This is a genomic window from Spirosoma pomorum, from assembly GCF_054776615.1.
The window spans coordinates 922747-979822 of sequence record NZ_BAAHBP010000001.1; the positions used below are offsets into that span (position 1 = coordinate 922747).

At 52.0% G+C, this 57076-nt stretch carries 53 protein-coding genes and 1 pseudogene (2 of these 54 running past the window's edge); 32 read left to right on the forward strand and 22 right to left on the reverse strand.

Annotated features, from left to right (window positions below):
* The 7 genes from ACYVAD_RS03835 to ACYVAD_RS03865 all read left to right on the forward strand — a co-directional run.
* Positions 1-728 carry the 3' portion of a FecCD family ABC transporter permease gene (locus tag ACYVAD_RS03835; protein ID WP_461138133.1) on the forward strand. It extends 379 nt beyond the left edge of the window, so the window shows 728 of its 1107 coding nt (coding positions 380-1107); its start codon lies off the left edge, out of view; the stop codon is at positions 726-728.
* Positions 729-731: 3 nt separating this feature from the next.
* Positions 732-1574, forward strand: a complete 843-nt coding sequence (locus ACYVAD_RS03840; protein ID WP_461138134.1) for a heme ABC transporter ATP-binding protein — start codon at positions 732-734, stop codon at positions 1572-1574.
* A gap of 4 nt (positions 1575-1578) precedes the next feature.
* The gene (locus ACYVAD_RS03845) at positions 1579-2604 is read left to right on the forward strand and encodes a hemin-degrading factor (RefSeq protein WP_461138135.1); all 1026 of its coding nucleotides are present in this window, start codon (positions 1579-1581) and stop codon (positions 2602-2604) included.
* A gap of 225 nt (positions 2605-2829) precedes the next feature.
* Positions 2830-4923 (forward strand): TonB-dependent receptor plug domain-containing protein, encoded by a 2094-nt coding sequence (locus ACYVAD_RS03850; protein WP_461138136.1) that lies wholly within the window; start codon positions 2830-2832, stop codon positions 4921-4923.
* A gap of 5 nt (positions 4924-4928) precedes the next feature.
* A complete protein-coding gene (locus tag ACYVAD_RS03855; protein ID WP_461138137.1) occupies positions 4929-5168 on the forward strand; it encodes a hypothetical protein in 240 nt (79 codons plus the stop codon).
* A gap of 16 nt (positions 5169-5184) precedes the next feature.
* A complete protein-coding gene (locus ACYVAD_RS03860) occupies positions 5185-5520 on the forward strand; it encodes a DUF6686 family protein (RefSeq protein ID WP_461138138.1) in 336 nt (111 codons plus the stop codon).
* 27 nt (positions 5521-5547) lie between these two features.
* Positions 5548-6195: an HmuY family protein gene (locus ACYVAD_RS03865; protein ID WP_461138139.1), complete on the forward strand. Its 648-nt coding sequence runs from the start codon at positions 5548-5550 to the stop codon at positions 6193-6195.
* A gap of 353 nt (positions 6196-6548) precedes the next feature.
* Here ACYVAD_RS03865 and ACYVAD_RS03870 read toward each other — a convergent pair whose 3' ends face one another.
* From ACYVAD_RS03870 to ACYVAD_RS03880, 3 genes are read right to left on the reverse strand one after another with little or no spacing between them, the layout of a single operon-like run.
* On the reverse strand, positions 6549-7061 hold the full coding sequence (locus ACYVAD_RS03870) for a PAS domain-containing protein (RefSeq protein WP_461138140.1): 513 nt from the start codon (positions 7059-7061) through the stop codon (positions 6549-6551).
* A complete protein-coding gene (locus ACYVAD_RS03875; RefSeq protein ID WP_461138141.1) occupies positions 7054-7287 on the reverse strand; it encodes a cysteine-rich CWC family protein in 234 nt (77 codons plus the stop codon). Before ACYVAD_RS03875 ends, ACYVAD_RS03870 begins: the two co-directional genes overlap by 8 nt.
* A gap of 42 nt (positions 7288-7329) precedes the next feature.
* A complete protein-coding gene (locus tag ACYVAD_RS03880; protein WP_461138142.1) occupies positions 7330-7731 on the reverse strand; it encodes an acyl-CoA thioesterase in 402 nt (133 codons plus the stop codon).
* Between the two features lie 343 nt (positions 7732-8074).
* On the opposite strand from ACYVAD_RS03880, the gene ACYVAD_RS03885 reads away from it, so the two are divergent.
* Both ACYVAD_RS03885 and ACYVAD_RS03890 read left to right on the forward strand, forming a co-directional pair.
* Entirely contained in the window at positions 8075-9283 is a 1209-nt protein-coding gene (locus ACYVAD_RS03885; protein WP_461138143.1) for a PepSY-associated TM helix domain-containing protein, read from the forward strand.
* Between the two features lie 212 nt (positions 9284-9495).
* Positions 9496-10158, forward strand: a complete 663-nt coding sequence (locus ACYVAD_RS03890) for a DUF1345 domain-containing protein (protein ID WP_461138144.1) — start codon at positions 9496-9498, stop codon at positions 10156-10158.
* A gap of 2 nt (positions 10159-10160) precedes the next feature.
* Here ACYVAD_RS03890 and ACYVAD_RS03895 read toward each other — a convergent pair whose 3' ends face one another.
* On the reverse strand, positions 10161-10331 hold the full coding sequence (locus ACYVAD_RS03895) for a hypothetical protein (RefSeq protein WP_461138145.1): 171 nt from the start codon (positions 10329-10331) through the stop codon (positions 10161-10163).
* A 58-nt stretch (positions 10332-10389) separates the two neighbouring features.
* On the reverse strand, positions 10390-11625 hold the full coding sequence (locus ACYVAD_RS03900) for a nucleoside recognition domain-containing protein (RefSeq protein WP_461138146.1): 1236 nt from the start codon (positions 11623-11625) through the stop codon (positions 10390-10392).
* Positions 11626-11731: 106 nt separating this feature from the next.
* Between ACYVAD_RS03900 and ACYVAD_RS03905 the strand changes: the two genes are divergently transcribed.
* Positions 11732-12439, forward strand: a complete 708-nt coding sequence (locus ACYVAD_RS03905) for a M15 family metallopeptidase (RefSeq protein WP_461138147.1) — start codon at positions 11732-11734, stop codon at positions 12437-12439.
* 72 nt (positions 12440-12511) lie between these two features.
* Here ACYVAD_RS03905 and panC read toward each other — a convergent pair whose 3' ends face one another.
* Positions 12512-13351, reverse strand: coding sequence for a pantoate--beta-alanine ligase (panC, locus tag ACYVAD_RS03910; protein ID WP_461138148.1), 840 nt, complete (start codon positions 13349-13351; stop codon positions 12512-12514).
* A 180-nt stretch (positions 13352-13531) separates the two neighbouring features.
* Here panC and ACYVAD_RS03915 point away from each other — a divergent pair, with 180 nt between their 5' ends.
* Both ACYVAD_RS03915 and glmS read left to right on the forward strand, forming a co-directional pair.
* A complete protein-coding gene (locus ACYVAD_RS03915) occupies positions 13532-14335 on the forward strand; it encodes a glycogen/starch synthase (RefSeq protein ID WP_461138149.1) in 804 nt (267 codons plus the stop codon).
* 150 nt (positions 14336-14485) lie between these two features.
* Positions 14486-16327, forward strand: coding sequence for a glutamine--fructose-6-phosphate transaminase (isomerizing) (gene glmS / locus ACYVAD_RS03920; RefSeq protein ID WP_461138520.1), 1842 nt, complete (start codon positions 14486-14488; stop codon positions 16325-16327).
* A 4-nt stretch (positions 16328-16331) separates the two neighbouring features.
* Here the strand turns inward: glmS and ACYVAD_RS03925 are convergent, their stop codons facing one another.
* Positions 16332-16769, reverse strand: coding sequence for a hypothetical protein (locus ACYVAD_RS03925; protein ID WP_461138150.1), 438 nt, complete (start codon positions 16767-16769; stop codon positions 16332-16334).
* Positions 16770-17068: 299 nt separating this feature from the next.
* Here ACYVAD_RS03925 and ACYVAD_RS03930 point away from each other — a divergent pair, with 299 nt between their 5' ends.
* From ACYVAD_RS03930 to ACYVAD_RS03950, 5 genes are all read left to right on the forward strand, one after another.
* Positions 17069-17770, forward strand: a complete 702-nt coding sequence (locus ACYVAD_RS03930) for a hypothetical protein (protein WP_461138151.1) — start codon at positions 17069-17071, stop codon at positions 17768-17770.
* A gap of 439 nt (positions 17771-18209) precedes the next feature.
* Complete coding sequence (locus tag ACYVAD_RS03935; protein ID WP_461138152.1) at positions 18210-21080, forward strand: TonB-dependent receptor domain-containing protein; 2871 nt, start codon at positions 18210-18212, stop codon at positions 21078-21080.
* Positions 21081-21179: 99 nt separating this feature from the next.
* Positions 21180-22844: a glycoside hydrolase family 13 protein gene (locus ACYVAD_RS03940; RefSeq protein WP_461138153.1), complete on the forward strand. Its 1665-nt coding sequence runs from the start codon at positions 21180-21182 to the stop codon at positions 22842-22844.
* Positions 22845-23085: 241 nt separating this feature from the next.
* A complete protein-coding gene (locus ACYVAD_RS03945) occupies positions 23086-23634 on the forward strand; it encodes an antitoxin Xre-like helix-turn-helix domain-containing protein (protein ID WP_461138154.1) in 549 nt (182 codons plus the stop codon).
* Between the two features lie 6 nt (positions 23635-23640).
* Entirely contained in the window at positions 23641-24111 is a 471-nt protein-coding gene (locus ACYVAD_RS03950) for an RES family NAD+ phosphorylase (RefSeq protein ID WP_461138155.1), read from the forward strand.
* A gap of 102 nt (positions 24112-24213) precedes the next feature.
* On the opposite strand, the gene ACYVAD_RS03955 is transcribed toward ACYVAD_RS03950, so the two are convergent.
* The 5 genes from ACYVAD_RS03955 to ACYVAD_RS03975 form a co-directional block, all read right to left on the reverse strand.
* Entirely contained in the window at positions 24214-25146 is a 933-nt protein-coding gene (locus tag ACYVAD_RS03955) for an HNH endonuclease (protein ID WP_461138156.1), read from the reverse strand.
* Positions 25147-25247: 101 nt separating this feature from the next.
* The gene (locus tag ACYVAD_RS03960) at positions 25248-25709 is read right to left on the reverse strand and encodes a pPIWI_RE_Z domain-containing protein (RefSeq protein ID WP_461138157.1); all 462 of its coding nucleotides are present in this window, start codon (positions 25707-25709) and stop codon (positions 25248-25250) included.
* Between the two features lie 104 nt (positions 25710-25813).
* Complete coding sequence (locus ACYVAD_RS03965; protein WP_461138158.1) at positions 25814-26062, reverse strand: hypothetical protein; 249 nt, start codon at positions 26060-26062, stop codon at positions 25814-25816.
* A gap of 1 nt (position 26063) precedes the next feature.
* On the reverse strand, positions 26064-27422 hold the full coding sequence (locus ACYVAD_RS03970; RefSeq protein WP_461138159.1) for a WGR domain-containing protein: 1359 nt from the start codon (positions 27420-27422) through the stop codon (positions 26064-26066).
* 42 nt (positions 27423-27464) lie between these two features.
* Positions 27465-27896 carry a pPIWI_RE_Z domain-containing protein gene (locus tag ACYVAD_RS03975; protein ID WP_461138160.1) on the reverse strand — a complete coding sequence of 144 codons (432 nt, stop codon included), beginning with the start codon at positions 27894-27896 and terminating at the stop codon, positions 27465-27467.
* A 242-nt stretch (positions 27897-28138) separates the two neighbouring features.
* Here ACYVAD_RS03975 and ACYVAD_RS03980 point away from each other — a divergent pair, with 242 nt between their 5' ends.
* From ACYVAD_RS03980 to ACYVAD_RS03995, 4 genes are all read left to right on the forward strand, one after another.
* Positions 28139-29155: a helix-turn-helix transcriptional regulator gene (locus ACYVAD_RS03980; protein WP_461138161.1), complete on the forward strand. Its 1017-nt coding sequence runs from the start codon at positions 28139-28141 to the stop codon at positions 29153-29155.
* A gap of 18 nt (positions 29156-29173) precedes the next feature.
* On the forward strand, positions 29174-29683 hold the full coding sequence (locus ACYVAD_RS03985; protein WP_461138162.1) for a DUF1905 domain-containing protein: 510 nt from the start codon (positions 29174-29176) through the stop codon (positions 29681-29683).
* A gap of 113 nt (positions 29684-29796) precedes the next feature.
* Entirely contained in the window at positions 29797-32430 is a 2634-nt protein-coding gene (locus ACYVAD_RS03990) for a glucosidase family protein (protein WP_461138163.1), read from the forward strand.
* Positions 32431-32597: 167 nt separating this feature from the next.
* Positions 32598-32876 (forward strand): hypothetical protein, encoded by a 279-nt coding sequence (locus ACYVAD_RS03995; RefSeq protein ID WP_461138164.1) that lies wholly within the window; start codon positions 32598-32600, stop codon positions 32874-32876.
* A 138-nt stretch (positions 32877-33014) separates the two neighbouring features.
* Here the strand turns inward: ACYVAD_RS03995 and ACYVAD_RS04000 are convergent, their stop codons facing one another.
* Together ACYVAD_RS04000 and ACYVAD_RS04005 are read right to left on the reverse strand one after the other, a co-directional pair.
* Positions 33015-33986 carry an aldo/keto reductase gene (locus ACYVAD_RS04000; RefSeq protein ID WP_461138165.1) on the reverse strand — a complete coding sequence of 324 codons (972 nt, stop codon included), beginning with the start codon at positions 33984-33986 and terminating at the stop codon, positions 33015-33017.
* Positions 33987-34077: 91 nt separating this feature from the next.
* Positions 34078-34466: pseudogene (locus tag ACYVAD_RS04005) on the reverse strand (GxxExxY protein).
* Between the two features lie 179 nt (positions 34467-34645).
* Here ACYVAD_RS04005 and ACYVAD_RS04010 point away from each other — a divergent pair.
* A complete protein-coding gene (locus ACYVAD_RS04010) occupies positions 34646-35098 on the forward strand; it encodes a hypothetical protein (RefSeq protein ID WP_461138166.1) in 453 nt (150 codons plus the stop codon).
* A gap of 91 nt (positions 35099-35189) precedes the next feature.
* On the opposite strand, the gene ACYVAD_RS04015 is transcribed toward ACYVAD_RS04010, so the two are convergent.
* Both ACYVAD_RS04015 and ACYVAD_RS04020 read right to left on the reverse strand, forming a co-directional pair.
* The gene (locus ACYVAD_RS04015; RefSeq protein ID WP_461138167.1) at positions 35190-36920 is read right to left on the reverse strand and encodes a S41 family peptidase; all 1731 of its coding nucleotides are present in this window, start codon (positions 36918-36920) and stop codon (positions 35190-35192) included.
* Between the two features lie 156 nt (positions 36921-37076).
* Positions 37077-39071, reverse strand: coding sequence for an acetoacetate--CoA ligase (locus tag ACYVAD_RS04020; RefSeq protein WP_461138168.1), 1995 nt, complete (start codon positions 39069-39071; stop codon positions 37077-37079).
* Between the two features lie 237 nt (positions 39072-39308).
* Between ACYVAD_RS04020 and ACYVAD_RS04025 the strand changes: the two genes are divergently transcribed.
* Positions 39309-41234: a pseudouridine synthase gene (locus tag ACYVAD_RS04025; RefSeq protein WP_461138169.1), complete on the forward strand. Its 1926-nt coding sequence runs from the start codon at positions 39309-39311 to the stop codon at positions 41232-41234.
* Positions 41235-41329: 95 nt separating this feature from the next.
* Positions 41330-41983, forward strand: coding sequence for a deoxyribose-phosphate aldolase (locus ACYVAD_RS04030; protein WP_461138170.1), 654 nt, complete (start codon positions 41330-41332; stop codon positions 41981-41983).
* 112 nt (positions 41984-42095) lie between these two features.
* Here the strand turns inward: ACYVAD_RS04030 and ACYVAD_RS04035 are convergent, their stop codons facing one another.
* Entirely contained in the window at positions 42096-44498 is a 2403-nt protein-coding gene (locus ACYVAD_RS04035) for a glycoside hydrolase family 3 N-terminal domain-containing protein (RefSeq protein ID WP_461138171.1), read from the reverse strand.
* 111 nt (positions 44499-44609) lie between these two features.
* Positions 44610-45896, reverse strand: coding sequence for an MFS transporter (locus ACYVAD_RS04040; RefSeq protein ID WP_461138172.1), 1287 nt, complete (start codon positions 45894-45896; stop codon positions 44610-44612).
* Between the two features lie 151 nt (positions 45897-46047).
* On the opposite strand from ACYVAD_RS04040, the gene ACYVAD_RS04045 reads away from it, so the two are divergent.
* From ACYVAD_RS04045 to ACYVAD_RS04065, 5 genes are all read left to right on the forward strand, one after another.
* Complete coding sequence (locus ACYVAD_RS04045; RefSeq protein ID WP_461138173.1) at positions 46048-47517, forward strand: TonB family protein; 1470 nt, start codon at positions 46048-46050, stop codon at positions 47515-47517.
* Between the two features lie 47 nt (positions 47518-47564).
* Positions 47565-49016, forward strand: a complete 1452-nt coding sequence (locus ACYVAD_RS04050) for a TonB family protein (RefSeq protein ID WP_461138174.1) — start codon at positions 47565-47567, stop codon at positions 49014-49016.
* A 72-nt stretch (positions 49017-49088) separates the two neighbouring features.
* Positions 49089-50183, forward strand: a complete 1095-nt coding sequence (gene gcvT, locus ACYVAD_RS04055) for a glycine cleavage system aminomethyltransferase GcvT (protein ID WP_461138175.1) — start codon at positions 49089-49091, stop codon at positions 50181-50183.
* A gap of 48 nt (positions 50184-50231) precedes the next feature.
* Entirely contained in the window at positions 50232-50942 is a 711-nt protein-coding gene (locus ACYVAD_RS04060; RefSeq protein WP_461138176.1) for a 2-phosphosulfolactate phosphatase, read from the forward strand.
* A gap of 145 nt (positions 50943-51087) precedes the next feature.
* Positions 51088-52239 (forward strand): PQQ-dependent sugar dehydrogenase, encoded by a 1152-nt coding sequence (locus ACYVAD_RS04065; protein WP_461138177.1) that lies wholly within the window; start codon positions 51088-51090, stop codon positions 52237-52239.
* A 35-nt stretch (positions 52240-52274) separates the two neighbouring features.
* Here ACYVAD_RS04065 and ACYVAD_RS04070 read toward each other — a convergent pair whose 3' ends face one another.
* Entirely contained in the window at positions 52275-52931 is a 657-nt protein-coding gene (locus ACYVAD_RS04070; RefSeq protein WP_461138178.1) for a GDSL-type esterase/lipase family protein, read from the reverse strand.
* 215 nt (positions 52932-53146) lie between these two features.
* Here ACYVAD_RS04070 and ACYVAD_RS04075 point away from each other — a divergent pair, with 215 nt between their 5' ends.
* From ACYVAD_RS04075 to ACYVAD_RS04085, 3 genes are all read left to right on the forward strand, one after another.
* Entirely contained in the window at positions 53147-54118 is a 972-nt protein-coding gene (locus ACYVAD_RS04075; protein ID WP_461138179.1) for a YihY/virulence factor BrkB family protein, read from the forward strand.
* Positions 54119-54236: 118 nt separating this feature from the next.
* A complete protein-coding gene (locus tag ACYVAD_RS04080) occupies positions 54237-54812 on the forward strand; it encodes a peptidylprolyl isomerase (protein WP_461138180.1) in 576 nt (191 codons plus the stop codon).
* A 136-nt stretch (positions 54813-54948) separates the two neighbouring features.
* A complete protein-coding gene (locus tag ACYVAD_RS04085; RefSeq protein ID WP_461138181.1) occupies positions 54949-55770 on the forward strand; it encodes an SDR family oxidoreductase in 822 nt (273 codons plus the stop codon).
* 81 nt (positions 55771-55851) lie between these two features.
* On the opposite strand, the gene ACYVAD_RS04090 is transcribed toward ACYVAD_RS04085, so the two are convergent.
* The 3 genes from ACYVAD_RS04090 to ACYVAD_RS04100 form a co-directional block, all read right to left on the reverse strand.
* Entirely contained in the window at positions 55852-56289 is a 438-nt protein-coding gene (locus ACYVAD_RS04090) for an organic hydroperoxide resistance protein (protein WP_461138182.1), read from the reverse strand.
* 23 nt (positions 56290-56312) lie between these two features.
* Complete coding sequence (locus tag ACYVAD_RS04095; RefSeq protein WP_461138183.1) at positions 56313-56762, reverse strand: MarR family winged helix-turn-helix transcriptional regulator; 450 nt, start codon at positions 56760-56762, stop codon at positions 56313-56315.
* A 145-nt stretch (positions 56763-56907) separates the two neighbouring features.
* On the reverse strand, positions 56908-57076 hold the 3' portion of the coding sequence (locus ACYVAD_RS04100; protein WP_461138184.1) for a TolC family protein. The gene runs 1163 nt beyond the window's last position; only the last 169 of its 1332 coding nucleotides appear in the window; its start codon lies off the right edge, out of view; the stop codon is at positions 56908-56910.

Below are 57076 nucleotides of genomic sequence, written 5' to 3' on the forward strand. Positions count from 1 at the left end.
TGTTTGCCGTGCTCACCATCATGTTCCAGGTCAAACTGGCGCAAAGTATACCGCCCCAGCTGGGTCTATACATGCTGTCTATTGCAGCTTTCGTTGGCGCAACGATCACGACGTTTCTGGTGTACCAACTCTCTCGTCAGGGCGGAAAAGCCGTGGTCGCAACGATGCTGCTGGCGGGAATTGCCATTAATGCCTTATCGGGAGCGCTGACCGGACTGATGACGTACCTCGCCGACGACGCACAGTTACGATCCATTACGTTCTGGGGGCTGGGCAGTCTGGGTGGTGCTACCTGGGAAACCATTACGGTAGCCGCGCCTTTTCTGTTGCTTCCCGTTTTACTCCTGCCCCGCCTGGGCAAAGCCCTGAACGCCTTTGCCCTCGGCGAAAGCCAAGCGGGACACCTGGGCGTCAACGCCACCCAACTCAAACGGAGAGTGATCTTACTGTCGACGCTGGGCGTCGGGGTAGCCGTCGCTATTTCGGGCGTTATTGGCTTTGTCGGTCTGGTAATTCCGCACCTGATCCGGCTGATGGCGGGCGCCGATCACCGGCGGGTTTTACCGGCTTCGGCTTTGCTGGGCGCCATTATCCTGACCCTAGCTGATCTGCTGTCGCGTACCATCGTTGCCCCTGCCGAATTACCCATCGGTATCATCACGGCTATGCTGGGAACACCCCTGTTTCTGTACATTCTTATCACCAGTAAATCGACCGGAAGCGTTTAACTTATGCTGGAAGCGCGTCATATTACGTATCAGCTCGGCCGCAAGCAATTGCTTGCTAACGTATCACTACGTGCCCGGCCGGGTGAGTTTGTGGCCATCGCCGGAGCCAACGGGGCTGGTAAATCTACCTTGCTCAAAACCCTGAGTCGCGAACTAACACCGACAAGTGGTCAGGTTCTTTTGGACGAAAAGTCGTTGCCCAGCTACAGCGCCCTGGATCTGGCACGTCGGCGGGCGGTGCTGGCGCAGCAAAATCCGCTGGCGTTCCCGTTTCAGGTGCATGAACTAGTTATGATGGGTCGGTACCCGCACTTCAGCGGTCAGCCCGGCCCTGTCGACGAAGCCATTGCTGCATACGTTCAGGAGCTGACGGCGATTGATCATCTGACAGATCGCTCCGTTCCCACGCTGTCGGGTGGGGAACAGCAGCGCGTTTACCTGGCCAAAGTCCTGGCTCAGTTGATGACAACCGACGATCTGGATAGACAGCCAGCACCGACTTTAGCCAGCCGTTATTTGCTGTTAGATGAACCAACCACCGGACTTGATCTTTATTTTCAGCATAGCCTACTCGACTTGGCGCGCCATCTGACCAGCCGGGGCTTCGGCATAGTCGCCATTCTGCACGACCTGAATTTGATTATGCAGTATGCCGATCAGGTATTGCTGCTTAAGGAAGGGAAACAACTGGCGTTAGGAACACCGGCAATGGTGTTGACTCCGAATGCTATCATGGATACGTTCGGGCTGGCTGTTCAGGTGGTCGATGAACCATCACTCAGTTATCCTATCGTTATTCCTGATCAACGAAAAGTAACCCACTTTTTCTCGACTCAAACAGCCTAATCACATGACTCCAACCACAGTAGACCTAAAAAATCAATACGCGGCTTTTAAAGCCGAGAACCCAAAGTCACGCATCCGTGACGCAGCCACTCAACTGGGCGTTAGCGAAGCTGAGCTGGTCGCTACGTCCATTGGCAACACCGTGACGCGGATCGACGGCGATTTCCGAGAGCTGCTCAAACAGGTACCTACGCTGGGCTACGTCATGGCGCTGACCCGTAACGACAGTGTGGTTCACGAACGTAAAGGCGAGTATTTGAACGTATCATTCAACGGCCATATGGGGCTCGTACTAGGCGAAGACATCGACCTAAGGCTGTTTATGATGTACTGGAAACACGGCTTTGCCGTTTCCGAAAATGGCCGCCAGAGTCTTCAGTTTTTTGCTGGCGACGGCGAAGCAGTTCACAAGATTTACCTGACCGATCAGAGCAACCAGGCGGCTTACGATGCGCTGGTCGCTGCGTTTAAAGCCGCCGATCAGTCAGGCGATCTGGTGATTGAGCCAAGCCCTGAACCCCCTGTTGTGGCGGCCGATAACAGCATCGACGTAGAGGCCTTTCAACAAGGCTGGCTAAGTTTACAGGACACGCACGAATTCTTTGGCCTGTTGCGCAAACACAATGTGGCCCGGCTACAAGCGATGCGACTGGCACCAGAAGGACACGCCCTGCCTACGACGATGGAAGCCGTAAAACAGGTTTTTGCCAAGGCTGCGGAAACAGATCTGTCGATCATGATTTTCGTCAGTAGCCGGGGCTGTATCCAGATTCACACCGGACCGGTGCACAAGCTGGCACCGATGGGTCCGTGGTTTAACGTACTCGATCCCCAATTCAACCTGCACCTACGCGAAGACCATGTAGCATCGGCCTGGGTCGTCAAAAAACCAACGGCCGATGGCGTAGTAACCAGTCTGGAGTTGTTCGATGCCGCTGGCAATCAGATCGCGCTCATCTTCGGCAAACGCAAACCGGGCAAACCAGAGCTTCAGGCCTGGCGCGACGTTGTGGCCGAATTGGCAGAATAAGTAGTCATTCCAGCTAGACTTAAATTTATGATTTCCCTGAAGTCTAATCCTGCAAGTGGGATCTAGTACCACCCCTAACCCCTCCTATAAAATTAGGAGGGGAATATGCATAAATAACCCTTTAATCTCCCCCTCCTAATTTTATAGGAGGGGGTCGGGGGGTGGTCTTGGCAGATAATTCTATGTCATAATACAGCCTTTTTCTTAGAATTAAACTAAATAAACATGATACCCCTGTATGTGCTTAGCTGTTTTCTGGCGTTTCAACAAGCCGACTCAACGGGTCAGCGGGTCGATAGTCTGAGAGGGCGCGCACTGAACGAAGTCATCGTAACAGCGACGCGTACTGAACGACCAATGGGTTCCCCTCCGATGCCGGTAACGGTCATTAATAAGGCGCAGATTCAGCAGATGGGCTCGTTGCGGCTCAACGACGTCCTGCGAGAACAGACGGGGCTAGCGCTGGTAACCGACCACGGACAGGGGGTTCAGATACAGGGATTTGGCCCCGAATACACCATGATTCTCCTGGATGGCGAACCCCTGGTGGGACGTACCGCCGGCACGCTCGATCTGACCCGGCTGGCCGTTGGAAACATCAAGCAAATCGAAATTGTCAAGGGGCCGTCGTCCAGCCTGTACGGCTCCGAAGCGCTGGCTGGCGTCGTCAATATCATTACCGATAACGCCAGCCGGACAATGGGCTCGCTGTCGGCGCGCTACGGTGCCAACCAGACCAGCGACCTAACGGGTGACGTTAGCCTCAAGAGCGGTAAAATTGGGCTGTATGCTTTTGCTAACCGCTACCAGTCGGCAGGGTATGACCTGACACCCGAAACCGCGGGCCAAACGGTTTCGCCGTTTCTGAATCATACGGTCAGTGGACGGTTCACCGCCGATCTAAGCAGTAAACTTAAACTAAGTATATCGGGACGCTACTTTACCGAAAATCAGAATAATCGCTACGACGTAACAGATGACATCATTACGGGTTTGGGTAAAGTACTCGACTGGAATTTTAATCCGGTCCTGACGCACCGCCCGTCGGATCGCTGGAAAATTACGTATCGTTATTACCAGACACGCTACCGCACGGAATCTGATTTAACGTATCAGCGTACCGGCGAGGGGTACGATCAGAGTTATTTCCAGCAGACCTTCAACCGGCCAGAGATTCAGGTGGATCGATATATTGGCCAGAAACAGATACTAACTCTCGGCGCGGGTTACCTGGTCGAGAGCGTCAACGCCACCCGCTATACCGAGTTGAAGCGCTTCAACGACAAGTACGCATACTTTCAGTACGAGTGGCTCCTCACCAGCCGCTGGGATGTTATTGTTGGCGGACGTTACGATGCGCACTCGCAGTACGCCAGCCAGTTTAGTCCCAAAGTGTCGGCGCGATACGAACTCTCCCCTACGCTGGCGCTACGGGCTAGCGTAGGGGTTGGTTTCAAGGCCCCGGACTTCCGGCAGCTATACCTCAATTTTGATAACGGTGTTGTTGGCTACAGCGTCTTCGGGACGCAGGAGCTGGTTAATAGTCTGGCGCGGCTACAACAGGCCGGACAGATTGCGGAAGTATTGGCCGACCCGGCGCGTTTTTCGAACATCCGGGCCGAAAGCTCGCTGGCTTATAACCTGGGGCTAGTGGCCAACCTCGACCGTAAATACAATCTGCCTGTTACGTTCAGCCTGAATCTGTTCCGTAACAACATCCGCGACCTGATCGAAACCCAGGCTGTAGCCTTAAAAACCAACGGCCAGAGCGTATTCAGTTACCTCAACCTCAGCCGGGTCGTTACGCAAGGCGCCGAACTGGAAGGTCAGTACCGGCTAACCATCGGCACGGGCAAGTTGACGATCAGTGGCGGTTATCAGTATCTACAGGCGCTGGACCAGTCCGTACTGGATCAGATTAAGGCCGGTACGCTTTACAAACGCGACCCAAATACGCTGATCACTACTCTGGTTAAACGCAGTGACTACGGCGGGCTATATAACCGTTCGCGGCACATGGCCAACGTAAAAGTCTTTTACGAACTGCCCAAACAGGGTCTGTCAGCCAACCTGCGCGGTATCTACCGGGGCCGTTATGGGTTTGCCGACCGCAATGGCAACGTCGTGCTAGATGCCGACAACGAATACGTACAGGGGTACACATTGTGGAACGCTGCCGTCAGCAAACGAATGAACGCCTTCCTGCTCCAACTGGGTGTCGACAATCTACTAGGCCATACCGATCCGCAATACATTCCGAATCTGGCCGGGCGACTGTGGTACGCTTCGCTTCGCTGGACACTTCAACCCAAATCTTAATGGCTATGCGTGTTTTACTCTTCCGCACCGACATCAACACCAGTCAGCGAGCGCACCGGGCGGCCTGCCGCTTGTGTACGCTCCGGAGCGTCTGTCGGTGGAGCCTGGATCTGGAAGACAAAGATTGTCTCCTGCGAATCGATTCTGGTACGGATAATCAGCCAGAAATCGATCCCCAGGCCATTATCCGGGTGCTGACGAAAGCCGGACTGAGTTGTCAACTGATCAGTATCCAACCGAACTAAAACCAGCCAACTCGTTATGAACAACGCCTGTCAAATTCTCGCGACGTCGCTCCGGGGACGGATTACCCAATATGTTCCTGCCCACACACATCCCATTTCGTTTCAGTTCAACAACATCACACAGTGGCTGCCCCACGAAGACTTACTGCACCTGGAGTGGGTCGTGCGACACATCGACATCAACACCTATTTTCAGCAATACGCCGATGAGGAGCGGATTCATCTGAAAACGTCGTCACCGCATCTGTTCTTTAGCTTCTCACCCGACGAACTCGCGGAGCTACGTGGTCTGCTGGGCAACGCCGTTGTGCAACTGCACTGGCGGGAAAACCTATCAAAATCTGTCAATTAATCCTTTGTTCAATAGTCAATCTCTAGTATGCTTTCGCTTAAAAACGCCCTCTGGTTTGCTGCCTTGTCAATCGCTGCTTTAACAAGCTGTTCCGACGACGCGACTACACCGGCCGTTCCCGTTCAGTCGCGCACGGTACGTAATCTACCCGCCGATCCGACAGCCGCTCCCGTTTCCACAACGGGTACTTCCACGACCGCTACACAACCGGCGGTTGCCACGAACAAATACACGCTCTATCGCCTGAGCGATAGTACCATCGTGGCTAATTCCGATTCGGCCAGCAATCGTTGGGATATTGGGGTTCGGGCCACGAATATTATTGTGAATGGCGGAGCCATTCGCTCCGGCCAGGGCGGTGCTTACGTTCATTCCGGTACGTTCGATGCACTAACGACCATTCCCGAAAGCGCTACGTTTGCCACCGATCAAAGCGCATCGCAACTAGCGATTCCGACGGGTTCGGGCAACGGCTGGTATAACTACGCTAACACCATCATTACGCCAATTCCGGGTAGAGTGCTTGTTATCCGTACGGGGGATGGTAGATACGCTAAAGTAGAAATCCTGAGCTACTATCGCGGGGCGCCCGCGACGCCAACGGCCACCAGCACCGGCCGATACTATACATTCCGTTACGTCTACCAGCCAAACGGCAGCAAAACGCTTAACTAAACCTCCACACCCACGAATGCCCGACCACCATTATGGCAACTGGGCATTCGTGGGTGTGGAGGCATTCGGTTATTTTCGAAGCCTGACTAAAACAAAATTTTGCATACAAGCCATGCACCGATACCCTTTGACGGGAAGAAACGGCAAAAAAGTTTTGATTAATCGCGGGCGGGGCGCTCTGAATAGGCTGACGTCCTGTTTGCAGTTCGGACATTGCCGACGAAAAACCGGCCGATAATAGCGAATAACTGCTACAAGAAAGAGGACGATGCCTATGAGCAACGCCACCGTTAACAATTTCATGATCAAATCTTTAGAAAGAGGAGCGATTGAGCAATTTTACGCAAAATTGCTCAATTCTCCCATTCGAAAGCCATGAAATGCGTGAGCTCTTTATCGGCCGTAAACAGCGGAGTGATCTGAATAGTACACCAGTATGCCTCACCACTCTTGCGGTAATTGATGAGGCTTCCTTCGAAAGGCTGTTGCAACCGCAAACTGTCCCGGATCGCCTGCCGGGTTTCAGCCGACGTATCGGTTCCCTGCAAGAAGTCTGGTCGGCGACCCAACACATCTCCGCGATCGTAGCCCGTCATTGTCACAAACCCCTGGTTGATAAACTGTATTTGCCCCCCCAGATCGGTCACTAATAGGGCGTGTTGGGGATTATGCATAAAGGCCGCTACCTGACGATAGTCGAACTGCCACTGCGCCCGGTGCGCCAGGCGCATGAACTGCTGAAAATCGGGTTGGCAGCTAGCTGGCAGCCGAACTGGCCGGGGAATAAATTCAAAACTCGCCAGCGTTGGCCGAGATGGCGGTTCGGCAAACGTATCGCACCAGGAAGCTGAGCTTAGATCAAACATGATACACCGAAGCTTGAGTAGTAGAACGATAATCCGCTTGTAAGACAAGGAGGCAATTCAGGCACAGGCAACTACCGTCATACTCATATTCGGTTAGCTCCCGGATATAATCCACTTCCCGTGAAGTCAACTGAACCTGCATGCAATCGCATTTCAGAATTGAGTTGACTTTACAGATGAAAATCTGTCCGCATCGAGGACATCCTTCGGCTGCATGTTTGCCCATAATCGTGCCAGTTTACGAAGCTACCAGCACACGGCTGGTGGCTTAAATTACCGGTATATCATTTAGTACCCGAACCGGCTGCTTATTGTTATCAATTGCCACAAACGTAAAGGTTCCAGTGATGGCTAATTCGCGCCCATCCTTGTACATCTCCTCCACATAAACGTCTACGGCCACCTGCAAACTGGTTGTTCCCACGCGCACAATCCGGCTGATCAGCTCAATCAGCGTTCCGGCAGGAATCGGTTTTTTAAAGTCAATCCGGTCGCTCGACACCGTCACCACTGGTTTCCGGCAGAGCCGGGTAGCGGCAATGAACGCTACCTCATCCATGAGCTGCATGGCTGCTCCACCGAATAAGGTTTCGTAGTGGTTTGTCGTGCTGGGAAATACGGCTTTAAAAACGCGGGTTTCTGCCGCCTGGATACGTTGTTCGAGTGTCATAAAAAGTTGTCACCAGCCCCAACCCTCTTCTGGGTTGGTAGCCAATTCCTACGAAAGTCGGGAATTAACGGGTTCGCGCGACTCGCCTGCTTCGTTTGGATACCGGAACAGTACAAATGCGCGTGGCAGTTCCATCGACGGATACGAGTCGACCGATACATCCCTGATCTTATTCCCCACTGGTCAATCGGTCCTGCCGAACGAGTGTCGTACGCACCTTACGCCTGGGGAGCAGCTATTTTTCAGACGAAATCATAAAAAAACAAACAGGACATTTACCTTTGTAGCTAAGAATTAGTCTAAATTATTAATAAGCATTTCTGGCAGGTACTGTTCTATGACCATGACGGGTAAACAACTTATTGGTAAACTTCACCTTTGGCTCGGCTTAAGTTCGGGGCTAATCGTATTCGTCGTAGCGATAACGGGCTGTATCCTGGCGTTTGAACAAGAGATCAAAAGTATCACGCAGCCTTATCGTTTCGCCGAAGCCCCCGCCAATGGTAAGCTCTTACTACCGTCGGTACTCAAAGCTAAAGCCGAAGCGGCACTGCCCGGCAAAACAGCCAATGGTGTTCTCTATAATGAACCGGGCCGCAGCGTCGACGTGGGTTTCTACAACGCCGACCCGGAGTATTATTACGTCGTTTATCTGAATCCGTATTCTGGTGAAGTCCTGAAAGTATGGAGCGAAGACGAAGACTTTTTCCACTTCATTCTGCATGGCCATTATTATCTTTGGTTACCGCCTACTATAGGTCAACCTGTTGTGGCGTCGGCTACGTTGATTTTCCTGTTTCTGCTTATCAGCGGCTTGGTCCTCTGGTGGCCCAGAAATAAGTCGGCAGCTAAGCAGCGTTTCAGCGTCAAGTGGAATGCTGCCTGGCGTCGAAAGAACTACGATCTGCACAACGTCCTCGGCTTCTACATGCTGGCTGTTGGACTCATGTTTGCGATTACGGGACTGGTCTGGGGCTTTCAGTGGTTTTCGGAAGGCTTGTATAAAGCAACAGGCGGACAGGGCTCCCCGGCGTACGTCATTCCCCCATCTGACACCACCGCGACCCCGCTTATTACGTCTACGGCAACGGCTGCGGACCGGATCTGGCTAAAACTACGCCAGGAAAACCCAACCCAACAGGGGATTAATATTTCGTTCCCCAAGCTACCCGCCGAATCAATCTTTTCGTACGTAAACTACCGACCTGGCACGTATTACAAAGTTGATTACCATTACTTCGATCAACACACGCTGAAAGAAATTAAGAACACAGGACCTTATACTGGGAATTACGCTGATGCTGGTGTTGCCGATAAATTACGGCGAATGAATTACGATCTGCACGTTGGTGCGATCTGGGGCCTGCCCGGTAAGATTCTGGCCTTTCTAGCCAGTCTAATCTGTGCCAGCCTACCCGTGACGGGTTTTCTGATCTGGTGGGGTCGCCGTAGAAAAGCCAAGAAGAGTATCCAGCAACGTTCAGTCCCTGCCCTGTCGAAGCAGCTTACGCCCAAGCCAACCCCAGTGTACATGGCGCGAAATCGTGCCTGAGGCCAACAAAAAAGCGATTCATCTCTGGATCGCTTTTTTGTTATTTCGTTAATCAGGTTGTCCTGCGCTGACGGTTGAGTAGCTTGTTCGGATACCGTCCTTGCTTTCTCGTTCGGCTAGAAAACTCTTATCTGCCGCTGGGCAAAAGCTAGCCTTTAGGTCGTATCATTGCGGCAGGAAAGACCAGTAGATGACCTTTCACGGCTACCCTTATGCTGTCCGCTTTATCGCACCGAATTGCCAGATTGGATTCGCATCAGCGAGTTCTTTTTGCCCTTGCGCTGGCCGTTACCACGTTCGCGTTGCTTCCCAACAGCACCAGCTTGATTGTTCGGCTGATTCTGATGTGGCTCGTCTTTGCGGGTACCACACTGGTTATGATGTGGCTGAGTATTCTGCTAGTCCATCCCCGCGATTTTCCCCACTTGTCGCAGCTTGAAGATTCAAGCCGAACGCTTATTCTCTTCTTAGTTACCTCGGCCGCCGTGGCCAGTTTAGTCGCTGCAATAGCGATGCTGGGCCATACTACAGATGCCAATCAGACGGGCCATACGCTGCTGGCCATCTTCACCGTAATTAGTTCGTGGGCGCTGGTCCACACCATCTTCACTCTGCGCTACGCCCATTTGTATTACGGTAGTAATCCAGACCCGAAGAAACGGCCCGGTGGGCTCGATTTCCCCCAAGATTCTGAACCGGACTACCTGGATTTTGCTTATTTTTCGTTCGTGATCGGTATGACCAGCCAGGTATCCGACGTAGCGATTGGCTCAAAACCAATGCGTCGAACGGCGCTGATTCACGGCATTCTGTCGTTCGCATTCAATGCCATCATCATCGCGCTGACCATCAGTGGCCTTTCCAGTATGCTTTAGTCTCAGCGCTTTACCCGGCCTTGCTTTTTAGCTTTCTCGGCCTGTTCTTTTTCGTATTCGTCGCGCTGCCGTTTGTCAGAAACCAGCGTGCGATACAGACCATTCAATACGTAGATATCGTCAACTTCATCGATCAGCAGATGTAGTTGTTCACGGACTTGATTGATATTCATTAAATTGATTTGTTGAGACAAGTTGCTAGCTCTATAACATGACTAGCCGCTTTTTTGCTCAATGGAAAAAGAAATACCCCAGCGCGATACCCGCAATGACACCGATCAAGTCGGCTAACAGACCGGCGACGATGGCGTAACGAGTTTTCTTGATACCGACCGAGCCGAAATACAGCGCAACGATGTAAAATGTCGTATCGGCAGCCCCCTGAAAAATGCAGCTCAGCCGCCCCACGAACGAATCCGGTCCGAACTGTTTCATAGCGTCGATCATGAGTGCCCGCGACGCACTGCCGCTCAGTGGACGCATCAACGCGACGGGCAGGGCGTCCGTGAAGTCAGTGTTAAGCCCCGTCAGTGCGATAACGTATTTCATGCTGTCAACTACGTAGGTCATCGCCCCTGAATTACGGAATGCTCCGATTGCCACCAGCATGCCTACCAGGTAAGGAATAATCCGGACGGAGGTTTCGAAACCGGCCTTAGCTCCTTCGATAAACGTATCGAATACATCAATCCGCTGCCGAATTGCGCCAATCAGGAATACGACCACGATACTCATCAACAGAATATTTCCCGTCACCTTCGATACCGTTTCCAGCTGTTCTTTGGGCAGTTGGCCTAAATACCAGAGGGCAAGACCAAGGAAGACAGTTACGCCCCCAATGCCGCCTAATACCGTTCGATTGAACAAATTCAGGCGCTGTTTTACGCCCACGATCAGGATACTGGCAACGGTGGCGACGTAGGTGCCAATGAGGCAAGGAATAAACACATCAGACGGGTCAGCAGCCCCCAGAATAGCCCGTTGCGCCATGATGCCCAGCGGAATGATCGTCAGGCCCGAGGTGTGCAGCACCAGGAACATAATCTGTGCGTTACTGGCCGTTTCTTTAGTAGGGTTCAACTCCTGTAAGCTTTGCATGGCTTTCAGGCCGAAAGGCGTAGCCGCGTTATCCAGGCCCAGCATATTCGCCGAAAAATTCATGATCATCTGCCCATTAGCGGGATGATCTTTCGGTACTTCAGGGAAGAGTTTATTGAAGAAGGGGCCAATTACCCGCGCGATCGCCCCAATAGCGCCAATCTTCTCGGCAATATTAAGCAACCCCAGAAAAAAGGTCATTACCCCCGCCAACGGCAACGCGATATCCATGACCGCCACTTTCGACGAATCGAACAACCCTTCGACGATGGTCTTGAAAATTTCGGTATCACCGAAAACGATCAGTTTAAAAAGCGCTACGACGAACGCCACAATAAAAAATGCAACCCAGATGTAGTTTAACGCCACGGTCTAAAAAGCGAGTGAGCAAACGAGCGATGGCCTTTACGATCGCCAAATGCTGTAAGTTTACGCATCATCCGCTAGAAAATGTACATCTGAATCATCTAAACGCATGAAGTTCCTGTTTCCAACACGGCCCAATCGCCTGCTGACGCGTGTTTCACTGGCCTCGTTCTTTCTCGCTTTTGCTCTTTCAACGGTCGCCCAGCCTAAGCTCGAAAAAGCAATGATCAAAGAGGGGCTGGTTGATGTGCAGACCGTGGACCCCAGTATTCTAGTGGAGTTGAAATATTCTACAACCGACAACTTTGTGGGAAAAGACGTGTACGACGACCTAACGCGGGCGTATCTGCAACCTATGACCGCCCGAAAACTCGCGAACGCCAGTAAATACCTGCAGGATAAACATCCGGATTTGCGTTTGTTGGTGTATGATGCTGCCCGGCCCCGGACGGCCCAATGGAAACTTTGGAATGCGTTACCCAACATGCCCGAATCAGAACGCCAGAAGTACGTAGCCGATCCGCGCAAAGGTTCTGTTCATAATTACGGCTGTGCGGTTGATTTGACGGTTGCTACCAGCGACGGGAAGCCACTGGACATGGGCACTAAATATGACTACTTCGGCGAATTAGCCTACCCCTCCCGCGAAAAGGAACTGTTGGCCGCGGGCAAACTCACGCAGAAGCAAATCGACAACCGGCAGATTTTACGTGATGCCATGCTCAAGGCCGGTTTCAGCCGAATTGAGTTTGAGTGGTGGCATTTTAATTCGATTTCGCGGGAAAAAGCCAAAATGGCGTTCCGGATTGTGGAGTAGAATATCCTCAGACAGGATTACAGGATTTGCGCGGTTAGTAACCGATTAATCTTATAATCCTGTCAATAGTCATCAAAACACCAGATTATCAATTAATCGTGTCTGGCCCAGGTACGCAGCGATGCAGATTGCCGTCTGGCCAGGAGCCAGTACTTCGACGACGGGCTGCATTGTTTCGGCATTGACGGTTTCAACGTATTCCAGCCGGAAACCGGGCCGGCTACTGAAATAGCCGGTTACGGAGGCCCGGGCCTGCGCCGGGCTCTGTCCTTCCAGTAATAGTTCATGCGCCATAGTCAGCGCGGCATAAATTGCCGGAGCTTGTTCCCGTTCGTCAGGCGTCAGATTACGATTTCGGGACGACAGTGCCAGTCCGTCGGCCTCCCGCACGGTTGGGCAGACAACCAACTCAACCGGAAAATTTAGATCACGGATGAGTCGGCGGATAACGGCTACCTGCTGCAAATCTTTCTGGCCAAAATAAGCCCGGTCTGGTTGCACCATGTTGAATAGTTTCGCCACGACGATACCAACGCCGTTGAAATGACCCGGCCGAAAGGCTCCCTCCATCACCGTTTCCAGATCACCGAAGCTCAGTTTCATGACGGGCGACTCGGGGTATACTTCTTCCACAGAAGGGGCAAAAACAACATCACAACCGGCCGCTTCCAATTTCTGACAATCGTCTTCCAGAGTTCGGGGGTAACGCGCCAGATCATCTGGATTATTGAACTGAACCGGGTTGACGAAGATGCTGCTCACGACAAGATCATTCTCCTGACGGGCTTTTTGAATCAGGGCGATGTGGCCTTCGTGCAGGGCTCCCATGGTTGGCACGAGAGCAATTTTACTGGTTGCGCGGTCAGCGCTCAGGCGCTGGCGCAGCTCAGCGATAGTGGAAAAGCGAAACATAAAACTGTCGATCAAGCTCGGTGTTACGTGTTACCGGTATAACCAGGTGGTTACACCGACTAGAGGCCGAAAGTTGCCTTTTTTTGAGCTTTTTTGCACAAATCTTATTGAAATACGGGAAAATTTTGTATAATTTTGCAAGTTTTTTAGGTCTCTCAGACAACACACTCCTCCCGTTTTATGAGCAAACTTCGTATCCTTTACGTTGCCAGCGAAATTAATCCTTTCCTGAAAACGTCCGACGTCGCCGATTTCGTCCGCAAACTGCCGCAGGCTATGCAAGAGCGGGGCATGGAAATCCGTATCCTGGTGCCGCGGTTCGGGCTGATTAATGAACGCAAAAACCGGTTACACGAAGTAGTGCGGTTGTCAGGTATCAATATTGCCGTGGGCGACGAAGAGAAGCCACTCATCATCAAAGTTGCTTCCATTCCAACGGCCAAGTTACAGGTGTACTTTATCGATAACGAAGATTACTTCCAGCGGAAGTATGTTTTCCACGACAAAGAAAACCGGTTTTATGACGATAACGACGAACGCGCTATTTTCTTCTGCAAAGGCGCGCTCGAAACCGTCAAGAAATTAGGCTGGGCTCCTGACATCGTTCACTGCAACGACTGGATGACCGCACTGATTCCATTGTATCTCAAAACAACCTACAAAAACGACCCAATGTTCAAGGACACCAAGTCGGTTTTCACGGTGTACAATAACGCATTTGAGCACCGTTTCGAAGGTGATATTCTCGAAAAGGCGCGCATGATGGACATCGACGATTCGATGCTGACCGAACTGAAAACGGCCGACTTCCCCGGCTTTATCCGCATTGGCTGTACGTACGCCGACGCGGTTGTCCGGGCCGAAGAGGAATCGAGCGAAAGCCTGAACGCCATCCTGAACGACCTGCCCGAACACAAATTCGAAACAGAAGAGAACGACGTTACCGAACGCTATTTCAACTTATACACGCAACTAGCTGGTTAATTTAATCAGGCTCGGCATAGAAAGCGGGATTCGTTCGCAGCGACATGATTTTACAAAAAGCCGGCCATCCGGCTTTTTGTATTTACTTTACTGGCAACGAGTCTCGTTTAGTTTAAACCTATGAGCTGCCTCGTGCAGCATCCGAAAACTATGTGTGGTATTGTTGCTTACGTCGGTCACCGGGACGCCTGTCCGCTGGTCATTAAAGGCCTGAAACGACTTGAATATCGAGGGTACGACAGCGCGGGCGTGGCGCTGATGAATCAGAACGGCCTCCAGGTCTACAAGAAGAAAGGTAAAGTAGCTGCGCTGGAGCAGGAGCTGGCCAGTAAAGACACCAGCAGCACGATTGGGATGGGACACACCCGTTGGGCCACCCACGGTGAACCAAACGATGTCAATGCCCACCCGCATTATTCCTTTCACCGCAAGCTGGTCATTATTCACAATGGCATCATCGAGAATTACGCGGCCATTAAGCAGGCTTTACTAAAAAAAGGCCATACGTTCCAGAGCGAAACCGACACCGAAGTACTCGGACAGTTTATCGAAGACATCTGGGAAAATACTGCCGGAAGTTCGCTGGAAGATGCCGTCCGGCTGGCGTTGCAGGAGGTCGTTGGCGCCTATGCCATCGTGGTCATGAACCAGGCCGAGCCAACCCAGCTAATTGCCGCCCGGAAAGGGTCGCCCTTGGTCATTGGTGTGGGTGAAAACGAGTTTTTTCTGGCATCCGATGCTACGCCCATCATTGAGTACACGAAGGACGTAATCTACCTCAACGATTACGAGATTGCGGTCATCAACAACGGCGCACTTACAGTCGTTACGCTCGATAATACGACCACAACGCCCTACGTCCACAAAATTGAACTGGAGCTGGAAGCCATCGAAAAAGGTGGTTTCGACCATTTCATGCTCAAGGAGATTTTCGAGCAACCGCGCTCCATTGCCGATTCCATGCGCGGACGCGTTCAGGCCGACGCAGGGACGTTGCAGTTGGGCGGTCTGCGCGACTACCTGGACAAACTAGCCAAATCACAACGTATCGTTATTGTCGGCTGCGGTACGTCCTGGCACGCGGGTCTGGTGGCCGAATACATTTTTGAAGAGCTGGCCCGAATTCCGGTTGAGGTTGAATACGCGTCCGAGTTTCGCTACCGCAATCCAATCATCAATGAGGGTGACATTGTGATCGCCATTTCGCAATCGGGTGAAACCGCCGATACGCTGGCCGCCATCGAACTAGCCAAATCGAAAGGAGCTACAATCTTCGGCGTATGCAACGTAGTGGGCTCGTCCATTGCGCGCGCTACTCACGCGGGAGCCTACACCCACGCCGGGCCTGAAATTGGCGTAGCCAGTACCAAAGCCTTTACCGCGCAGGTAACCGTCCTGACGTTGATGGCGCTGGCAGCGGCCAAACGTAAAGACATGATCTCGGAATCCTTGTTTCGGCAGTTGCTGGTTGAGTTGGAAAGTATTCCGGCCAAGGTCGAGAAAGTGTTGCAGGCCGCCGACAAAATCAAGGAGATTGCTTACATCTTCACCTACGCCCGTAACTTCATTTACCTGGGCCGGGGCCTCAATTTCCCCGTGGCCCTGGAAGGCGCGTTAAAGTTAAAGGAGATCAGCTACATCCACGCCGAGGGATACCCAGCCGCTGAGATGAAGCACGGTCCTATTGCGCTCATCGACGAAGACATGCCTGTTGTTGTCCTGGCAACGAAAGACTCGTCGTACGAGAAAGTCGTGTCGAATATTCAGGAAGTGAAAGCGCGGAAAGGACGGGTCATTGCGATCACGACCGAAGGCGATACGCACCTCGCGGGTATGGTTGATTTCACCATCGAAATTCCGAACGTACACGAAATATTGATGCCGTTGGTATCAGTCATTCCGTTACAGTTGCTGGCTTACGACATCGCCGTAATGCGCGGACGTAACGTCGATCAGCCTCGCAACCTGGCAAAATCGGTAACCGTCGAATAAATGATTAACGACAGGCCTGGGCTTCGACCCAGGCCCTGTCTGATAGTGTTTCCGCCAACTGACTGATCGATTGGGGTAATTTACGGTCACCAACAACCATGAACGTACTCCACTCCCGATGATACGTATTCTTTTCTGTCGTAATATCCAGGCTGTAAAAAAACTGGTCACAGCATTCTTGCTCGGCTTTTTCCGGCAGGCTTTTGTATTCTGCCGTGTTGAAGTCCGTTAGCAACGTACGCCAGTCACCATACGAGATTGTTTTGTCACATTGCCGGGCCTGAAAGCGCTGCTCAGCATCATTCAGCGTGATCTTATAGGAAACCCCGGCAAAGCCGCCACCCATATAGTATTCTATCTGGGTGATATTTTCGGGGTTGACCAGATCAGGGCGGCAGCTCAGCAGCCCAACAAGGGCCAGTAGAATCGGAACGGCTTTCATTTACGTCTATTTTTTTCAGTAAGACCCCACCTGGCGGCAAAGGGTTGGTGCGTGATCCATAGAACAAAAACGCGTCAGGTACCAGCCATCAGACACTTCTTTCTGCCCGTTATTATCCGCGGCAAATAACACATCTTTACGGTAGTGTTATCAGTGCTTTAAGCAGCACGAATATCCCCTAAATACCTTTGTCGTTCAGCACTTTATTCCTACCTTTATTGTTCTTTTTAGAGCAACAAACAACTGACTAATGACACCGATTCTCAGGCCCTTGGCCAACGTGTTGGTGCCTTAACTTTATGAAGCGAGGACGTAATAACCCCAGTCAATTACAGATTGATTTTCTGGCGGCTTTCCGGCGTATGCTGGTCAGTCTGGGAAGCGCGAACAATCTTCCCGTCAACGAGAGCCTGTTCATGCGCATGACCGATCAGTGGGAACGCGCTCAGGTTATCCCAGCCGACTTATTATTTCAGAAAAGCCCCGTCGAAGCGGTGGTTTTCCGCCTGAAGAAAAGTGAACAGGAAGCGGGCACGGAGCGATTGCAGTTTCCGGCCGAGCTGATTGCCGGCGAGATTCGCGGGGAACAGGGACTGACGGGATTCTCGGCTAAATTCCGGGAGCAGGGCTGGCTTATTCTGCCCGCCGAACTATCGCCCATGTACAAGAATCTTTTCCTGAATATTCTGACGGCATCGATTGGTCTGGAACATCTGTATCCAACCCGGTCGGAGTTACTCGTGGAAGCAGAGCGGTCAGCCCTGGCGGCCATGCTTCCTGAAGACGAGATTCGTAAGTTCTTCGGCCTCAAACTATCGCGTTTCCCGGACAGCTTCCGCAACGAAGTATCGACCTATTTTAACCTGCCTTTCGATTACGTTCTGAAAAGGGCTCACCACGCCGGTTTCGTTTCCGATCAGGTTATGGACGACTTTCGGACGAATAGCGCTACACCCCGCACTACTACGCTACGGCGGCCCCAAAGCCACCGAGCCGCCTAGTACAATTGTTCTTACTCAAGACAGCCGACTCATCTCTTGCAGACAGGTCGGCTTTTTTGTTTCATCAATAATACCCGATGCCGGGAGAAAGATGGTTTAGTATATACCAGCCCGGTACGTAAAGAAATATTGGCTTTACGTAATGAATAACATAAATTGGTTACTAGTGGTTATCGGGCGACGCAAAATCGTCCCGGATGCTAGATATTTTATAAATTACTAAGCAGCGTATCAACGACTACTCGCCTGTAAACCACGGCCAGAACCTGGTAATTTGTGAACAGACGGGTGTGTTTGGGCATTTAGCTAGATACATCACTAATTCATGGTCGGCGACTATTTTTGTTTTTTAAGCGGTACCCGTTCATTTCGTCACACTTTTTGCTAGGGCTAAAAATACCTAATCCGGCAGCGACAAGACCGTTTAGTAACCCATTGTATGAAGCAACTGTCTATTCTCTTATTCTTCCTGATTGGAAGCCTGTCGGCTTACGCCCAGCTAACTCTGGGGGGCTTGGTCGTCGATGAGCAATACCAGCCCATCAAAGGCGCAACGATCACCATCCGGGGCTTGCCAACGAGTGTCCAGACCGACGCCGATGGTCGATTTTCGATGACAACATCGGCCAACCTACCCTTGACGATTTTCGTATCGTACACCGGTTACCGTCGGCAGGATATCAGCGTTCAGGGCAACAATTTTCGGAGCATCTCGGTGCGGATGGTCAAGGATATTGAAGTAGTGGGTAATCTGGTCACTGCCGCCAGTCGCTTCCCGGAAGAACTGCTCTCAGCCCCCGTAACGATTGAGAAATTAACGTCACAGGATTTTGCCAACTCCCCTTCGCCAACGGCCTTCGGTACGCTTCAATACACGAAAGGCGTCGACCTGATGACTAATAGCATGCTGTTTAGCTCAGTCAACGTACGGGGCTTTGGTTCGCCGGGCAACACGCGTTTGGTACAACATACGGACGGTATGGATAACCGCTCGCCGGGCCTGGGCTTTGGCTTCGGTAACGTAGCGGGGCTACCCGATCTTGACGTCGAATCCATCGAACTGGTTTCGGGGGCAGCATCGGCACTCTACGGCCCCGATGCCATGCAGGGATTGCTATCAACGACGAGCAAGAGCCCTTTTACGCACCAGGGGTTAAGCGCCCAGATGATGGTGGGCATGAATAACCTGGGGAAGGCCGATTTTGGCCCCAAAGGCTATGCTAATTACGGCTTCCGATACGCAACCCGGCTGGGCGAACGCTTTGCCTTTAAAGTGAATTTTCAGCGGGTCTCCGGTACCGATTTTATTGCCGACGATTACAATGATCGTTCCGTTCGATCTCGTCCTGGTTTCCTGAGCACAAATCCCGACCGGGGGGGGCTGGCAACCGGCGTCAGTTACGTACCGAACAACAATGCCGCTACCAATTTTCAATTCGACGCGGTCAACCGCTACGGCGATGACGTCAACGCGGGTGGTCAGTACAACTTCCCGACGAACTACGCCAATACGCTGCTGCGGAACCAGTCCGTTACACGGTCGGGCTACAACGAAGTGGATCTGATCGGTAATAACGGCCAGGTCTATAACAACCGCGCCAATGCGTCCCTGCATTACAAACTGGGGCGTAGCGTCGAAGCATCGTTGGGCTGGTACTACGGCAACGGTAACTTTATCAGCACCGGCAACTACCGGAATTACTTCCCCAACTACCAGCGGCATCAGTTCAAGGCCGAGTTAAAAGGCGACAACTTTTTTCTGCGCGCGTACACAACCCAGCAACAGGGCGAAGGCTGGAATATTGGCCAGACAGCCGTAGCGATCAACAACGCCTGGAGCCCGCTCAACCAATGGGCCGCGCAGTTTGGGCAGGTATATGTCGAGAACAAAGTTAGCGTCGGAGAAGCCCGGAATCAGGCCGACCGTAACAGGTACCTGCCAGGCTCGGCTAACTTCCGGTCGGCGCGTGATGGTATTACGGCCGTTTACAATACCGAACGGAGCGCGTTGCTTGATACGACAGGAACCCGTTTCCGCGACAATTCAGCGCTGTATCATTACGAAGGCATGTATAACTTCTCGTCGCTGTTCAACGATGCCTTTGATCTGACCATCGGCGGAAATATTCGACGATACGCCCTCTACACGGGTGGTACCCTCTTCGCGCTTCAATCCGACGGTAACGAGTACACCATCAATGAGCAGGGTGCATATATCCAAGCGGGTAAAGCCCTGAAGTTCGGGGAGTCGGTTACGTTCAAGCCGATGGCTTCGATCCGGTACGACAAGAACCAGTACGTTGATGGTGTATTTTCGCCCCGGTTTTCGGCCGTTCTGAGTCTGGGCGATCATCACTTCCGGGCTTCCTGGCAATCTGCCTTCCGGAATCCAACGCCGATTGAACTGTTTTCTTTACCAGCCGCGGGTGTCTCCGGGGACGTTGGTGGGTTAACCTCAACGGCTCAGTCCGCCCGATTAGTTACCAGTCCAGGCTATTTACCCGCCGACGTAACGACGTATGTCTCGGAGACGATCACGGCCAGTCAGTTACAGAGCCGGGCCTACAGACCGGCTCTCATCAAACCCGAACAAGTGAATACCTGGGAGGTTGGTTATCGCACGGAAGTGGACGGAAAGCTCTACATCGACGCTTACTATTTTGCCAGCCGCTATACCGACCTGATCACGCAGCAATCGCTCTATCAACTTAATTCGGGCGGACAGCTGACGGATTTTCGCAGCACAACCGCTACGCAAGCCTATCGAACACTCCAGCTTTACCAAAATAGCCCTAATAACGTCTTTGTTAACGGGGGTGGCATTAGCCTGTCCTACAACCTAGGCGCGGATTTTACCCTGAGCGGCAATTACGCCTTCCAATCAGGAGCCATTACGTTGCTCGACGCGCAGGGCAACGTAATCAAGGACAGGTCAGGCGCGCCGGTATCCAGACGTAAAATAAGCGACCCAGCGGTATTGCAACTCGGCCGCACCTATTTCAATACCCCGGATAATCGGTACAGCATCAGCCTGAGCAACCCGCATCTGAGCAATCGGCTGGGCGCGTCACTCGTTTACCGCTGGACAAACCGCACCTGGTACGAACAGGGCATTACGCAGGGCGATGTGTGGCTGCCCGCCTGGGCTACGCTCGATGGGCAGGTTTCGTACCGCGTACCAGCGCTCCAGTCGACCATTAAACTCGGCGCAACGAACATGCTTAACAAGTACTACGCACAGGGTTACGGCCTCGCCCAGATTGGCGGCTTATATTACCTGAGCTGGACGTTCGATGAACTGATGCGGTAAAGTTTTTGACTAGAACAACAAATGGTGCGATAAAAACAGGCGGGACACAATCCCGCCTGTTTTGTTTATGGTATTGAGTAATCGATTTAAGCCAGTCTCATGCCCGATTTCAAGTCCGCCATTATCTACCAGATTTATCCCCGAAGTTTCAACGATGCCAACGGCGATGGAATCGGCGACCTGGTGGGCATTATCCAAAAGCTGGATTACCTGCATGATCTCGGCGTCGATCTCCTCTGGTTGAGTCCCATCTTTCCCTCCCCCAACGCCGACAATGGCTATGACGTCAGCGATTACGAAGGTATCATGCCCGAGTTCGGTACCATGGACGACTTCGACGAACTGCTGGCGGGTGTGCACAAGCGGGGCATGCGGCTGATGCTGGACCTGGTTGTCAACCACAGTTCCGACGAGCACCGGTGGTTCGCCGAAAGCCGGAAAAGCAAAGACAACCCGTACCGAGACTACTATGTCTGGCGTGAACCCAAAGCGGGAGATAATGCGAATCATCAGCCACCTAATGATTGGGTTTCCATTTTCTCTGGCCCAGCCTGGACCTTCGATGAAGCAACGGGCGAGTATTACCTGCATTTGTTTCTCGACAAACAGCCGGACCTAAACTGGGAGAACCCGGCACTGCGACAGGAAGTCTACCGGATGATGCGGTTCTGGCTCGGCAAAGGCGTTGATGGCTTCCGAATGGACGTCATTCCGTTTATTTCTAAGGAACAGACCTTTCCAGATTTCCCGCCTGGCCGTTTCGGTGATACGTCAGTGTACGCCAACGGGCCGCGGGTGCATGAGTTTCTACGGGAAATGAACCAGGAAGTTTTGAGCCAGTACGAGTGCATCAGCATTGGCGAGGGCGTGGGTATTTCGTCGGAGCAGGCCCGGCTTTACGTGGGTGAAGACCGGCGGGAACTGAACATGATCTATCATTTCGGACACGCCATTCCCCGCGACGAACAGCATTTTTCGCAACCTGCCCCGGAGTTTACGCTGCTGGAGTTGAAACACGTTTTCGACACTTGGGACCGGGCTATGGAAAACGACAACAAGACCGGCGATGGCTGGCAGAACATTTATTTCGGGAACCACGACAATCCGCGCTCGGTATCCCGTTTTGGCAACGTCGATCAGTTTCACTATGAGTCGGCAACGATGCTCGCTACGGTGCTGCTGACCCAGCGCGGAACACCAACGATCTACCAGGGCGACGAGATTGGGATGACGAACTGTCCGTTTGCTGACATCACTGAGTTTAACGACGTGCAGGTTCTGAACGCCTACAAAGCACTGGTCAGCACAGGCAAGGTATCGAAAGCAGACTTTCTTCAATCCGTCAATTACATCGGCCGCGATCACGCCCGGACGCCCATGCAGTGGTCCAACGGACGTAATGCGGGATTCACCACCGGCCAGCCCTGGCTCAAAGTGAATCCCAACTACCCGACGATCAACGTAGCGGATCAGCAGGTTCGGAACGATTCCGTTCTGAGTTTTTATAAGCAACTCATTCGCTGGCGTCGGCAAACGCCCGCCATCTGGGACGGCACCTACAACGATCTTCTCCCCGATCACCCGACCGTCTGGGCCTACGAACGCGTACTGAACAATGACCGCATAATCGTACTGGCGAACTTCTCCCCCAACGAAATTTACGTCCCGGAAGCTGAAATCGGTGAGTTAGTGTTATCGAACTACGTAACGCCTGCGCTGGCGCTGCGGCCGTATGAGGCTAGGGTTTTAGTAGCGCTGCAATAGCTCACTCAAACAGAAATGCCTTCCCGACGTGCCTGCTGATAAACTGGGGGATGAATGGTATACGTCTGACTCAAAGCTAGTAGGACACTGTACAGGCTTTGTATTGTCGGATGGTAAGATTTAGCGTGTACTATACATCACAATATGTACACATTTTGCTGATTTGAAGGCTTTAGTTTGTAAAGTGCAAATTAGCCACTCTTATTGTGTAAATTTGCATTGTATTTCTTTCCAATTAAACATGAATGCTTCCCAACTATCGCGCCAATCGTCCAACAGAACGTATCAGCGTCCTATATCAGAGCTTATTCAACAGGCTCGCGAAGGTGTGTTACGTCGTCGTGTCGATGAAGTTGCTAGGCTTGTTGGTTTGACTGACAAAGAAATGGCGCATATTCTAGGTATGTCGGTTCGAGGATTACATGGTAAACAAGTCAATGAACTGCTGACGCTGGCAGCCAGTGAACGACTGTTGTTACTCGAACGCTTGATTCAACACGGGTTGACGGTTTTTGATGGCCGAGCCGATCTATTAAGCCGTTGGCTGCACACACCCCTGCATGAGTTAGGCTATCGTGAGGGGCCGGTAGCCAAGCAAGCTATACCGGTGCGCGAGATGGGGAGTTTTCAGGAACCTATGCCAATCTACGAAGCAGCATCGGAGCTATTGAATGCAGATTCATCAGAATCAGTTATCCCCCAGTCGCCGTTAGCAGTGCTGGATACGGTATCTGGATTTTCGTTAGTGGATGATGTACTGGGTCGAATCGAATGGGGCATCGCTGGGTAAAGAGGCATGGAAGTCTTTCGTATCAATAAAGAGCCATACCATGCCGATCCCTTGTCCGCTATTGGCAGCCAACGATACGGCGGCCGGTGGAATCCTAAAGGAAGAGGTATTCTGTACACCAGTCGCACCCCCGAATTAGCCTTGCTTGAAACGCTCGTTCACCTACCCCCACTAACGTTGGCTGAACTGCCTCAACTCTGGCTTAGTACCATTCGTTTACCCGACGAACTGAACAACGCAACTTTCTGGCTTTCCCCTAACCGATTACCACCTTACTGGCGAACAGGCACGCTTGCCGAAACTCAAACCATCCTGGCTGACTGGCTTCTCGACCCGTTTTCTTTGGCTATTGCTGTTCCCTCGGTCATCATTGATACCTCATACAATTTGCTGTTACATCCCCAACATCCAGCGTTCGCCCAGATAGAGGTCATAGGCCAGCGTCCGCTACCATTGAATGGTAGACTAGTGAGGTAATTTTATAGAAGAGCAGTAACGATGTGAGCCGTGATAGACGATAGACAGAAAGCTCGCTTTAATTCAGCCAGTATACAACAACACTTTTACTAACTCTTGACGTCAGGGCCGAAAAATAGCCTGGTTATGGTATTCTAAAAAGAGCTTCGATGGACGATTAACTTCAGTAGCAGGCAGAACTAGCATGTTTTTCCCATGATACTGATAGTACTCTCGACCATTATTAAATTCTTCCTTGATACGTTGACTGATCTCAATTCGGTAGTCAGGAGTAATTGTGATATAGCCATTATCGAAGAGCTTATGCATGTCTGATCGGAGTAATAAACCGTTCGTAACTTGATTCGGACCAGCTTCAGCAAATGGACGAATATGAGCGGCTTCTAACACGGGTAAGGTTTTCTCCCCTGTTATTGCACATCGCTTTTGATAAGCGTCAATAACTGATAACCGAAAAGCCCCCTGCCCAATGCGCACTTTTCGAAGTACCGGATTTCCATATGCTGGCCGATCGTCCGCTACGCTTGGCAACGTGTTTATCTCGGGCGTCTCGTCAAGATAATCCCTCAATAGTGATTCAACTCGTTGCCAGAGTATAAGGCCAATCGCGTTATTGGTCGTATATGTTTTCCCCTGCACAATATTGGTGCTCCAATCTTCTGGAACTGCTATCCAATCTTCTCTCTTGAAAAATACAGGATTAGTGATGGCAATACAACCTATAATTGGGTTTCGCTCTTTGTCTCGGCGGTAGTATTGAATAGCTGTTCGAAATTCGTCAATTGTGTCGAATCCATTACGCCACTGGAACGTGTCCCAAGCTGTAGAAAGTGGTATTTGACTTTGGGCATTGTAGAAACCGACTCCTCCAATGGCATTGTGGGGACTTTTTAGTTTAAGTAAGAAAGGTTCACCTGAACGAAGCGCCCGGAACGCACTGTTCCCTCCGGGACGCCAAAAGTTTATATCCTCAGGCGATCGCTGCCGTAAATAGTCGTACCATTTCCAGTCTGTCTGCCCCAAATAGTATTCCATATTCCAAGATATGGCAAAGCACTACATGAAAGCTATCGCCTGCTAAAAAATAACCCGCCCCTAAACGATAGAGACGGGTTTATGAAAATGATGAGATAGACTTACGCCAGCGCGCCCTGGAACAGTTGTAGGCGCTCGCGCAGGACGTAGCTGCTCACATCGGGGTTCCAGCCACCGCGCACGCTGATCGAGAAGGCGCGAACCGTTGGCGGCAACGTAGCGTACTTGTCCAGGGCGTTGTACCAGACCGACCGGTCCCGGTAGGGAGCCAGCAACGCCCGCGCCCGGTTCAGCGCCCGGTGCTGGCGGGGTGACCAGATCGGCCGCTGTTTGTAGGCGGCTCCCTGGCCGTTCAGCAGATCAGGAAGCGAGTGGGGTGGGCAGAGCGGCAACAGCTCGGCCAGCAGATACAACCCCAGCTCGACATTTAGCAACCGATTCGCCACCATACCCGGTAGGGCGTGGCGATGACGTAACCGGGTTACCAGCGGCTCCTGCCAGTTCAGCAGACCGTTTAGAGCCGGGCTAGCAGTAGGATAAGCGGAGGTTAATACGGCGTTCATTAGTATGTTGTTGTTTGTTAATCAAATTTACACCTAGAAGAACGTAACGTTTTTACGCTCTTCTAAAAACATAAACTTTTTTTTACGATACGCCGAAGCGTCTGCTACTGAGGCATTAGCCCCAGCGTCGGGAAGTAATACACCCGAAACATGCCGTTGTCATTTATGGCCCAGCCTTCTTTCAGAGCCAGCGCAAACAGGCATTTCGAAATGTCGGCCTGGTAAGCCTGGTAGCCCCGGTTTCGCAGGAATTGTTTAACGATGAGCGAGGTTGTTCCGCCCTCTGCCAGAATCAGTGTTGTGGCGGCACGGCGCACGGCCGCTGGGGTGATTTTCTTTTGGGCTGCGTTCATCTTAGCTTTTAATTTTTACCATGTACCGGATGGTGGACTGAGCAGAATTGTAAACGATGAATTCATTCTTGAGCAGACTCACCCCGCGCTGCGCGTAGACCGAGTCGTACTTGGTGTCGATGTTCCGCAGGCGGTCGGCGTCGAGTTCCATGTGCCAGGCCTCGTGTTTGTTTACCACCAGTTGCTCGCCCACGTGGACTTCGTAAATAGCCAGATACGCTTCTTTCTGCGAGCCTCTCGCCCAGGTCGATCCGTGCAGCGACGTGTAGTTGAGCGATTTGCTGAACTGATCGGCGAAGTAGATGCCGTAGCCAAACATCTTGCCGGTAATGACTGCGTTTGCCGGACGTAATACCAGACCCGTTTTCAGAATCGACAGCCAGTTTTCGCTGCGGCTACCGTGCCAAAGCAACTGCGTCTTTTGGTTTGCCTGCCCGCTTACGTACGTATCGAAAGCATTCTGCGTGTGGGCCTGCCGAACGCTGAACGCAGCATCGAACTTATCGGCGTCGGTACCCATCATTAGCTTGATGAGCTTTAGCATGCGCTCGTCAGTGACCGCTTCCATCGTCAGATTCAGCGAGTCGAGCAACGATACTTGCTCAGGTTTGTCGTCCGTCTGTTTCAACTCCACCTGACCGCGCATAACGTCGAGCGTGTCCTGCTCACCGGCCAGCCGATCCTGTAAGGTCTGCACCTCGTCCGCTGATTGAGGCAGTTGCGCCACCAGGTGATCGTTAACCTTGGTCATCCGTCGCGGGATGATCTTGAAGAGTTCCAGCAGCTTTTGGTTGTAGGTCTGAATGTCCAGGCCACCCCCAACCAGCGCAGCCAGTTCGTCCAGCAACCGCTGAGCCGTTTCGACCTGTTTGCGGGTTACCTGCTGCGCCGACACAACGTAATTCTGCCGGATGGACTGGTTGGCCAGGTCAAGCAGGCGACTCATGATGCCACGCACTGCCGGATCGTTGATGCTGCTGGCATCCGTAGCCGCTGTTGTTTCCGCGAACAGATGGGTCTGATCGACATACCCTTTGGCTACTTTCTCACGGATTTTCTTGTCCCAATGGCTCATCGGATACGTCGCCGTGGCCGACGAACCGCCAACGCGGCCGTATTGTACGGTGAACGTATCGCCGTCGTTCTCCCGCATCTCATAAAACTTATTGTTGTTCTGGGCCGTCACCATAATCAGCTTGGCAACGCGCCGGGGTTTGGGTGGTACCGGAGTTGGCTGAACCGATGGTTGGGCCGCCGTCGATTTGACCGACGTAGCCGCTCTGGCAGCGGGTTTGATTTGCTGAAGGGCCGAGCCGGGATTTGCCCAGTCGATGATTGGTTGCAGGAGGCTGGATAACATCGTAGGTAAGGTGGATTGCGAAGGAATGAAGCGGAAAGCGGATCAGGCAACAGTTTGACGTAACGTAATGATGCGATTGCGGAAGAACCCAACGGTTTTCTCCCCGAACCGACTGCGGTCGGCGCTGATGTCGTAGGCCTGCAACCGTTGGGGAATAGCTACGTACGCATCAAGCAGTGCGTTCCAGACACAGCTTTGCTGGATGTGGCTCAGAATCGTCCGGCCCCGATTAAGTAGTCGGTGTTGGCGGGGCGTCCAGGTCGGACCATCCAGGAACGAGCGGCTGTTGTCCGTCAGCAAATTCGGGAGGGCATCCGGCGGGGCGGTGGGGAGTAGTTGCGAAAGCAGATACAACCCCAGTTCAACGTCCAGCAGTTGCTGAGCAGAAAGCATTACACGTTTCGACTGACGTGATACGGCGGGGGTACGGGGCAGCGCCTGGTGCTGCGTTTGGGGTTGAAAGAGAGTGTTCATTAGTAGTGTTGTTTAAAATTCACAGAACAAAGTTCTAGCCGCCAGAACGTAATCTTTTTACGTCCTACTTTTTTTTTGAAACTTTTTTTCGGAGAATTGTAGAACGAGGGAGGAAAGGAGGATGGAGGAAAGGGACGAGAGGGACAAGACGTAATAACGGACAGGAGTAATGTCGGGACTTATGCCTGCTTCTTCAATTCCTTTCCTCCATCCTCCTTTTCTCCCCTTCCTCCTAAAAAACCATGCCCATCACCCGATCTGCTTTTCAGCGTTACCGCATTATCGACGAGATTATCAGTCGCTACCCGCGTCAGTTTTCCAAGCAGAAACTGTTCGACATCTGCCGGGATAAGTGCGGCATCCGGTCGATGTCGTCGCTGGAAAAGGACATTCAGCGCCTGCGCGAAGACCATGACGCGCCCATCGCTTACGACAAACGACGTAACGGTTATTACTACACCGACCCTCAGTTCCGGCTCCTACGGCTCATGCTGAGCCCCGACGATATGGAAGCGCTCGACTACGCCCGCGAGGTACTGGCCGCCACGCAGGGGGCCACCGTTGCCAATGAGCTGACCAACGCCCTTCAGAAGGTGCGGCAGAGCCTGGACATTATCCGGGAGGTGAAACGCGACGGCGATGAGGGCACTACGTTGACGCGCCGGGTCGTCTACGTCGAAGAGCGGATTCTAGGGCAAAACCGGCAGTACGTCCCCGTTCTGATCCGGGCCATCAACCAGAACCGGCAGATTACATTTCGGTACAGCAAACATGAAAACGCCGAACCCGAGCACCGGCTTCGGAATCTTCATCCGATCCTGCTGCGTGAGGTGGCCGACAGTTGGTACGTTATCGGTTACGACGCTGAGAGCCAGCGCGAGAAAACCTTTGCCCTGGACCGCATGAGCGATCTGACCTTACTGGACGACGTCTGCTCTGTACCACCGAACGTACTGGAATACGTCAGCGAACTGTTCGAACATATTTACGGCATCACGGACAGCAGCGGGCCGGTCGAGGAGATTATTCTATCCTTTACGCCCCTGTTCGGGCGTTACGTGAAAGCCAAGCCCATTCACCAGACGCAGGAGATTCTGAGCGATACGGAAACGGAATGCGTCGTTAAGCTTCGCCTAGCCCCCAACCGCGATTTACTGATGCACCTACGTAGTTACGGTGATCATTTGAAGGTGATGCAGCCCCCTAGTCTGGTACAGGCGCTGACGGAATCCATACAGGCAACGTTAGCTCGGTATTGATATAAACGCTTCACTCCTATGCACACCTTCACGGCACTACTCCAGCGCTTCGATGAGAAAGGCGAAAAAACTGGATGGACGTATATAACGCTTCCAACTGCTGTCAGTGACGCCATGAAACCAGGTCAGAAAACATCATATCGGGTCAAAGGCACGTTGGATAATTACGCGATAAAACAGGTCGCGCTGGTGCCCATGGGCGACGGGCAATTTATCATCGCCGTTAACGCCACCATGCGTCGGGGCATTCGCAAGGAAGTCGGCGCAACCGTTCAGGTCTCCCTCGATGTCGATACCGATCCATTTCCAATCTCCCCGGACTTGATCGCCTGTCTGGAAGACGAGCCAGCCGCGCTGAAATTTTTCAACACGCTAGCCAAGGGGCACCAGCAGTATTTCAGCAACTGGATCGAGAGTGCCAAAACCATCGACACCAAAACGAAACGCCTTACGCAGGCAGTAACGGGGTTAGCCCTGGGGCTGGGTTACGGTGAGATGATCCGGCATTTTAAGAAAGTACGAGCCTGATTGGCCAGTTAATTATAGTCACGTTGTGGGTAAACCCTTAAAAATAAGTACGTAATTCTAAAGAATTTGTAGACTTCCGACAAACCTTTCCCGTCAATCGTAGTAGCATCAATATGAACACTACTATTGAACAGCAACGCCTTGAACGGCAATGGGAGAAAATAGAGAATTGGTATCAGTGGGGACCTTATCTGAGTGACCGCCAGTGGGGTACCGTCCGGGAAGATTACAGCGCCGACGGCTCGGCCTGGGATTACCTGCCGCACGAGATGGCCCGCTCGCGAACGTACCGGTGGGGCGAGGATGGTCTGGCCGGCATTTCGGACGACACGCAAACCCTTTGCTTCGCGCTTGCCCTCTGGAACGGTAACGATCCGTACCTGAAAGAACGATTATTTGGCCTGACCAATGAGCAGGGCAACCACGGCGAGGACGTAAAGGAATTGTATTATTACCTCGACAACACGCCCACGCATAGTTATATGCGGATGCTGTACAAGTACCCGCAGAAGGCCTTTCCTTACCAGAAGTTAATCGACGAAAACAAACGTCGCTCGTTCAAGGATGGTGAATACGAACTGCTGGATACGGGGCTGTTCGATGACAATCGATATTTTGACGTCGTCATCGAATACGCGAAGGGTAGCCCTGATGACATCGCCATTCGGATAACAATTCATAACCGCGCCAGCGAAGCCGCGCCCCTGCACGTACTTCCAACGCTCTGGTTTCGTAATCGGTGGACATTTGGCCTCGAGCGCGATAAGCCCCGCATCGAGCGTATGGACAACAGCGCTGACGAGATCCATCACGTCCGGGCCATTCACCCTCGACTGGGTAATTACGTACTGAGCTTCCAGGCCCCCGAGCGCGTGTTGATGACGGAGAACGAAACCAACGAGCAGCGGGTGTTCGACCGGGAAAATAACAGTCCGTTCGTAAAAGATGCTTTTCACGAAGCCGTTACGTCCGGCAACTACGGCCCGTTCGATCAGCAACCCGACGGAACCAAGTGCGCGCCCCTGTATAGCTTCACCGTTGAAGCTGGGGCCTCCGTCGAGCTTCGTCTTCGACTACACCGCGAACTGGTAGACTCGCCCCTGACTGACGCCTTCGATGACCTGTTTGCGGAACGTCAGCAGGAGACGAACGATTTTTATGCCGCACTGACACCGGGCGCCACACCCGAAGACGCGCAGATCAAGCACCAGGCGTGGTCGGGTTTACTGTGGTCCAAACAGTACTATGACTACAACATCGGTGACTGGCTACGGGGGGATGCCGGGCAGCCGATGCCCCCACCCGAACGCTGGCACGGCCGTAACTCAGACTGGCAACACATCAATGCGCACCACATTCTGCTGATGCCCGATAAGTGGGAGTATCCTTGGTTTGCCGCTTGGGATCTGGCTTTCCACGCCACGGCACTGACCCCAGTCGATCTTCAATTCGCCAAAGAGCAGTTATATCTCCTGGCGGATCCTTCTTACCAGGCGGCCGACGGTCGGCTACCGGCTTACGAGTGGAACTTCTCGGACAATAACCCGCCCCTGCGCGGTGGCCTGTCGTGGCTATTCTATGACCAGGAGTTGAAGAGTACCGGCAAGCGTGACGTCGAATTTCTGCGCATCATGCAAAATAGATTACGGGCCAACTACGAATGGTGGACAACGCGGGCTGGTGGCAAAAGCAACAACCTGTTTCAGGGTGGATTTCTGGGTCTTGACAACGTTAGTCTATTCGACCGGAGCGAAGGGGTTCCGGGGGACGGTACGCTCGATCAGGCCGATGCTACCTCCTGGATGGCGACCTATACAGTGTACATGATGCGGATTGCGCTGGAACTGGCCCAGGACGACCCCGTTACGTACCAATCGCTGGCGGTCTACTATTTTGAGCGTTACATTCATATTGCCGATGCCCTCCAGGAAATTGCTACGCTTTGGATCAAAGGCGACGATGACGAAAGCAACAACGGTTTCTCGTACGATGTGCTCCACCTGCCCAATGGCGACAGTATTCCGTTAGCTATCCGCTCGATGGTGGGTCTATCGAATCTCTTTTGCGTTATGACAATGGATCAGGACAAGGCCCAGGCGCTTCCCACTTTCTACAAGCGCGTTCAGCAGTATTTGCAGGACAAGAAAGACGAAAAACCTTGTTACATTGTTGTTGAGGAAGACCCCGACAGAAACTGCATTCTCTTCTCGCTGTTGTCCTGCGATCAGCTGAAACGGTTGTCAACCTATATGTTCAACGAAGAGGAGTTGCTCGCGCCGGGCGGAATTCGCTCACTGTCGAAAGTGTACGAAACACCACTTGAGCAGGAACTGGCGGGCGAACAGTACGAAATCCATTACGTCCCCGGCGAGTCGGATTCGGGCATGTTCGGTGGCAACTCAAACTGGCGCGGCCCTGTCTGGCTACCCATGAATTTCATGATCGTCAGTGCACTGCGTGAATTCGGCAAATACTACGGCGATCAGGTGAAAGTCGAATTGCCCGTCGGCAGCGGCAACGAAGGAAACTTAACCCAGGCAGCCGATTTTCTGACGGATCATATCTGGAGTATTTTCCGACGCGACAAAAAAGGTTGTCGTCCTGCCCACGGCCCTTACGATCAGTACCGCGACGACCCGCACTTCAAAGACTTACTGCTGTTCTACGAACACTTCGACGGCGATACGTCCCGCGGCCTCGGTGCCAGTCACCAAACAGGTTGGTCGGCGCTGGTAGCGGTGTTGTAAATTAGAGGGAGGAAAGGGAGAATGGAGGAGAGGGATAAGGAAAATGCCTTTGGCTATTCTCCTTATCCCTCTCTTTTCATAAAACGAAGACATAGCCGGATCAATACGGCTAGTAAAATCCCTTATTGGCCTTTGATTGTTTATGAGCTAAACCATCGAACGATGCTATGGACCTTGAGAAAGTTTTTAGCTGGGTTACCCCGCTGACGCTGGGTGCACTATTGGGTATCTACTGGATATTGGACGGGCTGTCGCACACCGTCAACGGGACAAAGGCCGAACAGCGAGATTATGGCCTGTTGATTGTACTGGGGTTGCCGTTACTACTCGGCTGCGTTGGCGTTCATTTTCTGATTCGCCGATTGGCCAATCAGAACACGCTGTACGTCTGGATCATTGAGGCAATTCTGGTTGGAGCTGTAGCCGTTCTCCTTTCGCGGTCATAATGGCCATCCACAGAAAAGAAAACGTATTGCTCATTAGTGTCGTAGCAGGTATCTATTTTCTACCTGCTACGACATTAGCAATCGAAAAAGGGAACATTTCCTTTGCTCAGTTTTCCCTCTTCTCCCCTTCCTTCTAATCTATTGACTCCATTCGGTTGGGGTGCGATCCCAGCGGTGACCTTTCAGCTCGTGCAAGAGTTCGGGCGAAAGACCACGGCCATCACTAACCGCCGTATTGGCTTCCACGTTACGTAGCTGGCGCATACCAGGGATCGTCGTGTGCACATCCGGGTTACTCAGAATGAACCGCAGCGCCATTTCAGGCATGGTCATGCCGTCGGGAATGAGTGGTTTCAGGGCATCGGCATGTTCGACACTGCTATTCAGGTTTTCGGGTACGAAATACGTTGATCGCCAGTCCTCGGCGGGGAAGGTCGTTTCCTTCGTGAACGTACCGGTCAACGTACCCTCATCGAACGGTACGCGAGCAATAATACCCAGATTCAGTTCTTTACAAAGCGGGAAGAGACGGTCTTCCGGGTTCTGGTCGAAGATATTGTAAATAACCTGCACGGCGTCGATCATGCCCGTACGCAGTGTATTGAGAGAATTATCCGGCTCCCAGCGGTTGATGCTGATGCCCCAAGCCTGCACTTTTCCCTGTTCTGTCAGCCGGGTAATGGCTTCCTGCCATTCGTCCTGCTTCGCCCAGTTATCCTCCCAGACGTGAAACTGCATCAAATCGATTGTATCAACGCCCAGATTTTGCAGGCTCTTATCGACATACTCTACGATGTAATCGTTCGGAAATACATCCTCTAGTTTAAACTCGGGCTTCGACGGCCAGATGCGGTTTTTGGGAGGAATTTTAGTGGCTACGTATAGCTTCTTATCGGCGTTACGTTTCAGCAGTTCGCCCAGAATTCGTTCACTAAGTCCTTCACCGTAGCCCCAGGCCGTGTCGAAGAAATTGCAACCCCGCTCCACGGCGAGATCCAGTGCTTTGTCAACGGTTTCCCGCTCGGAGCCGGTCCAGCCCGCCAAGCCCCACATGCCATAACCAATTTCAGAAACGTCCCAGCCCGTCCGGCCGAATGTACGATAATTCATATATAAGGGTTTACTAATTTTTGTTCAACACAGAGGCACGGAGGTCACAGAGTTTTCGTTCTCCGTGCCTCTGTGTTGAACTTTTGTTGATTCAATCAAGACAACCATTGATTTTATGCACAATGCCATTTCGCATCGACTCTACGTTAAAGTTGATGAGCAAACCGAGTTTAAATTGCGCCATCCGCATGTAAGTCATTAGCTGTACTTCGTGAATCGGCAATAATGCCTGAACGGCTTTCAACTCCAGGACAATCATTTCTTCAACAACGATGTCCATGACAAATGTTTTACCAAGGACCTGTCCCTTATACAAAACTGGCAACTCGAGTTGGCGCTCTACGTAAAACCTTTCTCCTGCCATTCAAAAGCTAAGCATTCTTCGTAAATACTTTCCAGCAGCCCCGGCCCAAGCTCCCGATGAACTTCAATGCAAGCGCCAATAATGGCCCTGCTGAGCGTATTGTAGTTATTTTTCAGTCATGTCGGTGGGAAACAGGTCAAATTAGCGCGTTAGCACACACAAGTCAAATCCCCACCTGCACCTCTGCGTACTTTGTGCCTCTGTGTTTAATAAAGGAAATCTGTACTGGCACTTGCATACAATTGGTTATTTCTTAAGCTACATTATCTAACCGAAAAGTCGTTGTTTTGCAGCTATGAGAAACCTATTCATCGCTCTTTTACTCAGCGTATCGGCGTCGGCTTTCGGTCAGGCATCGGTGGCCTACTACCCATTCAACAACTTCGTTTCGGTCAGTAGTAACTCAGACCGACTTATTTGGGTAGATGCCCGGGTGCAAACCAACACAGTCTTCGCATCCCTGAGCACGACCATCTGCCCGTTGATTAACGTAGTCCGCAAGGAGCAAATCAACTACTATACGGGCCTCGGTGTACGGTTCAACCCGCTTAATGGTCTGGATAACCGCGACGTACTGGAAGGCTATTCACTCCAAGTCGGCGTTCGCGTCAAACCTATTCCGTTCGTGCCTAACCTACGTGTGGCGTTCGAAATTGCGCCGTACGCCCGGAAGGATTTTAAGCTCGGTAGTCTGCAATCCTTTTTAGGCATTGCCTATCAGTTCGGCAAAAAGAAACAGCCGTTGTAAGAAGACAGACTCCACAAAAAAGACGTAAGAAGCTAGAAGCGCATCCGCGAACTTCTAGCTTCTTACGTCTTTTTTCTTGTCTCCCTACGATCTACTTCTTCTCTGGCGCGTTGTAGGTGAACATACCATGCTCCAGTTTATCGGCCCGATCAAAGAGCTGTAGGGCTTTCTTATATGTGTCGTCCGCCCCGGAGATAACCTGGAAATATTCGTTGTTCAGCCCCCCTTTATTATTTTTCTGATAAACGTAGCGGGCCACCAGAGCCTTGATCTGCGTCCGGATGTACTCTTTCGAGCGATTGTACTCTTTCTGGTTGAAGGGAACACCTTCAGTGGCGGCTTCTTTCGTCAGCCGATTCATGAAGGCGTCGTCCAGCGTAACAGTTCGGTCGAACTCTGCAAACGGCAGCTTTTCTAACCGCTTCCGGTTGGCATTAGCGTATTCAACCGCATATTCCCGAATCAGGTTTTTGTTGAACAGCTTGATCAGATACGGTGTCTGCCAGCTCGAATCCCGCGGAATGAAATAATCCGGTGTGATACCTCCACCGCCATACACAACCCGTCCGCCGTCCGTTTTAAACTTCAGCTTCGGATCGTTCTTGATCGAGTCAGCAATGTAGTATTCACCCCGTTTCGAACGCTGCTCCATATCTTTCTCGTAGTCCCCCTCCTGACCCGGAATATAGGGTTTCTGAATACTCCGACCACTAGGCGTGTAATAGCGTGAGATCGTGAGCCGCAATTCGGAACCATCGCTCAGTTGAACCGGCATCTGCACTAGTCCTTTTCCGAATGAACGTCGACCCGCAATCAGTGCACGATCATGATCCTGTAAGGCACCTGCCACAATTTCTGATGCCGAGGCACTCCCCTCATCGACCAGCACAACCAACGGTCCTTCTTCGAACTGACCCGCAATGCGCGCGAACGTCTGCCGGTCGTATCGATTATCTTTCCCGTTGGTGTAGACCAGCAATTTGTTGCCCGAAATAAACTCATCGGCAATGCTGGTAGCGCGATCCATGTATCCGCCGGGGTTATTCCGCAGGTCCATCATCAATTGCTTCATTCCCTGACTTTTCAGCGACGCCAGCGCCGTTTTGAATTCGTCGTAGGTCGTTTCGGAGAAGCGGTTGACCTTAATGTATCCCGTCTGGTTATCGATCATATAAGCCGCGTCGATCGAATACGTTGGAATCCGGTCGCGCGTAACGGTGTATACTTTGGGTTGTTTGTCGCCCTTGCGCAGGATCGTCAGCTTGACTGGCGTTCCCCGCTTACCCCGCAGCGCTTTGTATACATCGCTGTTCTCGATCTTAGTACCAACCAGCGGCTTCTCATCAACTTTGATGATTTTGTCGCCACTCTGAATACCAACAGCTTCAGATGGCCCGCCGGACATAGGAGTCACCACGTAGACCGTATCTCTGTAGATATTGAACTCGACACCAATGCCATCAAAACCACCTTCCAGCTGCGAACGGGCCGCCACCGCATTTTGCGGATTCAGATAGGCGGTATGGGGATCAAGCTTATGAAGCATCTGTTCAATCGAGTAATCAACCAGTTCGTCGGTATTGACCGTATCGACGTAGTTGTTCTCGATTAGCTGCAGAATTTCCCGATACTTTGTGTAGCCTTTACCAATGGTATTCAGGCTTTTGGTGCCACCAAAGAACGTAGCGCCGATCAGCATGCCACCGGCCATAGTCAAGCCCAGCAACATGGGTAGGCGCACCGTTGATTTATTATTGCGAATATGCTCCCGGCTTCCTTTTGGGTTTACCGATTCGCCGTTTGTTTTCTGTTCGTCTTCCATATGGTGCCTACCTGCTTACAAGCGTTTCTATACCCCCTAAACGTTTGGAAGATAGCGAAATGTTTGCCCCGTTTCCGATCGTTTTCTAAAAAAATGTTAAAGCCTATTCTGCGGGTGGTAACATCTTCATTTTCTGCCGTTTCAGATAAAATGGGATCAGTTTCCGACTGAAAAATTTATAAACTGGTCGAGCGACTTAGGATTTCGGAGGGTATCCCGGCTAACCGCCAGTGACGGATCAACACCCGCCAGAATTTTTTTCACGGGTGTTTCGACCTTCTTCCCGCTGATCGTGTACGGAATCTCGTCGATGGCGTAGATCATATCCGGTACGTGTCTGGGGCTAAGCTGTTTTCTCAGGGTATCTTTAATTCGCTTAGTCAGTTCATCAGTCAACGTGGAATCGCTTCGCAACACCACGAACATGGGCATAAAATAACGTCCGCCGGGTTGCTCTAGTCCTACGATCAGACTATCGGCAATTTCGGGCAGACGTTCAATCGCGCTGTAAATGTCACTGGTTCCTATTCGTACGCCGTCGCGGTTGAGGGTGGCATCTGACCGGCCGTAGATGATGACTCCGTTACGTTCCGTGATTTCGATGTAATCGCCGTGCCACCAGATGCCGGGATATTTCTCGAAATAACTGGCAAAATAGCGCTGGTTACCCGCGTCGCCCCAGAAGTAAATGGGCATGGAGGGCATGGGTTCAAGAATGACCATTTCCCCCTGTTTGCCACGTACGGGATAGCCTTTATCGTCGTAGGCTTCCAGTTTGCACCCCAGCAGCCGACACTGGATCTCCCCTTCGTACACCGGTTGGAGTAGATTCCCTCCTACAAAACCGCTACAGATATCGGTTCCCCCACTGAAGGAGATCAGCCAAACGTCTGGTTTAATGGCTTCGTAAATCCAGCGGAAGCCCTCAGGAGGCAAGGGTGATCCAGTAGAGGCAATCGTCCGCAGATTATTCAATCTAAACTCACTCCCCAGTCGTTTCCCGTCGGCTGTCAAATCCGCTTCGGCACGCATGCAGGCTAAGTAATAGGCAGCTCCGCCCCCAAAATGATTGATGCGGGCATCTTCGGCCAGTTTCCAGAGCGTTTTCATGTTGGGGTACCCAACCGACCCGTCATAAAGCACCAACGTAGCCCCGACAAGCATGGAACCGAGCGCAAAATTCCACATCATCCAGCCCGTCGTCGAATACCAGAAATAACGCTCCCCCGCGCGAACATCCTGGTGCAGGGCCAGCGTTTTCAGGTGTTCAATCAGACAGCCACCAACACTGTGCGTAATTGCTTTGGGCTTGCCCGTCGTACCAGACGAATACAACACCCAGATCGGGTGGTTAAACGGAACCTGTTCGAACGTCAAACCATCAGGCGTGGGCGTTTCCAGGACCGAGGCCCATAACGTAGCCCGCTCCAGCCGACTGTCTGAATCGAGGTAAGGAACCCAGATAACCCGTTGTAAGGTAGGCAGGCTGATACGCAGTTCACGCATAGCCTCGGTTTTGTCAATTTCCTTCCCATTGTAGGTGTATCCGTCAGCCGCAATGAGAACCTTAGGCTCGATCTGCTGAAACCGGTCAACGACGCTGCTTGTACCAAAGTCGGGAGAGCAACTTGACCAGACAGCCCCGATGGCGTTTGTAGCCAAGAAGGCAATGACCGCTTCAGGAATATTGGGCAACACCGAAACAACCCGGTCACCCACACCAACGCCCTGCAGTTTCAGATAGGCCGCCACGGCGGCTACCTGTTTTTCCAGCTTACTCCAGGAAACGGTCGTCAGGCGGTGCCGCTCCGAGGAAAACAGAAGCGCGGGATGTTGTGTATTCTGATGCCGAAAGATGTGCTCGGCATAATTTACCGTAGCCCCAATAAACCACTCCGTTCCGATCATACTACGCGTGTCGGGCTGGAAGACAACCTGCCGATAATCGGTTTCGCTTTGTACATCGAAAAACTCCCAGATGCTGGCCCAAAAATCTTCCAGGTCCGTAACCGACCAGTCCCACAGATCATCGTAGTCCCGGAAGTACAGTCCCTTCTTCACAAAAAGCCAGTTGAAATACTGCTTCAGAATAGACTGATCGGCAGTCCGGCGGTCGGGTCTATAGAGGAGGTTTGGAAGGTTCTGCGTCATCTTGGAGTGGCGGGCTATGCATATGTTAGGCAGGTTAGCCCCATAGACAACGATTTTGTGCCAACTTCTCGCGTCTTTGGATTGTTTTTTCAACAAAATGCGTTGTGACCGGAGCAGACGTAGCATCGATTCTTGCAAAAGGAGTACCTTTGCATCCCTTTTGAACAGAAGACTCGGCTTATCGCTGATTATCAGCATATCAATTACACACAACAGTACGATTTACTGTATTTTTCCATGAATCAGGACTCAGAACAGAACCGCTCCGGTCGCCCCAATTCGCGCCGGGATAGCGAGAGTCGTTCCTTCGGCCGTCGGGATGACGCTCCACGCTTTAATCGATCTAACAACAGCTCGCAAAACGACCGGTCAGCAGGTAACGACCGACCACGTTTTAACCGCGACAATGACCGCAACGACCGCGGCAGCAACGACCGTAGTGGTAACGACCGGCCACGCTTCAACCGCGAAGGTGGTAACGACCGTGGCGAACGGCCGTCGTTTAACCGGGACCGGAATGATCGCGGAAATGACCGTAGTGGTAACGACCGTAGTGGTAGCGACCGCCCACGCTTTAACCGGGATGGTGGCAATGATCGGGATCGGAATGATCGCGGCAGCAACGACCGTGGTGGCAACGATCGGCCACGCTTTAACCGCGAAGGGGGCAATGACCGTAGCGAACGGCCGTCATTCAACCGCAGCAATAGCGACCGTAGTGGTAGCGAACGTAGTAACAATGACCGCCCCCGGTTCAACCGCGAAGGCGGCAGCGACCGTGGCGAACGGCCATCGTTCAATCGGGATCGGAATGATCGCGGAAATGACCGCAGTGGTAACGACCGGCCGCGCTTCAACCGCGAAGGGGGAAATGACCGCTACGAACGGCCGTCCTTTAACCGCAGCAATAACGACCGTAGTGGTAGCGACCGTAGTGGTAGCGACCGTTCTAACAATGATCGCCCCCGGTTCAACCGAGAAGGTGGCAGTGACCGTGGCGAACGGCCGTCGTTCAATCGGGATCGGACTAATGACCGTAGTGGCAACGATCGTCCACGCTTCAACCGTGAAGGAAGTGGCAGCGACCGTAGTGGCAGCGACCGCCCCCGGTTCGACAAGAATAATCGTTCTGACAAGCCCGCCTTCAAACGGGTAGGTGGCTTCCAGCGCGATGCTGACGAGCGCAACCGTGAAAACTGGAATGGTGCAGACCGGAACGAAACATCCCGTCGTGGCCGTCGGCAGGATGGACCCTTCGATCCAAGTGACCGCTTCACGAGCGAACAACGTAAAGATTCGGGCGAACGCCGGACTGGACAATATAAAAAAGCACCCAACTACGAACTGGAAATTGCGCGTAATCGGGATAAGCGAAACGACTATTCGAATCGTGGTGATTACAAACAGAATGATAGAGCTTCCCAGGAATCGGATTCGGTTCGTACCGACGAGCCAGGCCTGACGCGGCTTAATCGCTACATTGCCAACTCGGGCGTCTGCTCACGCCGGGAAGCGGATGAACTGATTGCTCAGGGCAACATCTCGGTAAACGGCAAAGTCGTGACCGAAATGGGCTATAAGGTAAAAGAAGGCGATACGGTACGATATGGCACCAAAGTACTGAACCCCGAGCGCTTCGTTTACGTCCTTCTCAACAAACCCAAAGATTACATCACCACGACAGATGATCCGGAAGAACGGAAAACTGTCATGGAACTGGTAGCCGATGCGGGCAACTTCCGGATGTATCCGGTTGGTCGTCTGGACCGCAACACCACGGGTTTATTGCTGCTGACCAACGATGGCGAATTGGCCGATAAGCTGACGCATCCGTCGTACAATGTTCGCAAGATTTACCAGGTAGAACTCGACAAGCCCATCACCGAAGAACACTTCGACGCGATTAAGCAGGGTCTTGAGCTGGAAGACGGCGAAATCAAACCCGACGCACTGAGCATCGTTACGCCCGACGCTTACGTCGTGGGCATCGAGATTCACTCGGGTCGCAATCGTATCGTTCGTCGTATTTTCGAACACCTCGGCTATGAAGTCACCAAGCTCGACCGCACGACGTACGCTGGTCTGACCAAGAAAGAGTTACCCCGCGGCAAGTGGCGTTTCCTGGAACCGAAAGAGGTTATCAAGCTCAAGTACCTTAATTAAAGAGTGAAATCGGACCGCCGAAGCGGAACGAAAGGGTGAAAGAGCGAAAATACATACAGTATAATCGCTCTTTCGTTCTTTCACTCTTTACCCTTATGAATCACCTGTTCCCCTATATCGAGCTGGCCTTACTGCATCCTGACGTTACGCTCAACGATCAGTACAGCGCGCTTGACGACGTAACGCAGCTAGGTATGGCGGGGCTGACAGTGGCACCGTTCTGGGTGAAAAAATTCCGGCAAGAACTGGGCGAAACCCATCCCTTCGTACTGGCTACGGTGGTGGGTTACCCCTATGGATACCAGCGTACAGAAGCAAAACAGACTGAGGTAGAATGGGCCCTGAAGGACGGCGCGAGTGAAATAGAGGTTGTGCTTAACACTTCGGCTCTGTTCTCTCCCTCGGCCGACTGGCTGAAGATTGAAGTCGCCAAACTGGTCAAGCTGGCGCACGCTCAGGAGAAACTACTGACTGTCATTCTGGAGTCGGCGCTGCTTACGTCTGATCAGCAAAGACACCTGATCAAACTTTCTACGGACGCCGGGGCTGATTTCATTAAAAACGCAACGGGAATTCGCAGCAATTCATTCTCACTGGAATCAACGCTACAGTTCCGGCAGGACGTACCAAAATCAGTTGGGGTCAAGCTCGTTGCCGACGGTGCTACACCGGACCAGCTTGACGCATTGATCGCTGCGGGTGTCGAGCGGCTGACGCTACGGTATCCCAGTCCGTTGCTGGATGAGTAGAGTAGAACAGAAAATAGCTAAAAGAGCAAAGACGTGAGAAGAAAAAGGTTGACAGGTACAGTCCTGTTTGTCTTTCTTCTTACGTCTTTGCTCTTTTTATTTTAAGCCTTTGCTACGGCTTCACCGTTAAATCGCGCGTCAGGGTAAAGTCTTTTTTCTGACGAATGTCATCCGATGAGGCACCTGCCATTACGGTAAAATCACCTTTTTCAACAACCCAGTTCATACTTGGATTATACAGCTTCAGGTCGTCGGCGGTCAGGGTGAACGTAACGAGTTTTTCTTCGCCCGCTTTCAGGTTCAGTCGCTCGAACTTTTTGAGTTGCTTCAATGGGCCAACGACCGAACTGGTTTTGTCATCTACGTATAGCTGAACCACTTCGTCACCGTCACGGCTACCAGTGTTTTTTACGGCCATCGTCACCGTAACCGCTACGTCGCTACCCGTTTCCGACACCGATACATTCAGATTACTGTAGTCAAATTTTGAATAGCTCAACCCGTAGCCAAACGGATAAAGCGGCTTGGTATCCATTTCGACGTAATCGTGACGCGACGGTTTTTTGTAGTTATAATAGACCGGCAGCTGCCCCGCTGATTTCGGTACGGAAATCGGTAACCGGCCAGCGGGGTTGTAATCACCGAAAAGAACATCGGCAATAGCGTTGCCTCCCTCCTGCCCCGGATACCAGGCATTAACGATAGCGGGCACATTGGCAGCCGCCCAATTTAAGTTCAGCGGGCGGCCTTCGATCAGAACAAGAACAACTGGTTTACCAGTCTGCATCACGGCTTTCAGCAGGTCCAGTTGCTTACCCAGCATATCCAGGCTGGCGCGGTCAAAGCCTTCGCCACTTTCCATATCACTTATGATGCCTTCACCCGCCTTTACCGTGGCCGCGCCCGTATTCTGGTACTCGGTCTTAAAATCGCGGGCGCTGGAGCCGCCCAGCACTACGACCGCTATGTCGGCCTGCTGAGCCGCCTGCACGGCTTCGGCAATGTTAACGGTCGTCGTATCACGAATAGCGCATCCTTTGACGTAGGTAATGTCAGCGGTGCGGCCCAGTTTATTTTTGATACCCTGTAATACTGTTACCACGTTGCCATCAGCCTGTGGAGCCGTATAGTCGCCGAGTTGGTTGTAGACATTGTCAGCGTTAGGACCGATAACAGCTATGCGCTTGGTTTGCTTGTTCAGCGGCAGCAGATTTCTGTCGTTTTTGAGCAAAATAACCGACTCCTGCGCCACACGCCGGGCCAGATTGACGTGGGCGGTGTTCCGTACGCCGGCCGTCGCTTTTTCGGGTGATACGTACGGATTTTCGAACAGCCCCAGCTGAAATTTCTGGCGCAGCACGTGGCTCACGGCCGTATCCAGCACGGCGGTTGATACCATACCCTGTTTGATTGCCTCCAGTAGCGGCTTACCAAAACCGTAGCCGCTCAGATCAGCATCTAGTCCGGCGTTGATGGCCTGTGCGGCCGCTTCAGCAGCAGTCGCTGCCGTGTGGTGATTACTACGCAGCCCCGAAATACTGCTCAGATCCGACACAGAGAAGCCCCGAAAACCCCATTCGTTACGTAAAATCGTCTTTAACAGGTACGGATTAGCCGTGCAGGGAACGCCATCGATTGAATTGTACGCCGTCATGATCGATAGGGCTCCGGCTTTTACAGCCGCCCGGAACGGGGGCAGATACACCTGCATCAGTTCACGGGGGCCGGTAGCGACACTTCCTCCGTTATGCCCCCCTTCGGGAACGCCATAAGCCGCGAAGTGTTTGAGTGTCGAAATGATGTTGACGCCACTTTTCAGCCCTTTACCTTGAAAGCCTGTTACCATAGCAACCCCCATCTGACTATTTAGAATCGGATCTTCGCCGTAGGTTTCCTCTACCCGCGACCAGCGGGGTTCGCGCGCCAGATCAAGTACGGGCCCGTAGCCCGCATGAGCCCCCTGCAAGCGCGCTTCCTGCGCGATGACAGTTGCCATCTCGTTAATTAAAGCCGGATTCCAGGTACTCCCCTGACCCAGCGCTGTTGGAAAAACGGTTGTGCCAATAGCCATGTGCCCGTGTGGGCACTCTTCGGACAACAGCATAGGAATACCCAACCGCGTGTTCTCGATAACGTACTTCTGAAGGGCATTGGTCGCTTGGGCGGCCAGGGCTGGATTTAACCCGGTTTTCAGAGTTTTCTGCGTCCAGGGGTCCGCCCGTAGCGTTGCCCAGAGCATACCAATGTGTTCGTCGTTGACCGCCTTCTTGAATTTGTCGCTAACCGATACGTTATCACCCTGCTTCTGGTACATTTCCCAGCCCAGCAGCGTGGACAACTGACCGACTTTCTCTTCGGTCGTCATTCGCTTCAGCAGATCCTGCACTCGTTCATCAACCGGGGCAGTCGCATTCTTGTACAAAGGAGTGGCTGACTTCTGTGCGTTAACGGCAGGCGAAAACAAAGCCAAGCCAATAGCCAGCGTCAATAATTTACGGGTCGGTAATGCATTCATCCCGAATGATACGCAGAAAAATAATCTGATCGTCCGCGCCAGCCGCAGAAATGAGCTATATTTTAATAAATTTTAAAATATTCAAACCAGATATGATCTGAAGATCAAGGCTTACGCCGGATCGTGATTCAACTTTGAAGTACGCTTCGTTTCACTCATGAAAACGTACACCAGCAGCGAGGAAGCGATGGCCGCCGTGATATACCAGTAGAAGTACGATTCATGTCCCTCATTTTTGAACCAGAGCGCAATATATTCGGCGGTGCCGCCAAACACGGCCACGGCCAGCGCGTAGGGCAACCCAACTCCGAGCGCACGTACCTCGGCTGGAAAGAGTTCTGCTTTGACAACCGCGTTGATGCTGGTATAACCACTCACGATAATAAGAGCCGCCAGCAGAATAAAAAAGGCTTCCCACTGGCCCGACGCGTGGCTCAACGCTGTAAGCAGCGGCACCGTCCCCAGCGTACCCAATATGCCAAAGCCCAGCAGCAGCGGGCGACGACCGATTTTATCGGACAACAAACCAAATAACGGCTGTATGCTGGCAAAGATCAGCAGCGATAGGAACGACACCAGGGTCGACTGGCCTTTGGTTAGATGGACTGTATTGACCAGAAACTTCTGCATGTAAGTTGTGTACGTATAAAACGCCAGTGTCCCGCCCGCCGTTAATCCGACTACGGTCAGGAGGGCTTTAGGATGTTGCGCCAACTTGTTTAGCGTACCCTTTTCCTTTTTAGCTTGCTGCGCTTCAAAGGCATGCGTTTCGTCCAGATGCTGACGTAGGTAAAGCGCTACCACCGACAACAGGGCGCCGATTACAAACGGAATTCGCCAGCCCCAGGCGTGTAGCTCCTCCTCGGTCAGCAGCAGTTTTTGTAGAATCAGCTGAATCCCCAGGGCAATCAGCTGCCCGCCAATCAGCGTAACGTACTGAAAACTCGAATAAAATCCGCGTCGGTCGGGCGTAGCCATTTCGCTTAGGTACGTTGCCGACACGCCGTATTCACCCCCGACGCTCAGCCCTTGCAGCAGTCGCGCCAGAAGCAGCAAGATTGGAGCCGCAATCCCGATCGTCTGGTACGTTGGCGTCAGGGCAATCAGCAACGATCCCAGCGACATCAGTAGGACCGACAGTGTCATGGACCGTTTACGCCCAATCTGGTCGGCAATCCGCCCGAACACCCACCCACCGATGGGACGCATCAGAAAGCCCAGCGCGAAGATACCCGCTGTGTTCAGTAGCTGCGCCGTGGCATTGCCCGTCGGAAAAAAGGACGCCGAGAAGTAGAGCGAGAAGGCCGAGTAGGCATACCAGTCGTACCACTCAACCAGATTGCCCACCGAACCGCCCAGAATGGCCTTCAACCGGCGGGGTGATATAGTCGTATTCATGCCGAATGATACGGAGAAAATTAGAATGGATAGGATTATAGGATTAACAAGTTTTGGGATACTTCTAATCCTGTGATCCTATCCATTCCAAAAACAGTAGAATCCGGCGCTTCTGCTATTTTCGTGGCATCCACAATATCATTATCCTTTCATGCAGCCGGGCTTAATTGTTCTGTTCCTTCTCTTTACGACTCCTCTTCTTGCCCAGGATTCCCTTTATCAGCATTTCGACGTTGACAGCGTTGCTCAACCCCGCGGTGGCCTCCCTTTTCTGAATATGTTTTTGCAGGCTAACCTGCGAAAACCAGTACCCGCACAAGCCATCGGGAAAGCGGTTCGAACGACCGTAACGGGTATTGTCGAAGTAGATGGCCGTGTTACCAGCGTAACCGCTATTCCCAGCGCGTCGCCTGATATGGACAAGGAAGCGGTTCGGGTGTTCAGTCTTTTCAACGCTTGGCAGCCTGCCCAAAAGAACGGCATAGCGGTTCGGCAGTCCGTTACGTTCCCCGTCATTTTCAAAGCAAATGATCCTTTTGTCTACCGGGATGGTGTTAAGATCGATTATTTCGACGCCTACCGAAATCCCGTACCCGAAGGCAATGATCAGATTCGCTACAAGCAGATGACACCCATGACGACAGACGGCATTCCAACGGGTGACATTCTTTTGTTTGAAAAGAAAAAGGGGATTTTCCAGCAGATAACGCGGATTCCTTTTGTCCGAATTGTAGAAGCTAACAGGACGGGCACAGATGCCACTGTGAATGTTGGTTACAAGACGTCCGAGCAAAATTGGTACGGACCTCGCTACATAATGAATCTGAGTGGAGACCGCTTTCGCTACGCTTATTATAGAGACGGACGACCAACGGGCCAGTGTATTACGTATTACCTTAATGGCGTAGTTCAGGACGTAGGGGAGCCAGAAAAAGAAACACAATCGGTACTAACCTGGTACCCCAATGGACAACTTAAACAAATCTGGACTGGTAATAAAAGTGATCCTCCTCTTTATTTTCTCTCGACTAAAGTAGACGCTTTCTGGAGCGAAGAGGGCAAAAAACTAGTTGATAACGGGAAAGGAATAGCATATTACGACTACTTGGTTCAATCACTAAAAGACTCTTCCAAAACGGTAACGCTACGGGAGGAAGGACGCTACGAAAACGGGCGGAGACACGGACACTGGGTTAGCCGCTATTCGGATGACTCCTATTACGTTGACGAAACGTTTAACAAAGGGCAATTCAGACGTGGCAAAGCGAAACAGGTTGGGGAAGATACCATTACGTATACGATTGGGGGGCAAATAGCTAAATTTGATTATGGTCAAACGACGCTAGGTCAGTTTCTGGCACTTGAGACACAATACCCAACGGAGGCACGTAAGGACCGGGCAGAGGGTAAAGTGTTTGTGAATTTTACAATCTGCGAAGACGGGACGCTGTGTGATTACGAGATAACTAAGAGCGTTCATCCCGCTCTCGACCAGGAAGCGCTGCGTGTCGTCAAGGCAACGAGTGGTTATTGGAAACCGGCAATCCGGCGCGGCAAAAAAGTCCGAACTGGTTTTAGTCTGCCCATCGAATTTTTCTACGTCACCAAGCGCTTCAATTAATCTGCCTTTTGTATGTTCGTATCCACTCTATATCATATCAACCTTTCATGAAATCCGCTTTACTCCTTCTACTAGTATTCGTTAGCGCTTCTCTTTTTGCTCAGCAACCCATTTATCAGCAGTTTGAGGTAGATAGTACTGCCCAGCCGCGCGGGGGAATGGCTTATTTACAACTGTTTCTGCAAACCAATCTGCGCAAACCCATTGCCGCGCAGGCTGCTGGCAAAGCGATCCGGACTACTGTAACAGGCATCATCGAGCCTGATGGCCGGATAACCGACGTGAAAGCCATCCCCAGTAACTCACCCGATGCCGATCGGGAAGCTGTTCGGGTGTTTAGTCTGTTTAATGCCTGGCAGCCGGCCCAGAAAGGCGGGGAGCGGGTTCGTCAATCCATCAACTTCCCGGTGATGTTCAAGGCGAACGAGCCGTTCGAGTACGTCGGAGGCACGCGGATCGATTATTTCGACAACAAGCACAAACCTGTGCCGGAAAAAGATGATAAGGCTCGCTACAAACAGCTTACCCCATTAGATTCAACAGGATTGCCTACCGGCGATATCGTTGTCTTCGATAAAAAGGCAGACGGAAAAGAAACGATACGCGTGCCATTTGTTCAAAGATTAGCGCATCAGGAGGCCTGGGGAGAAGCCGTCAACCTTTGGGGCTATCAAACGAGTGAACAGACCTGGTTTGGCACGCAGTACGCGATTAGTATGCAGAGGAAACGAGTAAGCCAAACCCTCTTTCAGGACGGCCGGCCTACCGGGCAACGTACCGTTTATCACGCGAACGGAGCTGTTGACTATCAGTCCGATGAAAAAGATAAGGAAACCCTATCACTGATTGCCTGGTATCCGAACGGGCAGCTTAAACAAGTCTGGACCGCCAACAAAAACGGGCCGCTGGATATCAGCAATCCAAAAACTGTAACCGTGTATTGGACTGTTGACGGGAAGCAACAAGTGAAAGACGGGAACGGTCGGGCTCAGTACAGGAATCAAGTTCGTTCGTTACGGGACTCCACTCAGTTCGTTGCATTTGAGGAAGAGGGTCGATACGAGAATGGTGTAAAACAGGGAATCTGGACGGGACGCTATTCGGACAACTCCTACTCCTTCACAGAGACGTTCGACAAAGGTGTTTGCCTGGGAGGTAAATCAAGACCGTTTAATGGGGACTCAACTACGTATACGGTTCGGGAAATGGCCCCCGAGTTCGAGGGTGGGATGCAGGGGCTGGGTAACTTTCTAAACAGCAATTTGCGCTATCCAGCTTCAGCCCAAAGAGATGGTGCTCAGGGTCGTGTCTTCGTCAGTTTCGTCGTTTGCGAAGATGGGTCCTTGTGCGACTACGAAGTCCTGAAAGGCGTTCATCCAGCCATAGATGAAGAAGCTCTGCGTGTGACTAAAGCGATGAGCGGTCGTTGGAAACCAGGTATTCAGCGTGGTAAGAAGGTCCGAGTCAAATACAATATGCCTATCAACTTCCATTTATGACGTGGGAAACAAGTTGCGATTGATAAAAAGCCGTGGTTCGCTTCGTAAATTTGCGGGATAACCCCCGCGGAAATGTCGCTTAAGCAGGTACCTCTCCATCACATTCATCAGCAATTGGGCGCGAAGATCGTGCCGTTTGCGGGCTTCGAGATGCCCGTTCGTTACTCATCCGATCTGGAAGAACATAACACCGTGCGCAATGGCGTCGGTATTTTCGACGTGTCGCACATGGGCGAGTTCATGCTCAAAGGTCCCGATGCACTAGCCCTGATTCAACGCGTATCGGCTAACGACGCCAGCACGCTCTTCGACGGCAAAGTGCAGTACAGCTACCTACCCAATGGGCGGGGTGGTATCGTTGATGATCTGCTGGTGTATCGGCTCGGCGAGCAGGAGTACATGCTCGTCGTCAACGCGTCGAACATCGATAAGGACTGGGACTGGATCAGCCAGCACATTTCTGCCGATGCTGACCTGGACATGGTAAACATATCGGCCGATATGTGCCTGTTTGCCGTACAGGGCCCCATGGCGGCTAAAGCGCTCGAATCGCTGACACCTGCTAAGCTCGACTCGATGGGTTATTATACCTTCGAGAAAACCGATTTTGCTGGGTACGCCAACGTCATCGTTTCGGCTACGGGCTATACCGGCGCGGGCGGCTTTGAGATTTACGTATCGAACGAGCAGGCCGAGGGCGTCTGGAACGCGATCATGAAAGCCGGTGAGCCTTATGGTATCAAGCCGATCGGGCTGGGCGCGCGCGATACGCTGCGGCTCGAAATGGGCTACAACCTCTACGGCAACGATATCACTGACGAAACATCGCCCATCGAAGCAGGGCTCGGCTGGGTAACCAAATTCACGCACGATTTCATCGACGCCGACGTACTGAAGAAGCAAAAAGAGCAGGGCGTCCCAAAAAAACTGGTTGGTTTTGAAATGATCGACCGGGGTATTCCACGGGGTCATTACGAACTGGCCGATGCCGATGGCAACACTATTGGTGAGGTAACCTCCGGTGCGCAGTCGCCTACGCTGGGCAAAGGTATTGGCCTGGGTTACGTACCAGCAGCGACCAGCAAACCCGGCACTGAAATTTTCGTCAAAGTCCGCGATCGGCTGCTCAAGGCGCAGGTTATTAAACTCCCCTTCGTAAAAAAATAATTCTGTCTGCGGCTGGTATCTGTCTGACACCAGCCGCAGATCAATCCCATGAAACAAATTGACGTTTGTCTGACCCCAGAACTGCTGCACCTGCACAACATGGAGAATACCATTGTTGTCGTTGCCGATGTGTTCCGGGCTACCTCCTGCATGGTTACGGCCTTTGCCTACGGAGTAAACACGATTATTCCCGTTGCGACGGTTGAGGAATGCCAGGCGTGGCGGGAACGCGGTTATCTGGCCGCGGCCGAACGTAACGCTAAAAAGGTCGAAGGGTTCGAACTGGACAACTCGCCTTTTACGTACATGGACGATCAGATCCGGGGCGCTAACATCGCCATGACGACCACCAACGGAACGCTGGCGCTCACCCGCTCACGAGCCGCCGTGAAAGTATTAGTGGGCTCGTTCCTGAACCTGGACGCCATTGCCCGCTACCTTCAGAGTGAGCCGTACGACGTCATGGTGCTTTGCGCGGGCTGGAAAGGCCGGGTCAACCTAGAAGACACACTCTACGCCGGAGCGCTGGTTGATCGGCTGAAAGACAGTTACGCCATGGCTGAAGATAGCGCCATTATGGCGTGGCGGCTGTACGTACAGGGTAAGGACAACCTCCCCTCGTACCTGGCGAATTCATCGCACATTCGCCGATTACAACGTCTTGGTATTCAGAAAGATATTACGTATTGCCTCCAGCACGACCTCTACGATGTCGTTCCTGTTTTGCGAGGTAATGCGCTGGTAAGCATGGAGGTTTAATCCATCTTTGCAACAACGCACCGATAAGCGCCTGAACATTGATTCAGGCGCTTATTTTGTTTTACACCGGTACTCTTTCCACTAATTCGTTAACAAAGGGAGCTGTTTGAGGTTAAAATGAGATTAAAACTAATTACTCAATCTCATGAAAAACTCCCGACTTCTCTTCGGCGCGGCACTCCTGCTGAGCCTGACGGGCCTTACCAGTTGCAGACCGGAAGTAACTGAGCCAGACGTCGAAACGCCTTCATTTCGCACCGAAACCGTCTTGACGGGCTATGGTATTATCTGGGGTATGGATTTTCTGCCCAACGGTGATTTACTTTTCACCGAAAAATCAGGCAAGCTCCGTCGCTTTTCGAACGGGACTGCGACAGAAATCACCGGTCTGCCATCGGATATTGACACCCGGAGCCAGGGCGGGTTACTTGATCTGCGCGTCCATCCACAGTATGCAGCCAACGGCTGGGTATATGCTTCCTACGCGGGTTCGGTGTCCGGTAGTTCGGCTACGCGGTTGAACTTAATTCGCTTTAAAATCAGCAACACGCAGATCACTAACCTGGAAACAATTTTCCAGACGGCCGCGACCAATACTTGGCAGGGTCACTACGGTAGCCGGATTGAATTCGACAACAGCGGGTTTCTGTACCTGAGTGTGGGCGAGGGTGGCGGACAAACGCTCGGTGGCGAATCATCACCGAATAAAAACGCGCAGGACGTAACAACGGGTTGGGGTAAGGTTCACCGCATGACCGATTCAGGTCAGGTCCCATCCGATAACCCGGTGCTAGCGGGTCAGTCGGGTCCAACGACGATTTACTCCTATGGCCACCGGAATCCGCAGGGCTTAGCAATTAACCCCGCCACCAACGAATTGTGGGAAACGGAACATGGCCCTCGCGGGGGAGATGAAATTAACATTGTGCAGCGTGGAGCCAACTATGGCTGGCCGCTCGTCTCGAACGGTATCAACTACGACGGATCAACCATATCGGCTAGCCCGACGCGCGACGGAATTCAGGCACCGCTTTTCACCTGGACACCGTCCATCGGCACCAGTGGCCTGGCGTTTATCACGAGTGATAATTTCGGTAGCTGGAAAGGCAGTCTGGCAACGGGCGCATTAGCCTCGGAGTATTTGAGCATCTGCCAGCTTAACAACAATCAGGTTGTCAGCGAAGCAAGGTTGTTACAAGGCGAAGGGCGCGTTCGGAACGTAAAACAGGGGCCCAACGGTAACCTGTACGTTTCCATCGAGAGCCCCGGCCGGATTATTCAGGTCATTCCTGAATAACTGCTCTCATTGCTGATCGCGTGATCGCCGGAAGCTTATTTTCCGGCGATCACGCGATTTACTTCTTCGGAGATCTTAATCGTCCCGATGGCGTTAGGATGTAATCCATCGAGAAACCAGCCCGTCTGTCCCTGCATAAGCGTGTGCAGATCGATTATTTCAGATCCGGTCTCCTTGGCCACTTCCTTCACGATAGGAACAATTTCATTGTCAATGACGCCCGGCTGCACACCGAACGTGTTCGACGCAAAAGCCGGTGGCGGTGTACATAGGTAGATTTTGGGCGAGCTGGACAGTTTCTTGAACGAATCGATCAAGGCCAGGTAATCCTGCTTGAACTCGGCTTTATACTGCCAGTTCTGCGCTTTTGAATCGTTGGCCCCAAACTCGACAATCAGTATCGTCGGCTTCCAATCGAGCGCAAACTGGTATTTCTGCGCCTGCCAGTACGGAATGTCGCTTTTCTTCAGCATGCAGGTTCCCCCCACCCCAAAGTTCAGTACCTTGTCGGGCGACGTCACCAGGTTTTGTAACAGAACAGGGTACGTTTGTTCGACGGGCAACGTGTAGCCTTCCGTAATACTCGTTCCGATGCAGGCAATCCGTACGCTAGGACGCACAATATCGCTGATAGCACGGCAGCCCCAGCCAACCAGGACGACAAACAGTAAGCCAAAAAACCATTTTTTCATACAGTAGCCGATTATCGGCGGGGTTGTCAATTTTTGCTTAAAGTTAGCCTAACATTCTATTGGAACGGCATTTCAGCCAGGAGCCCAGCCTCATTATTGGAAACCATCGCTCTTCTACCCAGTTAATTTTTCGGGTAGTCCTGTCCCATGCTGTTGACTTCCCACGTGCACACAAGTAACCTTCACGACCTATAAATAAACTAACTGAGCCAACTATGGAAACCAAACCAACCAGCTCGTTCTTCCAAAACGTCTGGATTGTACTGCGCGACTCCTTTAACGGGTTTATGGACGACCGAGGCCTGAAACTCAGCGCAGCATTGGCGTATTACACCGTTTTTTCCCTGGCTCCTCTGCTCGTACTGATCATTTCCCTGCTCAGCATTTTTTACGGGCAGGAAGCCGTACAGGGACAAGTTTTTTCCCAGATCAACGGATTGGTTGGTAATGCAGCCGCTAAACAGATTCAGGACATGCTCAAAAGCATTGAGCTGTCGGGTAAAACTAACGTAGCCCTGGGCATTGGTATCGTTACGTTGTTGTTCGGTGCAACCAGCATCTTTATCGAAATTCAGGACTCAGTCAATATGATCTGGCGGGTAAAGGCTAAACCAGCGAAAGGCTGGCTCAAACTGATCAAAGACCGGCTGCTGTCGTCTTCACTGGTTCTTAGTCTGGGCTTTTTATTGCTCGTATCGCTAATCATCAATGGGGTGATCCTGGCCATGAGTGATCTACTCGTCCGCTACATTCCAGGAGTGGGCGTTTTTCTGGTCGAAGCGTTGAATTTTACGGTGAGTACGGTCATTGTTACGGCCCTTTTTGCCACGATTTTCAAGGTATTACCCGATGCCAAGATTGCCTGGAAGGACGTACGCTGGGGAGCTTTCTTCACGGCGCTGCTCTTCATGCTGGGACGCTATTTGATTGGTTTATACATCGACACAACTGGCACCAGTTCAACCTACGGTGCCGCGGGATCGCTGATCGTTATCCTGACCTGGATCTACTACACGGCGGCCATTCTTTACTTCGGTGCCGAGTTTACGCAGGCGTATGCCAATCATTTTGGTATCAAGATCGAACCCGCCGAGCATGCCGTCTACGTCGAACAACGGGAGCGGGAACGGGATGTGGCTGTGATTCCGACGGATGCCAAGATAGAACAGGCGAACCAAAAAGAGTAAGCGCAGCTTACCAGCCCCTGATTACGTGCGGTCAGCAGAAGATAGACTCTTCCGTTGACCGCACGTTTGTATTTTGAGTAGTTTTAGTCGAGGCTAACCAATCCTCTTCTGAACATCAATGAAAAAACTACTACTGATCTTTCCGCTTGCCGTTTTACTGCTGGCGTACACTACCGAAAAAACGTACCCAGTGGGCCAGATAAAAACGCCACAGGGTGAAATTCTTTTCTGGCTGTACGACGAAACGCCGAATCACAAAGCCAGTTTCATCAAACTCGCACAAAAAGGCTACTGGGATACGTTTACGTTCAACCGGGTCATCAAAAACTTTGTTGCGCAGGGCGGCTGTCCCGACACGCCCGAAGGGTTCGCCAATTCTCCACACCTGCTGAAACCTGAATTTGTGCCTACTCTCAAACACGTTTATGGGGCCGTTGGAGCCGGACGGGATGATAACCCGGAGATGCTGTCGGCCGGTTGTCAGTTTTACATTGTTCAGAACAAGAATGGACTGGCTCGATTGGATAACAAATACACGGTTTACGGGCAGGTGTTCAAGGGGATGGACGTAGTGGATCAGATCGTTTCCGTCAAAACCGATACAACCGACACACCCCTTACTCCCATTCCGCTCGACGTTAATGTCATTGAACTAACAGAAGGACAGCTAAAGGAATTGGGCTACAAGAAGTAGACATAGAGAAACAGAATAAGAAGAAACAAGCCAGCAAGAATTAGCGGAGGATCCTTCCTTATCTACGGTTAGCCAGTCCTCGTTCGAACAGATATCGGTTGCCTTAGTTACTCTACAAACGTTATTGATTAAGAAGATGGCAACAAAGGTTTGGTTCATTACGGGTGCCTCCCGCGGGTTTGGTAAAATCTGGGCCGAAGCAGCCTTGAAACGGGGTGATAAAGTAGCCGCTACGGCACGTAATACCGATGATCTGGCGGATTTAGTTGATACATACGGCGACGCTGTTTTACCCCTACAATTAGATGTCAATGACCGGAAGGCCGACTTCGAAGCCGTCAAGAAAGCGCACGATAAATTCGGTCAGTTGAATGTTCTGGTGAGTAACGCTGGCTACGGTCATTTCGGCTTCGTTGAAGAACTGAGTGAGGAGGAAGCTCGTAATCAGCTCGACACCAACGTGCTAGGTTCCTTATGGATCATTCAGGCGGCCTTACCAATCATGCGCGCTCAGGGCAGCGGCCATATTATCCAGGTCTCCAGTATTGGCGGCATCGTGGCATTCCCATCGTTGGGTATGTATCATGCCTCCAAATGGGCTATCGAAGGGTTGTGCGAGTCACTATCGCAGGAGGTAGCTAAGTTTGGGATCAACGTGACCTTGATCGAGCCAGGCGGCTTCTCGACCGACTGGAGTGGCAGCTCAGCCAAACACAGCGAACCCATTGCAGCCTATGATGACGTTCGGGAAGAACGCGCGCAGACCAGCGCTAAAAGTCCAAAAGGTGATCCGGACGCAACGGCTGACGCCATTTTGAAAATCGTTGACGCCGAACAGCCCCCACTTCGTATTTTCTTCGGCACGATGCCGCTTCAAATTGCCGAAGCTCGCTACAAGCAGCGATTGGAAACCTGGAAAGAGTGGAACTCAGTATCAGAAGAAGCACAGGGTCAGTAACAGCGCGATACGTACAAAACAAACTCCCTTATCAGGCTCTGTGCAGCGTTGATAAGGGAGTTTGTTTTATACTACGTCAAATCACGCTTCGGTCGTAGTGACAGTCAGTGTTACGTCTATATTTCCGCGGACAGCACGCGAGTAAGGACAGGTTTGGTGAGCGGTGGCTACGATTTCTTCGGCCTGCTCCTGCGACAAGCCAGGTAAATTGACGTGCAACGTAACGCCCAGCGTCGGCAGTTTTTCTTCGTCTCTAAACAGGTCTACGGTAGCGTCCACGGTCATGTCGTCGACCGGCAGCTTTGCCTGACGCGCGACGAAGATAACGGCGTTACCGAAGCAGGCGGAGTAACCAGCCGCAAACAGCTGTTCTGGATTCGTAGCACCTTCCCGGGCACGACCACCCAGGTGTTTGGGCATGGTCAGTTGGAGATCCAGCCCGTTATCGTTTGATGTAACCTGGCCGTCGCGGCCACCAACGGATTTGGCCTGGGCCGAATGCATGATATTCGTTGTCATAGTTGAATAAAGTGAACAATTAATCAGGAAAGTAACGTAATCAGGTGAGTCAGCTCCCGGCGCAGTATGGCGACCTCGTCATGCTTCAAAGAAAAGCGCTGGGCCAGTTCTTCCGGAATCTGGCGTGCCTGCTCGTGCAGGTCCCGCCCGGAGGGCAGTAACCCAATAAGCACGGAGCGTTCATCGCGCGGATCTCGCCGGCGACTGATGAGTTGCTTCTGTTCAAGCAACTTCAATAAAGGAGTCAGTGTGCCCGTATCCAGATACAGCTTCTGGCCAATCTCTTTTACCGAGATTTCCCGGTGTTCCCAAACCAGCATCATCACCAGATACTGTGGATAAGTCAGGCCAATGCGCTCCAGTAGCGGCTGGTACGTTTTAGTAATCAGCCGGGATAGGGCATAAACCGGAAAACAAGCCTGTTCGTCTAACCGGAGCCGGGAATCGATCTCAAAAGATGGTACGTCTTCCATTTGTTGAACAAATATAGCCCTTAATTACATTGTATCAAATATAATTTTACACAATTCAATTAAGTGTTTGTACAACACAAAAAAAGAAGCGCCCGCTGTCCAACCAATCGTGAACAGCGGGCGCTTTGTCTATCTATCGAAAACCTTATTGCTGAAATAAAGGCTCACCCAGGAGCCGTTTTAGGTCGAGCTGGTTGAGCAATAGCTGGTACTGGAACGTAAGTCGACCTAGCTCAGCTTCTTCCACGCCGGTCTCGGCGCTTTGTAATTCGACGTTCGTAATGACTCCATTACGTAGTCGGGCATTGGCGATC

What these genes read in the sequence shown, in the direction of transcription:
- ACYVAD_RS03965 (WP_461138158.1), bottom strand. Translation starts at nt 26,062, where the DNA reads ATGAACGCAGCCCAAAAGAAAATCACCCCAGCGGCCGTGCGCCGTGCC.
- ACYVAD_RS04030 (WP_461138170.1), top strand. Translation starts at nt 41,330, where the DNA reads ATGAATCACCTGTTCCCCTATATCGAGCTGGCCTTACTGCATCCTGAC.
- ACYVAD_RS04015 (WP_461138167.1), bottom strand. Translation starts at nt 36,920, where the DNA reads ATGGAAGACGAACAGAAAACAAACGGCGAATCGGTAAACCCAAAAGGA.
- ACYVAD_RS03960 (WP_461138157.1), bottom strand. Translation starts at nt 25,709, where the DNA reads ATGAACGCCGTATTAACCTCCGCTTATCCTACTGCTAGCCCGGCTCTA.
- panC (WP_461138148.1), bottom strand. Translation starts at nt 13,351, where the DNA reads ATGTTTCGCTTTTCCACTATCGCTGAGCTGCGCCAGCGCCTGAGCGCT.
- ACYVAD_RS03985 (WP_461138162.1), top strand. Translation starts at nt 29,174, where the DNA reads ATGCACACCTTCACGGCACTACTCCAGCGCTTCGATGAGAAAGGCGAA.
- ACYVAD_RS04045 (WP_461138173.1), top strand. Translation starts at nt 46,048, where the DNA reads ATGCAGCCGGGCTTAATTGTTCTGTTCCTTCTCTTTACGACTCCTCTT.
- ACYVAD_RS03955 (WP_461138156.1), bottom strand. Translation starts at nt 25,146, where the DNA reads ATGGAATACTATTTGGGGCAGACAGACTGGAAATGGTACGACTATTTA.
- ACYVAD_RS04090 (WP_461138182.1), bottom strand. Translation starts at nt 56,289, where the DNA reads ATGACAACGAATATCATGCATTCGGCCCAGGCCAAATCCGTTGGTGGC.
- ACYVAD_RS03905 (WP_461138147.1), top strand. Translation starts at nt 11,732, where the DNA reads ATGAAGTTCCTGTTTCCAACACGGCCCAATCGCCTGCTGACGCGTGTT.
- ACYVAD_RS03885 (WP_461138143.1), top strand. Translation starts at nt 8,075, where the DNA reads ATGACGGGTAAACAACTTATTGGTAAACTTCACCTTTGGCTCGGCTTA.
- ACYVAD_RS04050 (WP_461138174.1), top strand. Translation starts at nt 47,565, where the DNA reads ATGAAATCCGCTTTACTCCTTCTACTAGTATTCGTTAGCGCTTCTCTT.
- ACYVAD_RS04020 (WP_461138168.1), bottom strand. Translation starts at nt 39,071, where the DNA reads ATGACGCAGAACCTTCCAAACCTCCTCTATAGACCCGACCGCCGGACT.
- ACYVAD_RS03975 (WP_461138160.1), bottom strand. Translation starts at nt 27,896, where the DNA reads ATGAACACTCTCTTTCAACCCCAAACGCAGCACCAGGCGCTGCCCCGT.
- ACYVAD_RS03895 (WP_461138145.1), bottom strand. Translation starts at nt 10,331, where the DNA reads ATGAATATCAATCAAGTCCGTGAACAACTACATCTGCTGATCGATGAA.
- ACYVAD_RS03945 (WP_461138154.1), top strand. Translation starts at nt 23,086, where the DNA reads ATGAATGCTTCCCAACTATCGCGCCAATCGTCCAACAGAACGTATCAG.
- ACYVAD_RS04075 (WP_461138179.1), top strand. Translation starts at nt 53,147, where the DNA reads ATGGAAACCAAACCAACCAGCTCGTTCTTCCAAAACGTCTGGATTGTA.
- ACYVAD_RS03845 (WP_461138135.1), top strand. Translation starts at nt 1,579, where the DNA reads ATGACTCCAACCACAGTAGACCTAAAAAATCAATACGCGGCTTTTAAA.
- ACYVAD_RS03950 (WP_461138155.1), top strand. Translation starts at nt 23,641, where the DNA reads ATGGAAGTCTTTCGTATCAATAAAGAGCCATACCATGCCGATCCCTTG.
- ACYVAD_RS03930 (WP_461138151.1), top strand. Translation starts at nt 17,069, where the DNA reads ATGAAGCGAGGACGTAATAACCCCAGTCAATTACAGATTGATTTTCTG.
- ACYVAD_RS03980 (WP_461138161.1), top strand. Translation starts at nt 28,139, where the DNA reads ATGCCCATCACCCGATCTGCTTTTCAGCGTTACCGCATTATCGACGAG.
- ACYVAD_RS04085 (WP_461138181.1), top strand. Translation starts at nt 54,949, where the DNA reads ATGGCAACAAAGGTTTGGTTCATTACGGGTGCCTCCCGCGGGTTTGGT.
- ACYVAD_RS03995 (WP_461138164.1), top strand. Translation starts at nt 32,598, where the DNA reads ATGGACCTTGAGAAAGTTTTTAGCTGGGTTACCCCGCTGACGCTGGGT.
- glmS (WP_461138520.1), top strand. Translation starts at nt 14,486, where the DNA reads ATGTGTGGTATTGTTGCTTACGTCGGTCACCGGGACGCCTGTCCGCTG.
- gcvT (WP_461138175.1), top strand. Translation starts at nt 49,089, where the DNA reads ATGTCGCTTAAGCAGGTACCTCTCCATCACATTCATCAGCAATTGGGC.
- ACYVAD_RS04065 (WP_461138177.1), top strand. Translation starts at nt 51,088, where the DNA reads ATGAAAAACTCCCGACTTCTCTTCGGCGCGGCACTCCTGCTGAGCCTG.
- ACYVAD_RS03990 (WP_461138163.1), top strand. Translation starts at nt 29,797, where the DNA reads ATGAACACTACTATTGAACAGCAACGCCTTGAACGGCAATGGGAGAAA.
- ACYVAD_RS03870 (WP_461138140.1), bottom strand. Translation starts at nt 7,061, where the DNA reads ATGTTTGATCTAAGCTCAGCTTCCTGGTGCGATACGTTTGCCGAACCG.
- ACYVAD_RS04040 (WP_461138172.1), bottom strand. Translation starts at nt 45,896, where the DNA reads ATGAATACGACTATATCACCCCGCCGGTTGAAGGCCATTCTGGGCGGT.
- ACYVAD_RS04095 (WP_461138183.1), bottom strand. Translation starts at nt 56,762, where the DNA reads ATGGAAGACGTACCATCTTTTGAGATCGATTCCCGGCTCCGGTTAGAC.
- ACYVAD_RS03890 (WP_461138144.1), top strand. Translation starts at nt 9,496, where the DNA reads ATGCTGTCCGCTTTATCGCACCGAATTGCCAGATTGGATTCGCATCAG.
- ACYVAD_RS03840 (WP_461138134.1), top strand. Translation starts at nt 732, where the DNA reads ATGCTGGAAGCGCGTCATATTACGTATCAGCTCGGCCGCAAGCAATTG.
- ACYVAD_RS04000 (WP_461138165.1), bottom strand. Translation starts at nt 33,986, where the DNA reads ATGAATTATCGTACATTCGGCCGGACGGGCTGGGACGTTTCTGAAATT.
- ACYVAD_RS04060 (WP_461138176.1), top strand. Translation starts at nt 50,232, where the DNA reads ATGAAACAAATTGACGTTTGTCTGACCCCAGAACTGCTGCACCTGCAC.
- ACYVAD_RS03925 (WP_461138150.1), bottom strand. Translation starts at nt 16,769, where the DNA reads ATGAAAGCCGTTCCGATTCTACTGGCCCTTGTTGGGCTGCTGAGCTGC.
- ACYVAD_RS03970 (WP_461138159.1), bottom strand. Translation starts at nt 27,422, where the DNA reads ATGTTATCCAGCCTCCTGCAACCAATCATCGACTGGGCAAATCCCGGC.
- ACYVAD_RS03875 (WP_461138141.1), bottom strand. Translation starts at nt 7,287, where the DNA reads ATGGGCAAACATGCAGCCGAAGGATGTCCTCGATGCGGACAGATTTTC.
- ACYVAD_RS03865 (WP_461138139.1), top strand. Translation starts at nt 5,548, where the DNA reads ATGCTTTCGCTTAAAAACGCCCTCTGGTTTGCTGCCTTGTCAATCGCT.
- ACYVAD_RS03855 (WP_461138137.1), top strand. Translation starts at nt 4,929, where the DNA reads ATGCGTGTTTTACTCTTCCGCACCGACATCAACACCAGTCAGCGAGCG.
- ACYVAD_RS03915 (WP_461138149.1), top strand. Translation starts at nt 13,532, where the DNA reads ATGAGCAAACTTCGTATCCTTTACGTTGCCAGCGAAATTAATCCTTTC.
- ACYVAD_RS03880 (WP_461138142.1), bottom strand. Translation starts at nt 7,731, where the DNA reads ATGACACTCGAACAACGTATCCAGGCGGCAGAAACCCGCGTTTTTAAA.
- ACYVAD_RS04010 (WP_461138166.1), top strand. Translation starts at nt 34,646, where the DNA reads ATGAGAAACCTATTCATCGCTCTTTTACTCAGCGTATCGGCGTCGGCT.
- ACYVAD_RS03940 (WP_461138153.1), top strand. Translation starts at nt 21,180, where the DNA reads ATGCCCGATTTCAAGTCCGCCATTATCTACCAGATTTATCCCCGAAGT.
- ACYVAD_RS04025 (WP_461138169.1), top strand. Translation starts at nt 39,309, where the DNA reads ATGAATCAGGACTCAGAACAGAACCGCTCCGGTCGCCCCAATTCGCGC.
- ACYVAD_RS03935 (WP_461138152.1), top strand. Translation starts at nt 18,210, where the DNA reads ATGAAGCAACTGTCTATTCTCTTATTCTTCCTGATTGGAAGCCTGTCG.
- ACYVAD_RS03860 (WP_461138138.1), top strand. Translation starts at nt 5,185, where the DNA reads ATGAACAACGCCTGTCAAATTCTCGCGACGTCGCTCCGGGGACGGATT.
- ACYVAD_RS04080 (WP_461138180.1), top strand. Translation starts at nt 54,237, where the DNA reads ATGAAAAAACTACTACTGATCTTTCCGCTTGCCGTTTTACTGCTGGCG.
- ACYVAD_RS03850 (WP_461138136.1), top strand. Translation starts at nt 2,830, where the DNA reads ATGATACCCCTGTATGTGCTTAGCTGTTTTCTGGCGTTTCAACAAGCC.
- ACYVAD_RS04070 (WP_461138178.1), bottom strand. Translation starts at nt 52,931, where the DNA reads ATGAAAAAATGGTTTTTTGGCTTACTGTTTGTCGTCCTGGTTGGCTGG.
- ACYVAD_RS04035 (WP_461138171.1), bottom strand. Translation starts at nt 44,498, where the DNA reads ATGAATGCATTACCGACCCGTAAATTATTGACGCTGGCTATTGGCTTG.